The following is a 57671-nucleotide window of genomic DNA, read 5'->3' as shown; positions in this document are numbered from 1 at the left end:
TTCCGCCGCCCTGCCCATCAGAGCCAAAGTTCCAGACGCGCCGCGCATCAAATACTGGGCGATAGCTTACCCAGGGGCGCAGCTTACTGACCTCGACCTTGAAATAAAATTCTTGCAGCAGGCCGCCGCGCTCTCTGATATATGCGGTCGGACCGCACAAGACAAATCCATGTTTGTACAGGATAGGTCGCAGTTCTTTGCGGATCAATTCCCGCTGCGCTTTCTTGAAATCAAATTTCCTGGCTTCCGTTTTGTTTTGTTCCATCCGCTCTGTCCTCTCCAAGTTCCAATTTCGATCTGCTGTTTCGTCTTCTGACCTAAGTATAGCAGACTTTTCCGCCTCAAACAATCAATGTCCTACCCACTGCATCGATTCTGATTTATGGCTTTTATTTGACAACCGACCGGTTTTCCGGTATGATAGAGGGCGCAAGCGGGCTGGACAGCCGCGCAGGCGGGGCGAAAGGCCCGTCTGTGAGGAAAGTCCGGGCTCCACAGGGCAGGGATAACGGGTAACACCCGCCGGGGGCGACCCTAGGAAAAGTGCAACAGAAATAGACTACCGCCCCGCCATGGGGCGGCAAAGGTGGAAAGGTGAGGTAAGAGCTCACCCGATGGCGTGTGAAAGCGCCCATCGCTGTAAACTCTATCCGGAGCAACGCCGTGGAGGGACGCATAGGCCGGCCCGGCCGTCCCGGGGAGGCGGCTTGAGCGCGTTGGCAACAGCGCGTCGAGATAGATGGCTGTCTTAAAAGACAGAACCCGGCTTACAGGCCCGCTTGTACCAGAGGGGATACGCGTTTCGGCGCGTATCCCCTCAATCTGTTAAAAAATCTCTGCGGAGCAGAATCCGCCTGAACTCAGCCGGGGGCCGCCGCGCCTCGGTGCGGCGTAAAAGCAGCGGTATTTTTTGACGGATGCGCCGCCCTCCTCCTTCATTTTTTCCCGCAGGGAACAATGCCTTCTGGGACAGGCATGGGAACTGCGGGCGGACGCTCCCCCGGAGGGCGGCGCTCTTCGGGGCGCTCCGTACGGGGCTGAAAAAGGGGAATAAATCCCCCCCTTTTTTCAGAAAATGCAGGAAATATTCCCATAAAAGCAGAAGAAAAATTTTCTTGACACGGTGTTTGACGCCGTGGTATACTGACCGCGGACCCGGTAGGTAAGGCTACCACAGGGATATGGGCCGCTGCCGCAAAAGGATGGAGACATCCTGCGCTGGTTTGAACAGGGCCTGTCGAATGCAAGGCAGGCTCTAATGTGGCTTCACCGCCCTGTGATGCTAAAGCTCGGACGGCGGCCCATGTGTTTTGAGAGAACAAAGACACGCGAGACTGCCGCCGCAGCTTCGCGTGTCTCTTTTTTTCCGGGCCCTTCCAAATCAAAACAAAGTGAGGTGAGTTCCATGGACAGCGGCAGCCGAGGTCCCGGAAGACGAATATGGCCCCACACCCTCCGCGTCCATGGAGCGGGACGCGGAAGGCGCGCCGGAGGGTCCGCCTGAAGCGGCGGAAGGCGGCAGCTCCCCCCTCTTTTCCGGCCTGCCCGGGTTTCACAGCCCTGCTCGAATCGACCGGACCTCCCTGTCTTTGACCGCCGGCTCTGCCGGACTTCGACGACAAGGAGGAAATTCCCATGATGAAGAACAACATTCTGTACACTGCGCCTGCCGCCCAGGATACGGTGGCGGCCGTCATGTCCCGTCAGCCCCTGGTCCTCTCCCCCCGGATGACCGCCCGGGAGGCCCTGGCCCGTCTGCGCCAGGTGGGCATCCCCCAGGACTTTTTGACCAACTGCTATGTGGTGGACGAGGAGGGGCTCCTGCTGGGCCTGCTCACCGTCCGCACCCTGCTGACTCTGCCGGAGAGGGCCCGGCTGGACCAGGCCGCGGGGGCGCCGAAGGCCGTCCTGGCTCCCCAGGAGGACCAGGAGCGGGCCGCCGCCCTTCTGGATCAGCTGGAGGTGTCCGAGCTGCCCGTGGCCGATGGGTCGGGGCGTCTGGTGGGCACCTTCACCGCCGAGGACGCCCTGGGCGTTCTCAAGGAGGAGGCCACCGAGGATATGGAGCGCATGGCCGCCATCCAGCCCTCGGAGCGTCCCTATCTCCTCACCCGGGTCCTGGACCTGTACCGGCACCGGGTGGTGTGGCTCCTGCTGCTGATGATCTCCGCCTCCTTCACCGGAGCTATCATCACCTATTTTGAGGACGCCCTGGCCGCCCAGGTTGCCCTCACCGCCTTCATTCCCATGCTCATGGACACCGGAGGCAACTGCGGCAGCCAGTCCTCGGTCACCGTCATCCGAAGCCTCTCTCTGGGGGAGCTTCGGTTTGGCGACTGGTGGAGAGCCTCCTGGAAGGAGCTCCAGGTGGGGGTGCTGTGCGGCGTGACCCTGGCTCTGGTCAACCTGGCCCGGCTGACCCTCTTCAGCCAGGTTGGAACCGCCGTCGCCCTGGTGGTCAGCCTGACCCTCATTGTCACGGTAGTCTCCTCCAAGCTGCTGGGCTGCCTGCTGCCCATCGCCGCCAGCCGGCTGGGGATGGACCCCGCCGTCATGGCCAGCCCCCTGATCACCACCATCGCCGACGCCGTCTCCCTGCTGGTCTACTTCCGCATCGCGGTCCTGCTGCTGGCCATCTGAACCCCATTCAGCTCCGCCCGCGGATGTAAGCACTTCATCCTCTGTCCACGATTTCTTTACCACTTTTTCAGACTGCCTTCAGGTCCGTCTGATAGGATAGTGCCATTCTCATCAGAGAGGAGTTTTGCTATGCATACCGTCAAGCAGCGCGCACTATCGCTGTCCGCCGCCGCGGCCCTGGCGCTCACCCTGGCCGCCTGCGGCTCAAATACAGCCCAGACCGGCAGTGAGAGCTCCGGCGGAGAGGAGCAGGACCTGGTCCTGTCCCAGGATCAGGTCACCCTGGACGGCCAGGTTCTTTCGGAGGGAGAGGACGGCGCGGTCACCCTCAGCCATGACATCGTCTACTACCAGGAGGGCCAGGGCTCCGACTACGGGGAGGGCACTGCCGAGGAGGAGCACTCCGCCGACGAGGCGGACGCCCATCTGGTGGGCACCATCCGGGAGGCGGGCACCTACCGGGTGTCCGGGGAGCTGACCCAGGGCCAGCTGGCGGTGGACCTGGGGGAGGACGCCCAGGACGACCCCTCCGCCGTGGTCACGGTGATCCTGGACGGCGTAGACGTCACCTACACGGTGGCCCCCGCCTTTATGGTCTACAACGTCTATGAGTGCGGCAGCACGGACGAGGAGACCGCCGCCCCCACGGTGGACACCGTGGCGGCGGGCATCAACGTGGTCCTGGCCGACGGGTCGGAGAACACCTTCACCGGCTCCCATGTGGCCCGCATCTATGAGGAGGGCACCACCGACAAGCTCCACAAGTACGACGGGGCCTTCTACTCCAAGATGTCCATGAACATCGGCGGCGAGAGCGAGGGCACCGGGGTCCTCAACATCGACGGGGACAACGAGGGCCTGGACAGCGAGCTCCACCTGACCATCAACGGGGGCGTCATCAACATCCGCGCCCAGAACGACGGCATCAACACCAACGAGGACGGGGTATCCGTCACCACCATCAACGGCGGCACCCTCCAGATCAACGCCGGCCTGGGGGCCGAGGGGGACGGCATCGACTCCAACGGCCATCTGGTCATCAACGGCGGCAACGTCTACTCCACGGCCAACGAGCGCAGCGGCGACGGCGGCCTGGACGCCGACGGGGACATCCTCCTCAACGGCGGCTATGTGGTGGCCCTGGGCACCCGGAACGACGCGGTGTCGGAGGACTCCCAGCAGGAGTTTATGGAGCTCTCCTTCGCCTCCACCCTGCCCGCCGGCAGTGAGATCGTCCTGGCCGACGCCGACGGGAACGGTCTGCTCACCTTCACCACGGAGAAGGCCGCCCAGTCCCTCACCTTCTCCTCCGCCGACCTGAAGCAGGATGTGGACTACACCCTCACCGTGGATGGCGTGACCCAGGAGTACACCGGCCACCAGTCCGGCGGCTTCGGCGGCGCGCCCGGCGGAATGGGCGGCGGCCCCGGCGGAAATATGATGGAAATTCCCGACGGCCTGGAGAGCTGGCTCTCCAGCGCCCAGGATGTGCCCGACGACATCCGCACCTGGCTGGAGGGGCTGCTGGAGATGCAGAACAGCCAGCCCGACCGCCCTGACGGCGGCACAGGTGAGGCCGCAACACCTCCGGAGGGACAGGAGGAACCGCCCCAGGATAATGGCCAATCCGGCCGCGGAGACCCCGGAGCCGGCGGAACGGAGGCCGCTTCCGGCGAGGCCTCCACCCTCTTCACCCTCTCCGACGGGGTCCACAGCTTCTCCGGAATCACCGACAGCGCCCAGGACGGCACGAAAACATCGGTGTCCTTCACCGCCGACCTGTCTGTGGGTGAGGACGGGGCGGTCTCCCTCTCCAACATCCAGGCCAGCCAGGAGGTGGACAGCAGCCACGTGCAGCTGACCATCACCGACGTGCCCTCGGAGAACTACGCCGCCTCTTGCCTCCTCTCCGACGGGGATGAGGCTATCGCGGCCATCCTGCCCACCGATCCGGGCACCTATCAGCTGACCATCGCCATGTCCGGGGATGACAGCTATACGGGGGGCAGTCAGTTCACCTTCACCATTCCAGAATAATCAGGATACAACGTGGGCGCGCCGTCAGGCGCGCCCATGATTTTTCAGGGGCTCTGCGCCGAGAGGGCCTCGTCCTCCCTCCGGCTCTCCTCCAAAACCCGGCAGGCCAGCTCCACGTCCTGGCGGTAGCGCTCCAGGGACTGGGCGCTGTCCTGGGCGGGCGAGGCCGGCCGGGCGGCGAGGGGCGCTCTCCCCTGCTGCTCCCGGCGGCGGGTGCGCAGCTCCTGCTGGGCGAGCCACTTCTGGGTGTCCCGCAGCACCCCGGCCGCCAGAAAGCGGCAGGCCACCGAGGCCTGCTGGGACAGCTGGGGGTACAGGTCCAGGACCTCCTCGATGCCCACGGAGGTGTCCTGCCACACCCGGTCCGCGTAGGAGCACAGGGCGGACAGCAGCCACCCGCGCTGGTCCGGCGGCAGGCTCTCCACCGCCAGAATATTGTCAAAATAAAAAACGAACCCTCGTTTTCGATTGCTCAAAGCTTTCGCCTCCTTCTACCCTCCGGGAAAAGGGGGCGTTTTGTGGCACATTCCCGTACAACTAGGGCTCCGTTATAGTAACAGTAACAGTCACAGTAACAGTTACAGTTACAGTTACAGTTACATGTTAATGTCAGTGTTATTGTCATTGTCACTGTTATAGTAACAGTGCCGCGCCCTGGGCGGCTGAGAGAGCGGAAAAAGAGGAATTTTTCTGCGTCCGCTTCCGCCCCAGACCCCAGACCGGAACAGCCCGGCCAAATTTCCATGAAAAACCCGCTTTCTCCATTTGACAACCCTCCCGCATAGACTATAATATAGAGTGAGGAAAGACCCGACCGCCTGCTTCGGTTCTGGGAAAGGAGGCCATGGAAATGAACCTGGAATTGAGTCAAAAGCAATTTCGCCGTCTGCTTGACCTGGTGTACATCGGAAACTGGATCTTGAATTCCACCCGGGGCGATCAGCGCTTTACGGATTATGATGAGGTGGAGAGCCTGCTGTTCGGGAAGGCCGCGCTGGAGGGCATGCCCTCCCTGGCGGAGCTGTATCAGGGGGAGATCGTCCCCTCCCGCGCCTTTGTGGAGGGCGGAATCCACGAGGCCATTATGGAATATGAGAACAATGTGTTCTTTGACATCCTGGCGGAGGATCTGGCCCGCCGGGATATGGACGACGCTCCCATCGACGAGAGCAACTACGACGAACTGACCAGCCGCATCGACGCCTACATCGCCGAATTTGAGCAGCACGGCACCGACAATATCCTGGTGGATCTGGATACGCCGTAAGCAAGAGAAAAACAGCCGCCTTTGGGCGGCTGTTTTTTTGCATCAAACACTGACAAGTAAATTTACTTGCTGGATATTGTCTCAAAGAGCTTTTTCAGCGACTGGGAGAAGGGCGGGCGGCAGATGCCGTACTCGGTGACGATGCCGGAGATCAGGGTGTGGTCGGTGACGTCGAAGGCGGGGTTATAGCACTTCACCCCCGCCGGAGCCATGGGCTCCCGGTACCACAGGGAGCGGATCTCCTCCCCGTCGCGCTCCTCGATTGGGATGTGGTCCCCGTCGGGGCAGGTCCAGTCGATGGTGGAGGTGGGGCCCAGCACATAGAAGGGGACGCCGTAGTGCTTGGCCAGAATGGCCACTCCGCTGGTGCCGATCTTGTTGGCCGCGTCCCCGTTGGCGGCCACCCGGTCACAGCCCACAAAACAGGCCTGAATAGAGCCGTTTTTCATCACCATGGAGGCCATGTTGTCACAGATGAGGGTCACATCCACCCCCGCCTGCTGCAGCTCCCAGGCGGTGAGGCGGGCCCCCTGGAGGAGGGGCCGGGTCTCGTCGGCAAACACGTTCAGGGGGATTCCCCGCTCGTGTCCCAGAAGGATGGGACCCAGAGCGGTGCCGTATTTCGAGGTGGCAAGGGGGCCCGCATTACAGTGGGTCAGCACCCCGTCTCCCGGCTTCAGGAGGGACAGGCCGTGCTCGGCGATTTTTTGGCACATTTCCTCGTCCTCCAGGCGGATGGCCCGGGCCTCCTCCCCCAGGGCGGAGACGATGTCCTCCACCGGCGCACCGGACATCCGGACGGCCAGATGGGTGAGCCGTCCCACCGCCCAAGCCAGGTTTACAGCTGTGGGCCGGGAGCTGACAAGCACTTTCCCTTGTCGGCCCAGTTCATCCAAAAAGGCGGGACCGGATAACCCCTGCTCCATGAGCTGCCGGGCCAGCACGTACAGGCAGTACCCGGCGAAGATGCCGATGGCGGGGGCGCCCCGCACCCGCAGGGACTGGATGGCCTCCACCATGTCCGGGAGCCGGGCCGCTGTGCGGTACTCCATCCGGTTGGGGAGCTGGCTCTGGTCCAGCAGGACCACGCCCCTGTCCCCCTCCTCCAGGCGGACGTTGAGGATCTCCTGTTCTGCCATGTCAGCCCTCCTTCCCGGGCTCCCGGCGGCCGGCCAGCCGCTCATACCGGCCGGACAGGGCCAGCAGCCCCTGAGTCTGTTCCTGAGTGAGCGCCTCGCCCCCGCCCAGCAGCTGGACCCAGGCGTAAATTTTGGCGGTCTGCTCCACCGTCTCCATGCGGTCGAAGGCCTCCCACAGGTCCCGGCCCCAGGCCAGGGCCCCGTGGTTGGCCAGGAGCACCGCGCTGTGATGGGCAACAAAGGGGCGGATGCTCTCGGGCACCTCTTGTGTGGAGGGCATGGCGAAGGGGGCCACAGGCACCTCCCCCAGGCCGCTCACCGTCTCGGTGAGATAGGGCTCCTTCAATGGCGTGCACCGGATGGCGAAGGCGGTGGCCATGGGGGGATGGGCGTGGACCACCGCCCCGGCGTCGGGCCGCTCTTTGTAGACCAGCAGGTGCATGGCCGTCTCGGAGGACGGGTAGCGCTCCCCGGAGTGCACCCGGCCCTCCAGATCGCACACCACCAGCATGTCCGGCTCCAGGCGGCCCTTGCTCACCCCGGAGGGGGTGATGAGGATGCGGTCCTCCCCCAGGCGGAGGGACAGGTTGCCGTCGTGGCCCACCACATAGCCCCGCTGATAGAGGAGCTGTGCCGCACGGCACAGCTCCTCCCGCAGTACAAGTTCTGTATGGCCCATATCCTTTACACGAAGATCTCACTGGGGGCCCGGCGGCCGGCGTACTGGTCCTCCAGCTCGTGCTGGTGGTACAGGTAGCCCTCGTGGTCGAAATACTTGGCTCCCGTGGGGCACTTCTTCACGCAGGCGCAGCACTTGATGCACTTGCCCGCCACGTTGGACACGTCGGCGGGGTCGATGGAGCCCATGGGGCACAGCCGGGCGCACAGCCCGCACTTCACGCACTTGTCCGGATCGGTCACCGGCTTGGCCTTCAGGAAGTCCTTGATGGGCTCCCCGTGGCGGTCCCGGGGGGTGTAGTAGGGGCGGATGGGGTCACAGCCGGTGACGGAGACCGCCTGGGCGGGAAGCTCTGTTAAGGCTTTCACCTTTTCGGCCGTTTTCTCCCCCAGCTGGGCCACCAGGGCCATGTCATCCCCGTCGGGACGGCCCGCGCCCAGGACCTTGGAGAAGGAGTGCTCCCCCACGAAGGCCCCGGCGGCCACGGGCATGAAGCCGTTATCCCGCATCAGGTTGCGCAGCTCGATGAGGCCGTCGTCGTAGTTCCGGTTGCCGTACAGCACCACGGGCACCCCCAGGGTGCCGTTCCCCTTGATGTGGTCCCGCACATAGGGCATCAGCAGGTTGGGCACCCGCCCGGCGTACACCGGAGTGCCCAGCACCACCAGGTCCTCCGGCCCGAAGGACAGGTCCTTCTCCCGGGCCTGGGGCAGGTTGAAGCAGTAAGTATCGTACCCGGCTCCCAGCCGCTCCGCTAAATCCTTGGCCAGGGTGGTGGCCACCTTCTCGGTGGTGCCGGTGCCGCTGAAATAGACGGCCCAGACCGTTTTGATGTTCATAAAAACTTCCTCCTCACATATATCTCGTCCGCCTGCGGCGGGGTGCGCTCACTCCGGAATGGTACAGGAAATCAGCTTGGTGTCCGCCACGTACTCCGGCTTGAAGGCGGCCATCTGCTTCATGTGCGGGGTCTCCAGGTGGGCCTTCTGGGCCGGAGCGCCGGTCCACTTCTCAATGAGCAGCAGGGTGCCGTCCTCCTCCTCGGGCAGGTAGTAGGAGTAGCCCAGACAGCCATCCTCCCCCCGGATGGCGTCCAGAATGCCGCTCTCCCGGATTTTGCGGACAAAGGCCTCCCGCTGTCCCGGGCGCATGGTGTAGGTCACCTGTATCAAAAGCATAAGAAAACCCTCTTTCGTCAATTTTCCCCCCGGGTCCTCCGGAAGGTGAGATACCCCTCTAAGATCAGGGAGGCGGCCACCGCATCCACCGTCTTTTTCCGCTTTTTGGCGTTCTTCCCCGCGTCAAAGAGGATGCGGTGGGCATCGATGGTGGTGCGCCGCTCGTCCCACAGCACGGGCTTGAGGCCGGTGGCCTCCTCCACCTGCCGGGCGAAGTCCCGGTAGAGCTGGGCCCGGGGGCCCTCCGTCCCGTCCATGTTCCGGGGGAAGCCCATCACCAGCTCGTCCACCTGGTACTGCTCTACCAGCTTATGCAGCTCCTCCAGGACCGCCTGGTCCTTCCGGCTGTGGATGGTGGTGGTGGTCCCCGCCAGCAGGCCGGTGGGGTCGGAGATGGCCACCCCCGTGTGGGCGTCTCCGTAGTCAATTGCCATGATGCGCATGGCCTCTCTCCTCTCTTGGTTTGGTCAAAATGTCTCTTACCACTATACCGTAAAATGGGGGAAATTACAAGGGAGGGACAACTTTTTTGAGGGGGAGTTTCGCCGCCCCGTCCTATTTTAGCCTTCCCCCTTGGGGCCGACTCCCCTTGTCAAGGGGAGATGTCGCGAAGCGACAGAGGGGATAGGGAAAGGTGGCTGGCCGCTAGGCCAGACGGATGAGGGGGCAATGATAGAGTTCCTGCGTCTGTCGTGGGGATATTTCGCCGCCCCGGCGGCGAGCTTCTTTCTGGACGCCCAGAAAGAAGCCAATGGCCCAGGCCACCTTCTCTTGGCCCTGCGGGCCAATTCACCTTGAGAAGCGCCACGGGGTGGGCGCAATCGGCAGAAACGGCTGCGCCGCCCCTGCGAAGGGAATCGAAACCTGATTCTGCATCCGACACGGGCGACCGCGAGGGTCGCCCCTACCCCCACTTGCCTGAAACCTGTCGGGCGGGTGAGGACACCCGCCCCTACGGCAAATAAAGAGGCGGGTACGTTTTTTGCGTAGGGACCGGACACTGGCCGGGCCGCCGTATCTTAGAACGGCGGGAGGGGCACACCTCAGGGTGATTTCTCTCGACCTTCGGCCGATTCACCTTCAGCCCCTCACCTACGGATTTCAAGGACACCTTCCGAGTTTGGGTAGGGGAGCCCCTTGGGGCTCCCGCCGGGAGACGTGCAAGCTAAGAAGTCACCCTCATCCGTCACGACCTTCGGTCGTGCCCCCCTACCCCTTTTGTCCCTTCGGGACATTTCCCCCTGATAGTGGGAATCGTCCTTCCCCCTTGAAGGGGGAAGGCTCGGGCGGGCGGCCCCTACGGCGGATACAGAAAGCTGTTCCTTCTGTCGTAGGGGCCGGACACTGGCCGGCCCGCGGGAGGGGCACACCCCAGGGTGGCTTCTCTCGGCCTTCGGCCGATTCACCTTCAGCCCCTCCCCTACCGTTCTCCAGGAAGTCCATTCTCTATGGGTAGAGGAGGCCCTTGGGCCTCCCGCCAGGATGCACCTCAGAAAATGGCGGGCGGCCCCATGTGGCCGCCCCTACGGCGAATAAAGAGGCGAGTGCGTTTTTCGCGTAGGGGCCGGTCCCAGACCGGCCCGCAGATTTATGCAGCGCGTCCAGGAGGCCGCGCCCTACGGCTCAGCACCAGCCGTCACCTACTCGGCAAAGCCAGGCGCCGATGTGGAATCGCACCAGCTTCAATTTTTGGAAAGCCAGGGCCCGGTGGCCCGGATTGAACCTCGGAAAACCACTCAGATTTTGCGCGCCGGAAGTGCTGCAAAACCTAGCAAGTACGCGTCCCCTCGTAATGGGGTTCTAGGGGACGGGCGGCATGGAGGCAGGGGCGGCGCAGCCGCTTCTGCCGATTGCGCCCGCCCCCTAGCGTCTTCGAGGTGAATTGGCCCGAAGGGCCAAGAGAGGGTGGTCTGGGCCATTGGTTCCTTTTCCACGTGGAAAAGGAACTCGCCCCGCACTGCGCCCACAGGCGCGTTTCGGAGCGCAACCGCCGCATAGCGGCGGCTCTTAGCGCGGAGATGGCGAAACCCTGGAAAATAGGGCGGCGGGGGCGATCCCCCGCCCTACAGAGTTCTTCTAACGATACTTGTTCCTCGGACTGCCCCCTCATCCGCCCCAGTGTGCGCACTGGGGCACCTTTCCCTATCCCCTCTGTCGCTGCGCGACATCTCCCCTTGACAAGGGGAGTCGGCCCCCAAGGGGAAGGCTTAAAAAGAGCGGGCGGCGGGGACTTGTCCACGCTCTATCGGACCAGCTCTTATCTAAATGATATAAAAAAGAAGGGCGGCCCGTCGGGCCGCCCAGAGGGACAAAAGAGAAAAATCAGCGGAACACCTTCCCCTCCCCGTCCAGCACCTCCCGCCGGTGGAAGGTGACGAAATCGGGGGTCAGGTCGGGATAGGCCTGACAGAAGGCGGCGCGGATGAGCTCCGGGTTGAGGCCCGGGTTCTGGGCCTGGACCACCGCATCCAGGGTGAGGGTGTCGCTCTGGCACTCCAGGTTGAAGCTGCGGATGAGGGGAATCAGGTCCACCTCGGTGTAGCCCTTCTTGGACTTGTTGCTCTTCTTCTGGATGACCAGGCTGTCCCGGCGGAGGAGCTCCTGCATGGCGGGCTCCGTCTCCTGGGGGCGGCCCTCGGAGTACTCGAAGTTCATAATGTAGTTGAGATAGGTGAGCTCCTTGAGCTTGCGCTGGGCGGGGTAGCACTGGTGGATCACGATGCCCTCGGGCATGGCGGCGGTGAGCCGGGCGGGCACCGCCTCATAGGGGGTCCCCTCCAGCAGTCCGAACTCCAGGATCTCGCACTGGCTGGAGTAGCCCACCGACAGGGGCAGGGCGATGGACACAAAGGGGTGGGGATGGAACCCCTCGGTGTGCTTGATGGCGATCTTCGCCCGGGCAAAGGCCCGCTGGAAGGTGCGCATCAAATCCAGATGGGAGATGTACTTGGCCCGTCCGGTCTTGGAAAACAGCAGGCGGTCAGCCATTGCACACCCCTCCCTTCAACAGTCGATTGGCCCCGCAGCCGGAGCAACGGGTGCGGCAGTCCGGGGTGGTCTGGGAGGAATAGCACTGCTCCCGCTCCCGCCACAGGAAGGCGGGGGTGACCATGGGGTCGATGCGGCACCAGGGGAAGACCTCGTCCCGCTTCCGCTCCCGGTGGGCGTAGAAGTCCCCGTCCACCCCACAGGCCTTCAGGGCGTCCATCCACCGCTGGAAATCAAAATACTCGCTCCAGGAGTCCATCTTGGCCCCGTGCTGCCAGGCATACTCCAGCACGTCGGCCAGCCGCCGGTCTCCCCGGGAGAAGACGGCCTCCAGATAGCTGGTCTCCGGGTCGTGCCAGTTGTAGGTGATGGACTTGTCCCGCTTCAGGGCGTCCCGCAGCAGGTCCACCCGGCGCTGGTACTCCTCCCGGGTGATCTGGGCCTCCCACTGGAAGGCGGTGTGGGGCTTGGGGACGAACCAGGAGGTGGAGACGGTAATCCGCACCCCCCGGGCCTTGTTGGGGGAGCACTCCTTCCAGGCAAAATATACCTTTCGTGCCAGATCGGCGATGCCCAGCACGTCCTCGTCGGTCTCGGTGGGCAGGCCCAGCATGAAGTAGAGCTTCACCCCGTTCCACCCGCCGGAGAAGCAGGTGCGCACCGACTGGAGGAGGTCCTCCTCCCGCAGGTTCTTGTTGATGGCGTCCCGCAGCCGCTGGGTCCCCGCCTCGGGGGCGAAGGTGAGGCCGCCCTTGCGCACCCGCTGGAGGCGCTCCATCAGGTTCATGGAGAAGGTGTCCGCCCGCAGGGAGGGCAGAGACAGCCCGATGTCCCGGGGGGCGCAGTAGTCCAGCAGGTCGTCGCACAGCTCCAGCAGACAGGGGTAATCGGTGGAGGACAGAGAGGACAGAGTCATCTCCTGATAGCCCGAGTCCTCACAGGCGGCCTTGCCGTACTGGGCCAGGAGCTTGGGGTCCCGGTTGCGCACGGGACGGTAGGTGTACCCCGCCTGACAGAAGCGGCAGCCCCGGATGCAGCCCCGGAACAGCTCCAGCATCACCCGGTCGTGGACGATCTCAGTGGAGGGGATGATGGTTTTGACCGGGAAGTAGGACTTGTCCATGTCCTCCACGATGCGCTTGCGCACCATCTCCGGCGCGCCGGAGCCCTCCTTGATGCGCATCTCGGCCAGGGTGCCGTCCTCGTTGTAGATGGGCTCGTAGAAGGAGGGGACGTAGATGCCCTCGATCTTGGCGGCCTCCTGGAGGAACTCCTCCTTGGACCAGCACTCCTCCTTGGCCTGACGGTAGAGCTGGATGTACTCCAGGGTCACGTCCTCCCCCTCACCCAGGACGAACAGGTCGATGAAGGGGGCCAGGGGCTCCGGGTTATAGGCGCAGGTCCCCCCCGCCACGATCAGCGGGGTGAGCTCGGGGCGGTCCTCCGACCGCAGGGGCAGCCCGGCCAGGTCCAGCATGTTCAGCACGTTGGAGTAGGCCATCTCGTACCCCAACGAAAATCCGATGATATCAAAGTCGGAGATGGGGTCTCCGCTCTCCAGGCCGTAGAGGAGCAGGCCCTCCCGGCGCATCTCCTCCTCCATGTCCCCCCAGGGGGCGTAGCACCGCTCGCACCACACGCCCTCCTGCTGGTTCATCAGGCCGTACAAGATCCGACAGCCCAGGTTGGACATGCCGATCTCATAGGTATCCGGGAAACACAGGGCGTACCGGACGTCCACCGCCCTCCGGTCCTTGACCACCGCGTTATATTCTCCGCCTGTGTACCGGGCGGGCTTTTGGACCTTGGGCAGGATGTGTTCCAGCGTCCGATTCATGTTGCTCCCTCATCTCTCGTTGTACAAATGGTAAAGATTATTTTACCTGTTTCCAGGGCGTATGACAACCCCTTTTTTCGAGGTAAATTGCATTTGGCATGTTTTTCCTCCCCTGGGAGGCCGGCCGGGCCGGGCGGACCCCAGGCCGGAGAGTCAGCCTCCCCTCTCTCCGGCGCGCCGGAGGACAGAAAAAAGCGCCGCATACGCGGCGCTTTTTGTGACAGGGAGAAAAACCTTACACAGCCTCGCCCTTCAGGAACTTCTCCAGGCGGTCCAGGCCCTCCTTGATGTTCTCCATGGAGGTGGCGTAGGACCAGCGGACAAAGTCGGGGGCCCCGAAGCCGGTGCCGGGCACCACGGCCACCTTGCCGTACTTCAGGAACAGATTGCCGAAGTCGTCGGCGTCCTTGATCACGTGGCCGAAGAGCTCCTTGCCCACCAGCTTGGAGATGTTCATCATCACATAGAACGCGCCCTCGGGCTTGATGCAGCTGACTCCCTCGATCTGGTTCATGCGCTCCACCATGTAGTTGCGGCGCTCCTCAAAGGCGGCCTTCATCTGGTCCACGGACTCCTGAGAGGCGGACAGCGCCACGGCGGAAGCCTTCTGGGAGATGGTGCAGGGGTTGCCGGTGCAGTGGCCCAGGTAGTTGCCGATGACCTTGGCGATGGGGGCGGGGGCGGCCACATAGCCGATCCGCCAGCCGGTCATGGCGTAGGACTTGGACACGCCGTTGACGATCAGGGTGCGCTCCTTGATCTCGGGGCTGATGGCGGCCAGGCTGGTGAACTCCCGTCCGTCATAGGCCAGGCGGTAGTAGATCTCGTCGGAGATCACATAGATGTCCTTCTCCACGCAAACCTTGGCGATGGCCTCCAGCTCCTGGCGGTCATACATCATGCCGGTGGGGTTGGAGGGGTTGTTCAGGATCATGCACTTGGTTTTGGGGGTGATGGCGGCGGAGAGCTTCTCGGGGGTGATCTTGAAGTGCTCGGCCTCGGAGGCGTTCACCACCACGGGCACGCCGCCCACCATCTGAATGAGCTCGATGTAGCTCACCCAGTAGGGCGCGGGCAGGATGACCTCGTCCCCGGGGTTGACCAGGGCCCGCAGAGAGGCGTACACACAGGTCTTGGCGCCGTTGGACACGGCAATCTCGGCGGGCTGGTACTCGATGCCGCAATCCTCCTTCAGGCGCTGGCACACCGCCTTGCGCACCTCCACGGTGCCCACGGAGGGAGTGTACTTGGTGTCGTTGTTGCGGATCGCCTCAATGCCGGCCTCCTTGATGTAGTCCGGGGTGGGGAAATCGGGCTCGCCGGCGCCGAAGCCCACCACGTCCTGCCCCTCCGCCTTCATCTGCTTGAACATGGAATCGATGGCCAGGGTGGTGGAGGGCTGAATGGCCAATGCGATCTTAGACAACTCTTTCATACTCTTCTACCTCCGTTAAACATAATTGCAGGATTCTATTCTATCATAGGTCTTGCTTTGCGAAATTATGCAGGATTTCCTGCTTTATTCCGCCATTCCGGGACCGGGCCGCTTGTGTCCTGTCCACGCCCGTCCCACGGATTCGCACTGTGTTATAGTATATCCTCCGGCCTTTCAAATTGCAACCCTTGATTTGCTAAATTTCATCAAAAATGAATCATGGGTTCCATGCAAAATGCAAAATGGAGGGATGGGTGCTGCGGGGTTCATATCAAGTTTGGGGAGGGATTTCGCTGACTGGGTGGTAATCGAGAGCTTGGCACTCCCCTGCTTGATGGCGTCTTTGCTGCGGCGGGGCTCAAGTGCGGCTCAGGGAGACGGCGAACACGGGGAACCGCTGCGTTTTTTTCGTAGGGCCCGATGCCCTCATCGGGCCGTTCCTGGGCCGCCCGGTGTGCCGCCCCTACCAATGGGGGAACGAAGCCTGATTCCGTATCCGGCACGGGCGACCGCGAGGGTCGCACCTACATCCACTTGCCTGAAACCTGACGGGCGGGTGAGGACACCCGCCCCTACACGGCATATACAAAAGCTGTCCTTTTTTGTAGGGGCCGGTCCCAGACCGGCCCACGGGAGGGGCAAGCCCCTCCCCTACGAATCTCAAGAAGGCTTTCCAAACATAGGTAGGGGAGCCCCTTGGGACTCCCGCCAGAATACGTACCGGGAGCATTTGCTCAACCAAGCCAGGCGCTGTTGTGGAACCGCACCGGCGGCAATTTTTGAATAGTCAGCCCCCAGTGGGGCGGCGGGAATTTAGATAGCCACTCAAATTTTGTGCGCCGAAAATTTTCTTCTATCTCACAGGTACGCGTCCCCCGTAATAGGGGTCTGGGGAAAGCGGTCCTATGGACCTAGGCGGAGCACAGCGGAGCCGTAGTCCATCGGCCGCGTCCCCAGCGGTTCTTTGGTGACTTTCTGGCCGTCCAGAAAGTCACTCGCCGCCGGAGCGGCGAAATCTCTCCGCATACAACAAACCCAATCCAAAATCTGCCCCCTCATCCGTCTCGCATGTGCTCGGCACCTTCCCCCCCAGGGGGAAGGCTTAAAAGAAATTCCACGGAAAAAGGCGGCCAAACGGCCGCCCTTTTCAGCAATCAGATTATCTGTAAAGTGATAAATGCTTACAGTGCTTCCCGGATGCGCCGCCCCATCTCCTGGGTGCCGATGGGGGTGACATCGGGCTCGGCGATGTCGGGGGTGCGCCAGCCCTGGGCCAGAACGGCATCCACGGCCTGCTCCACCGCGTCGGCCTCGGCGGAGAGGTGGAAGGAGTAGCGGAACATCATGGCCACGGACAGGATGGTGGCGATGGGGTTGGCCTTGTCCTGGCCGGCGATGTCGGGGGCGGAGCCGTGGATGGGCTCGTACAGGCCGGGGGCGGTATCGCCGATGGAGGCGGAGGGCAGCAGGCCGATGGAGCCGGTGATCATGGAGGCCTCGTCGGAGAGGATGTCCCCGAACATGTTCTCGGTGACCACCACGTCGAACTGGCTGGGGTCCTTCACCAGCTGCATGGCGGCGTTGTCCACCAGCACGTCCTCATACTGGACGTCGCTGTACTCCTCCGCCAGCCGGTGCATGACGGAGCGCCACAGGCGGGAGGTCTCCAGCACGTTGGCCTTGTCCACGCTGGACACCTTCTTCCGGCGGAGCCGGGAGAGTTCAAAGGCCCGGCGGCCGATGCGCTCGATCTCTTTCTCGGAGTAGGCCATCCGGTCGGCGGCCTCCTCCCCCCTGTCCTCGGTCTGATAGCGCTCCTTTTTCCCGAAGTAGATGCCGCCGGTGAGTTCCCGGACCATCATCAGGTCGATGCCCTTCTCCGCCGTCTCCTTCTTCAGGGGGCAGGCGTCGGCCAGGGCGGGCCGCAGGGCGGCGGGGCGCAGGTTGGCGTACAGCCCCAGGTCCTTGCGGATGGACAGCAGGGCGGTCTCCGGGCGCTTCTCCGGGTCAGAGGAGTGGCCCCACTTGGGGCCGCCCACCGCGCCCAGGAGCACTGCGTCGCAGGCTTTGCACTTCTCGGCGGTGCCGTCGGGGTAGGATTTTCCTACCGCGTCGATGGCGCAGCCGCCCATGAGCACGTCCTCAAAGGTGAAGGTGTGGCCGAACTTCTCGCCCACCGCCTCCATGACCTTGACGGCCTCCTCCACCACCTCGGGGCCGATGCCGTCGCCGCGGATCAATGCAATTTTGTAGTTCATTTCGCCACCCCCCGAGCCTTCAGGGAGTTGAGCAGGCCGCCGCTCTTGATGATGCCGTCGATGAACTCGGGGAAGGGCGCGGCCTGCCAGGTCTTGCCCTGGGTGGTATCGGTGATCACGCCGGTAGAGAAGTCCACGTCCACCTGGTCGCCGGCCTGGATCTCCTCCGCCGCCTGGGCGCACTCCACGATGGGGAAGCCGATGTTGATGGCGTTGCGGTAGAAGATGCGGGCGAAGGAGGGGGCGATGACGCACTTCACCCCGCAGGACTTCAGGGCCAGAGGGGCGTGCTCCCGGCTGGAGCCGCAGCCGAAGTTGGGACCGGCCACCACGATGTCCCCCGCCTCCACGGTGGAGGCGAAGTCGGGGTCGATGTCCTCCATGCAGTGGGAGGCCAGAGCCGCCGGGGACGGGTCGTTCAGGTGCCGGGCGGGGATGATCACGTCGGTGTCCACGTTGGCGCCGTATTTGTAAACCTTCATTGGTTCGTCAATCCTTTCTGAGTTGTTCCTCCTTTTTCTTGAAAGAAAAAGGAGCAAAAAGAACTTTATACCTGTCCTTTTGGGACCACTCAGGGATCGTAAGCCCCAGGTCCCGTATACAGGATTTCAAAGAACCTGGTGCGCTGCGTGACATAATCTTGTCCTGTCACGCAGGTCCTCCCTGCTGTCTAGTTCAAGAGATCCTACAGTCAGCCCAGAGGCGAAACGCAGTTTCGCACAAAGTTCTTTGCCGCGCTTTCTTTCAAGAAAGCGCGCGGGGGTCGGCTACGCAGCCGGCCACGGCGGAGGCGGCGGCCACGGCGGGAGAGGCCAGGATGACCTCGGAAGTCACGTGGCCCATGCGGCCCACGAAGTTGCGGTTGGTAGTGGAGACGGTGCGCTCCCCCTCGGCCATGACACCCATGTGGCCGCCCAGGCAGGGGCCGCAGGTGGGGGTGGAGACGGCGCAGCCCGCCTCGATGAAGGTCTGAATGAGACCCTCCTGCATGGCCTGGAGGACGATCTCCTGGGTGGCGGGGATGACGATGCACCGCACGCCGTCGGCCACCTTCCTGCCCTTGAGGACGGCGGCAGCGGCCCTCAGGTCACTGATGCGGCCGTTGGTGCAGGAGCCGATGACCACCTGGTTGATGGGCAGGCCGGCCACCTCAGACACCACCTTGGTGTTCTCGGGCAGGTGGGGCATGGCCACGGTGGGCTCCAGCTTGTCCAGGTCAATAACCACTTCCCGGGCGTACACCGCGTCGGGGTCGGCCTCGAAGGCCTCGCAGGGGCGGTTCACCCGGCCGCTGATGTACTCCATGGTCTTTTCGTCCACGGGGAAGATGCCGTTCTTGCCGCCGGCCTCGATGGCCATGTTGGAGATGGTGAACCGGTCGTCCATGGACAGAGAGGCCACCCCCTCCCCGGTGAACTCCAGGGACTGGTACAGGGCGCCGTCCACCCCGATCTCCCCGATCAGGTGGAGGATCACGTCCTTGCCGGAGACATAGGGCTGGAGCTTGCCCTTGAGGGTCACCTTGATGGCGGCGGGCACCTTGAACCACAGCAGGCCGGTGGCCATGGCGGCGGCCATGTCGGTGGAGCCGATGCCGGTGGAGAAGGCCCCCACCGCCCCGTAGGTGCAGGTGTGGGAGTCGGCCCCCACGATGATCTCCCCGGGGGCGCACAGGCCCTTCTCGGGCAGGAGGGCGTGCTCCACACCCATCTGGCCCACGTCGAAGAAGTTGGTGATCTCGTGCTTGTGGGCGAAGTTCCGGGCCTGCAGGCACAGCTCAGCGGACTTGATGTCCTTGCAGGGGGTGTAGTGGTCCAGGACAATGGAGATCTTGTCCTTGTCAAACACCTGGGTGAAGCCCGCCTTCTCAAACTCGGTGATGGCCACCGGGGTGGTGATGTCGTTGCCCAGCACCATGTCCACCTTGGCCTCGATGAGCTGGCCCACCTCCACGTGGTCCAGACCGGCGTGCTTGGCCAGAATCTTTTGGGTCATTGTCATTCCCATAGCGAATGATCCCTCCTCATTTTTCTTGGGTACAGTTTAGCAGGACCGGTGGAAAAAGAATGTTACATGTGATACAATCTTTGTAAAATTAGGAATTAGGTATGAGGAATTAGGAATTTGCGGCGGTTCCCACCTGGACAGCGGCACTTCCGTCCGATCTGATAATTCCTAATTCCTAACTTCTAATTCCTAATTTAAGAAAGGTGGTTATTTGGAAGTGGACGGCTTCAATCTGAAACGCTGGCGCGCTTTCGCCGAGACCCTGCCCGAGGTGCGGTGCTCCCCGGGCCACCTCATTTACTTGCAGAACACCGAGGCCACCTGCTTCTACTATTTAAAGAAGGGCCGGGTGAAGAGCTTCATCCAGTCCGACGGCGGCGCGGAGCGGGTGCTCAACGTGTACCAGGCGGGGAGCCTCTTTGGGGAGGCCTCCTTCTTCGACCAGCTGCCCCGGGTGTCCTCGGCGGTGGCCCTCACCCCCTGCGAGCTGGTGCCCATGGACCGGGGGGTGGTCACCCAGGCGGTGGCCCGGGACCCGGAGCTGGCCATGTCCATGCTCCAGTACCTGGCCCGGACGGTGCGCCTGCTGTCCGAGCAGCTGGACGACATGGCCTTCCGGCCGGTGCCCTGGCGGCTGGCCCGGTTCCTGCTCTCCGGGGCCGACCGGCTCTCCACCGTCCACAGCACCCAGGACGAGATGGCCGCCTCCATCTCCGCCAGCCGGGTGACGGTAAGCCGCACCCTCAACGACTTCGCCCGCCGGGGCTGGGTGGAGCTGGGCTACCGGGAGGTGCGCCTGCTGCGGCCGGAGGAACTGCGGGCCCTGTGCCAGACCTGAATGCTTTTTATGGAGAAGCGCCCGTTTAGAACACATGTTCTATTTTGAGGGGCATGCGGTCACAAAAATTGGTCTCATAAACTGCGCCGGGATAGAACAAAAGTTCTATCCCGGCGTTTGTCGTGCTTTGCCGATCCAATTGGGCCCTATAAAATGATGCAGATGAGCCCCCCGGAGCCCTCGTTAATGATCCGCTGGAGGGTCTCCCGCAGCTTCTCCCGGGCGTCCTCGGGCATGCGCTTCACCTTGGCGTTCAGGTCCTCCCCCACCAGCTCGTGGAAGGACTTGCCGAAGATGTTGGACTGCCAGATTTTCGCCGTGTCCCCCTCGAACTCCTGGAGCAGGTAGTGGATCATCTCCTCGCTCTGCTTCTCGCTGCCCACGATGGGGGACACCTCAGTCTCAATATCGGCTCTTATCATGTGTATTGTCTGGTACAAACAGAAGTGTTGCCCCTTATTCGCTGGATTGAATATTTTTGTGCTTCCGGCATGGCTTTCAGGTAAACCTTCGCCGAGATCTCGTTCTTCTTATCGGTCCCATTTACCTCAATGTGATCCAGCAGTGTGTCGATCACGCCTTCAGAGAAACCATTCTCAAAATTCAGCTCTTTAGTAATCACTTGACGAAGCATATCAATCGACTGCATCATATCCTTATTCTTCAATCTCTCAGCTTCCAGCTCTTGGAGTTGCTGCTGCAACTTCTCCAATTCCTCGTTAAACCGATTATTCCGAGCACTAAACTCCTGGTCTGTAATCCTGCCATCAATGCTTAAGTCCAGGAGCTTATCTTTCCTGCGAAGGATGTCATCCATATCCATTTTACATTTCGTAACACTTTTTTCAATCTCTGCTCCGCTCTCTATGGAACTGTAGACTTGGATCAGCTCATGGACGATTTCGGCCTTGTGCATGGTGACTTCTTCCAGGGACTTTCTCATAATGTCGTCCAGTTCGCTTGTATAAATGATTGGGGATCGGCAGCCACCCTTTCCCCTCTTGGAATACTCCTGACACTGCCAGACTTCCTTATTGCCGCTTTTATAGCGGTACAAGGAGCGGTAGTAAGGTTCGTGGTGAATCCCGCAGATAACCTTGCCACTGTATGGATACTTGTTTTGATAGCTACTCTTGTCCTCTGCGCTCTGTTTGGCAGATCGCTTTGCTAAGATTAAGTTTGCTTTCTCCCATAGTTCCTCAGATACGATGGGCGGAACATTCTGCTCGTCTTTGTACATGACCCATTGATCCGGCGAGAAATTTTTAATGGTACTAAGTTTGTAGTCAATCTTTGTACTTTTTCTTCCGCAGTAGTAGCCTTTATACTTGGGATTGCTCAATATCCCCCGAATGGTGCTGAATGAAAAGCCGTTCCCGTTGGTATTTCTGTATCCGTGGTCGGTCAAATAGTTCGCAATCGTCCGGATTCCCATTCTCTGGTTGGCATAGAGTTCAAAGATCAGGCGAACGATCTCTGCCTCTTTCTCGTTAACGACCAAGCTGCCATTCTGTTTTTGATACCCCCAGATTCGGTTATTGCCCAGGACAGTTCCATTCTCAATAGACCTTTTAAAACCAAACTTTACCCGCTCGGAAATCTTGCGCACCTCGTCTTGCGCAATACTTGACATGAGCGTAAGCCGCAATTCTGCATCCGGCATGAGTGTATTGATATTATCCGATTGGAACAGCACTCCTACCCCACTCTTTAGCAGCTCCTGGGTGTATTGAATACTGTCCAAGGTATTGCGCGAAAAGCGTGAGATCTCCTTCGTAATAATAAAGTCAAACCGTCCATCTTTCGCATCATCAATCATTCGCAAGAAATTTTCCCGCTTACGAACGCTGGTTCCACTGATCCCCTCATCAACATATCCCTCAACATAAGTCCAATTCGGACACTTCCGGATAAAATCAGAGTAATACTGCACCTGAGCTGAGAGGGAATGGATCTGCTCGTCCTTGTCGGTGGAGACACGGGCGTAATAGGTCACTCTGAGAGGAAGGTCATAAATGCTCTTCCCCGCGTTAAGCGCAATACGAATTTCATATAAGTCCAAGAACACGCCTCCTTAACTTCTGTTTGTTCCATTATAAATTAAATTTAAGTGGTAGTCAATGGGCGTTTTCAACCTTAGGAGAAGTTAGAAAGGACCAGCCGGTTTTCAAATTATGTTAACTTATAAAAAATACGGCCTCCTCTACATCGCCATAGCTTTGCTTGAGAAGTCGCGATTTTTCTATTCTATTTTTTCCATCAAGTCCCCTACCTCACAGCACAGCACCTTTGCCAGCACAACAAGATACTCCGCCTGGGCCTTGTTGATGTTCTTCTGCCGTTGCTCGTATTGTTGGATCGTGCGTATTGGAACACCGGACAAATCCGCAAGATCGCGTTGACTTAAACCGGCTTTCTGACGCAGAAATTTAAGATTTGTTTCCGGTTTCGCCGCTTTATACAGGGTATTCATCTTATCGACGAACTGGCGAATATCCATTTCATGATAGGGCTGGTAAAGGGCTACTATATCTTTGATGGGAACATACCGCACAATCTCCGCAAAGCTCATAGATGTTTCCCACTGATAATATGCCAATGCCCAGCCCGTCCAAAACTCCTCGCTCCGTGAGACGGTATAGTTTGGTTTGATGCGTTCGCTTTCCACGCCGGATTGCTCAAGCACTTCATAAGCAAGCTCCACACCGGACATACCAACAATAACAGTGAAATCACCGTTTTCAAAGCGTTTTGCAACGCCGGACTGGATGAACAAATCGAAGAATTCAGTAATATCGTATTTAAGATCATACACCGCAAAGTCCAGCATACGGCCAAGGACAGTGCGGGCTTTGTCAAGATAAACCTTATCGTAAGCGCGGATCATCGGGCATCATCTCCTCATCTATAATTTGCGTAATATATAAATCACCACGCTGCCGGCGGTTTCGTTCCACGCTGAAGTACTCGCGGCGGGCGGTTTTGTCCCGCAGCATTTTTTTTGCGTACCATTCGCTGCTTTCGGCAATCTCGCTGCCGACAAACTCGATTCGATCAAATGCTTTCTTACTTTTGAGAACGAACTGCTGACCAAGCTTGCCAAGATACATCGCATTGTTAAGCTGACGGTAAGAAATGGTACCATTTATGAAATCCTGTGCAAACGAAAAATAGCTGTCATCGGCACGATACCCAATGATCGCATCGAAGTTCTCATAATAAATGGAAAAATGGGCAAGCAGATATTCCTTCGCCTCCAATGCCAGACCAGAGGGAACATCAAACTCGCGGTTTTGCAGCAACACTGTAAGCCAATGCAAAATGCAGTATTCCGGTGCATTCAGTTCAAGGATTTGCAGACCTTCGCACTCGATTTCATAGCAGTTGGCATAGCCGTCCTGATCCTTGCCAACTCCCCATTCTTTCGCCATCTCAAGACTGTCAGTACAATAAAAGCCGAGACCATAATCGTTGTAGGGTTTACCATATCCAAATAAAGGTTTCTCAATGACAGTTGAGGAACCGTGATAGAGTTTTTTGATCATAGGTGTATCATCTCCAATCTTACATTTAAGTATACTCCCAAAGGAGTATTTGTCAATGCAGATTGGGGAAGTTCAGAAAATATTACATGATTAAGAAGTTACTTAGAGCATACCGCCCCCTATTCGTTTTCCAAGAACAGGGTTCTAATATATGCCTGCTCAGTCCCTTCTTGACAAAGAAAAGACGGTCCCGAAAAGAGGACCGTCTCCTTGGATCAAAAAAACTACTCGCCCGGCAAGTGGTTTTCTTCATATAATAATCCGCTGGAATCAGGCGATTCCAGCGGATTTCTGGCTGAGAGGAGAAACTCCACTGGATTGCTCAGTCCGTCTACAATGGTATGGAGCTTTGTGTTCAGACCACCTCTGGTATGACTGCCCTGCATTTATTCAAGCATTTATGAACAGCCGGACAGCCGCAGCACTGGATGACTCCTATGACCACCTGCAATGGGCCGGTAAGGAGTATATCCTGGAAGAACTAAACGACGAAATGGGTGGATTAAAGAAAGCGGGCACACTCTATTCCGTCGAGGTGATGTACTGGGCTTGCTACACCTGCCGCTATTGGCACTATTACACCGGTGAGAGCAGCAAGGCCATTTTCAGACTGCCAGAGCAGAGACCATGAAGGACTGCTGACAGAGTTTTCACAGCTTTGATGTGGAAATGGCCATTGAAGATTTGCAGGAGCTCTACGCACAAAAATCGTAAAACGACGGTCAATAGGCATCGGCTGAACTACGGTCTCTGTCTCACACCCAATTCTTTATTTATTTTAGTATGCAAAAACGGTGCGGATCACTCCGCACCGTTTCAGGGTGCTATTCCATTCATTTTAAAAGTGCCGATCTTCTTCAGAATTCGATCAATATGTTTTCTAGATGCGATACAGTTTTTTCCTTTCGAGGTCTTTGCAGAGCCGGTAACTCCCGCCCTATACCTTCTGCTTCCGCACACTTTTCTCTACAATTTTTATTTTTGCCTGTTCGTATAATTCTCGGCTTATTTCCCCTTTTATGTACAAATTCTCGTTTATTTGCAGCATAATTTCACAGATCAGCTCATTTTTCGCTTGTTCTAACATAGCACTCCCTCCATGGGACAACTATATGCTTTCTCTGACCGTTCCATGCACAGATACTTCAATACAAATTAATCTACAATAAGACATGATTGATTCTCCAAAATCTCTCCTTCCGGTTGTAATTTATGTGAAATTAGTGCCGACCTTTGCTTGTGAAATATTACAAAGCGGAGGCCGGCACTTTATCAAATTCGGAGCAGGGATTTGTGTTGTTTCAGTTCAATTTCCGTATTTTATACTATGTCACGGCGTAAAAAGGTCCGCCATCTCAAGATACAGAGATGGCGGACAATTTTTCTATCAGTACTGAAATGAATGAGTTCTATGCGCAGATCTTCCCTTCCAGATAGCAGGTGTAGATATATTCCCGGGATTGATAGTAGAAATCCGTATTATAATTGGAAATCACGGCGTCGATCCACGAGGTGTAGACCTCCATCAGACGGTCTATGATGTGCTCAGTATCATCACCGGAAACATCCTCAATCAGACGTTCATAAACTTCTCCAACCGTCCAATAATCTGGTACGGTGTACCGGCAGGCCGCTACATTGTCGAAGGTGCTCTCTGGGATGTTTAAGTTTGTGATAAAGTCATCCGCCGTCTTTTCAATCGGTTCACAGTGAAGCACGTCTGCATAACGGTAAATCCGCTCGATTGTCTTACGCCCCATAAGCTCCACCAGCTTGGACCGTTTCAGCTTCTGTTTTCGGCCAATAAACTCAATGAGGCTGCAAGTATAAAATAAGGCGCTGTTATTCTTCATCGTGAACTTCAACTCCCTTGACAAAAGATAGTGTAGTCAGCGCGCGGGCGGTATGAAAGCTGATTTGATGTGTTGGTTTTTTAAATTTTGCCAGAGCCCAAAAGGCTTCGCGGCTGATTTTCCCGTCTACAAAGTTCTGGACATAGTTGAAAATCGTATCGTCCGCCATTGGCCCCTCCACTATATCGTAAGTATGGGAATGACCCAGGCGACAGGAAACAATGAAATCCAACCATTCCTCCGTCATTTCTGGAAAGATCTTTACGTTCAAATCATCATTTGGCGTATAGAGATACTCATTTAGATATCCTGTGCCATCGAAACGCGTAGCCCAACGAACTGCTTGTTCAGGAAGCAGAGTACAGTAAAAGCCAAAGTAAAAATCCTTGTTATATTTCGCAATCCGAATTTCGGGGGACTCTACGATCTTTTTGCTGCCGTGATACAAAATCATAGCAATTGCCTCCACAGTTTTTTACCAGAGAAAGTCATGCAAAATCTTCCTTATCATTACTAAGGATAGCCATAATTTTAAGCGAAGTCAATTATGTTTCTTTATTTTTCCTTTGCTTTTCATAGGCCCTTTTTTGCATTTCATTGCCCCACAATAGAATAAAGCGAATTGCCTTGCATCCCTTGAAAGTTGTTAGCAGATTCAGCTTCTACATTTCACCGCCATATAGATATTCCTCAATCTCCTCCTCCGTAATCCCCGCCTCTATCAGCCGGTCAATCTCCCATGGGGCGATCCCGAAGTATCCCGCAACTGATTTCAGTGCGGCCAGGTGGCCAGACTCGGCGTTGCGGGCAGAACCGCCAAAGCCCCACCAGGAGGGTGCAGTGTACCGGCTATAGGAGAGACCGTAGAGCAGTTTGCTGTCGTCAAAGGGCTCCCTCCTCCCCTCCCCATCCGCCGTGATCTGCAAAATCTCGCCGCAGTTCAGCGGAATTTGAATTGGATTATCTAAAGCAAAGGGGAGCTGCTGTAACGCCCGCTCCAAGACCGGCTTTGTGGATGCGTAGAGATAGGCGCCTATTTCCGGGTAATGGTACAGGCAGAGCGGGCTGTCTCCCTTGATAAAGTACAGATTATTTTGGTCATCCAGAACGGTGAAGGAAAAGGAGCCCTCCAGCCGCTCCGCCATATCCCGGAGAGAGTCCATGCTGACCTCGCCGCTCCGGGCCAGGAGTTGAACGGCGATATAGCTGTCTGTCTCAATCTTGGTGGCCGGAAGCTGCTCCTGCTTTCGCAGGAGCCGGTCGTTGCGGATCACGCCGTTATGGGCCAGGGCAAAGCTTCCTGTACCAGCAGAGGCCAGAAATGGGTGGTTATTGTAGTTCTTTTTCTCGCTGCCCTGGGTGGTCAGGCGGGTGTGCCCCATCACTACAGCGGCATCATAGGGAATCTGGAGCGGGAATACGTGGCCGGGAACCGGACGCTTGCGCACCATCAAGGCCCCGTTGTGACAGTATGCAACTCCGGTAGCGTCCTGCCCTCTGGCTTCACTGGCCGCAGCCAATGCGTGGAGAATGTCATTTTTCTGCTGGCGGGTAAAGTACTGAGCCGTGTCAATGAGTCCAAATAAACAGCACATGGTCAAATCTCCTCCCCGTCCGCAACCGGCTCATTGACGTAAAGGCGGCGTTCTTTTAGATACTGCACCAGTTCAGGGGCCTCGCAGCCCGCGGCAAAGGTGGTCCAGGACATCTCCTTCAAAACATCGTCAGACAGAGCCAGGGCCACATCACAGATGCGGTCCAGCAGCTGCAAGGTGGCGAAAATCGTATTGACCCGCAGTGTTCCCCGAAAGATCCGAAACTCAATGGTATCTGCATTCGTCAGGTTGACACAGGTGTACCGGCTGGCGTGGCGGTCATCTTTGGCGTGCTCCAAAATGTCCTTGGGCTGTTCCTGATAGCCATACCGGGCGGCCCACCGATCCAGCTGGGCCGGAGTGCGGCGGCTGAATTTCAGCAGCTCCTCCCAGTGCTTTTCAAAGAAGTAAAGAATCCGGGCAATCACCGCATCCTGTTTTTCTGGAGTGTCGCCAAAAGCCGCCCGGCTTACGTGGACATGCAGGCCGCAGGTCCCGGCCTGGTGGCTGAGGTATCCCAGGGAAACAGCCTTGCGGCATACCTCAGCCCATGGCATTTTGGTCAGATGGTAGTCCAGAGACATGGGGTGGGTCACGATCTCAAACCCCTCCTCCAGAGAGCCGTCGTGCTTGCAGTAGGCGTGAGCCCCGTCCCGATTTGCGATTGCCAGCAGGGCTCGCGCACTGCTGGTACACTCCCCAGCTTCGTCGATCTCCAGCTCCACTCCGAAGAAGCGAGGGCCAGTGCCATGAAAGACCGGCGTGGGCTTGTAGTTGTATTCATGGATACGGGTGTCCTGGTCTACAATATGGAAACAGCGCTCGCAGTAGGTACACCGCTCTCCTGTGTCCATGGTTCCGTAGTAGGCCTCGCTCTCCCGCACCAGCCGGTGACAGCGGCAGCAGGTGGTATAGTGCTCCTCATAGCAGCTGGGGCATAGGGGAAACTCCTCTGTTCCGGCGTTATCAGTCCGCCAAAACCGTTGGCCGCACTCGCGGCACAGGAGCGTGTGGATATTCAGACAGTTGTGGCAGAGCTGCTGGCCGTCAAACTCTCTCTCCCGATCATCAGGAAATTCAAAGCCGCAGATATCGCATACAAAGCTCATAGCTGGGTGCTCCCTTCTTTCTCTAAAATTGCATTCAGGGTGGGCAGCTTCCCTTGGACAGAAGCAATCACATACTGGTGGAGGTACAGAGACACCTGCTCTGCAATGGCCTTCCGATACCCCGTCAGCAGGGTTTCCGCATCCTGTTCCAGTTGGAAACAGGCGTCCGTCAGGTCATAGCCGTGGCGGGTGAACAGCTTTGCGATCAGCTTGGCGGCTCCCTCTTCATACTCTGAGGGGTCGTATACCTCATAGCGGATCATTCTGATATAATCTTGAACGGGAGACAGAGAGAACTTTTTCTGTAATTCTTCGTTGAGAGGCTCCACACGCCGAAACACATCCTCGGACGACAGAACAGCGGCGATCCGGTTGACCAGAGCGGCGCTTCCATCCGTCCGGCATGGAAGCAGGGATTCTCGGAGAAAGGTGAGCTGTTCATTGACCTCATGGCGGATACGGGAATAGCAGCTCTCGGAGCTGGCTGGGTCAGAATAGGACCGCAGCTGCTGTGCCGCTTGTACATACAGGAGTTTCAATTTCCCCTCCGCCTCGTCTTTGGCCTGGAAACGGCTGGGCAGGCTTTCGCTGGGGTCACAGGCCAGCCGCTGAAGCCGCCCGTGCTCCAAGCGGATATGTGGGATGGGGTACAGATTCGTGCAGTAGGGCAAATCCAGAAGTTTTTTCTGAAATGCGGCAAGATTTTGATTCATAAATAGACCTCCAAATAAAACAGCGGCGCTCCGGAAATCTTCTTTCCCAGAGCGCCGCTGTTGAATTTTGTTTAATCGTTTTCGGCGGAGGGTACGTCAGGCTCCGCATAGGTGGCCTCCACCATATACATATCGTCGCTGATCTCCTGTTTGATGGTCTCATCCTGGGCCAGTCCCCGAAGAAATTCGCTTTTCAGGGGAGCATATTTCAGCACTCGCTTTAGGACGGTTTTCTTTGCCATCTCCTCAAAATTGGTCTGCCAGGGGCCGTTTTGGAAAGATTTACTGTACCGCTGGGCATGGGCTCGGATGTCGTCAATGCTGCACACCTCGAAGCCGTAGCCCCCGTCTTTGGTATGGAAGATGGCGTAGACGTAGACGGGCTCTCCTCGCTCCCCACTGGCTGGGATGTGTTTCAGCTCCGGCTTCAATCCAAAGGAGTAGGAAAACTGATCCTCCGAATAGACCACGTGGGCCTGGATGACGCTGATCTCCCCGCTGCGGTAGGCCAGATCCAGCAGGCCCTTATACCCCAACTGAAACTGGCACTCAAAGGCGTTGGCCTTGGAGTTCCAGTAAGGCAAGAGATAGGCCTGCCCCAGGGGTGTATTGGGCTCCAGGCCCAGCTGGGCGGCGGTCATCATGGCCCCTAGAAAGGACTGAGGCGTCGTCTCCGCCAGCTTCGGGTTAGTGGAGAGGGCGGAGAGCACGATCCGGGTGAAGCGCTCCGGGGTCATCACGCTGGGCAGCGCCTTTTTGATCTCCCCGCTCATTTGCTTGATGTACTGCTGAAGTGCGGGTCGGTTCTCCAGAGCCGGGGCCCGACCAGTTGCCCGCTGAATGGCTTTTTCCGTTGCCATAGAAATTTCCTTCTTTCTGTACGTTATCTTACGGGCAGCAGAGCGGTCATTTTATCCAGCAAGATGTGGCCGTCCATGATTCTGCCCCAGTTGTTTTCCCGGTAGTTCTCTGTCTTGCGGCGGGGAGCGCTGTGGGAGATCATGTCGCTCATGGCGTTGACGGCTCCCCAGGCGGTGCCCCGAAACTTCAAAATGTCCGGCGCAAAATAACAGGTCATATATTCCGTTTTCAGCTTCTCCACGCCGCGCTTCTCCCGCTCGCTGCTGTTCTCGTCCACAGGAAAAAGCTCGTCCAGAATTTTGTTCAGCTGCTCCCGGGTCACGGTGGTGTTTGCCATGTGGTCTGCCCGCTCCGCCAGAGATTGGATATAATTGTGGGCCAGATACAGGCACGCTCTGGCTTCGTGGGCCTTGCGGCGGATGTCTCCGGTATGCCGGACTGACCAGGAGCGCTTGGCGTTGTCCAGAGCCAGATTTAAAGTGTTGTTGCAGACCACCCGGATGGGCGTCATACAGACCCGAATGGCTCCGCTGCCGTCGTGGGTGTTGGAGAAGCAGAGGTAGGGTTCCGTCTTGTCCCCGGCAATCTCCGTGTCAGGCAGCTTTGCCAGGAGCCAGATTTTCTTGCCGCCGTTCAGACTTCCGGCGGTCTCATAGTGGACTTCGCCGCCGATGAGGGAGTCGGTAAACTCGAAGGCCTCGGCGTTCTGGACGATCTTATAGCGGTCCGACACCACGCCCAGCACCTTCCCGTCCGAACTGCGTACATTGGCTTTGTAGTTGGAAATCTTGGTGCCGCCGCACACCTGGATATTCCGCTGCTCCACCGTCCAGTCCAATCCGGCCAGCCGGAGCGCGTCGGCGCTGGTGGGGGCCTCCTCCACCTGGGTGCCCAGACCATGCCAGGGCTTCTCCCGGACGTACATCATGGTTTCTACGGATGCTGACATAAATCAATTCCTCCTCTTTGTGATGAAAATAAAAGAAGGGGCACAGCATTTCTCACTGTGCCCCTTTGCTGGGTCATGGTCATTTCTTCGATTTTTCTGTTTGTCCTGTTATCTCGCTGCGCAGGGCTTCCAATATATCCTTAGAGGAGTATCGAACAGCTGTTGAGTCAGCCTCTCTCTCTGCCTCATACAACTTGAAGTAGATCTCCGCGTCAGAACACATTGTTTCTTCTTTTGTGGGGCAATCTGCCCCATGGTCGGCGTCTAAATTGTTTGAGTCAGAGATCGGACAGAATTTTTCCATTGTATCACACCACCTTTTTACAGTTTAGCGCAATTACGGGAAAACATCAAAGGAAATCTCTGCTCTATCCCGCCTGTCGCTGATCCTCTGAAACCTCCCGCACCCGGAAAGGTCTGGAGGAACTGTCCCGGTAAAACTCCTGCAAGTCGATCTCCGGGTGTGCCAAGGAGAACTCCTTTGGCTGGAACAGCCGCCGGGTCTGCGTTTTCCAGGAAACCGTGTAAGCTCCACAGCGCCCGGATTCTGCCTCCTGCATATCGGCCTTGATGGTGTTTTCAATTTGGCTGATTCGTTCAGCCAGCTCTTTTTTCTGTCCCTGGAGGGCAACATATTCCGAAAGCATAGCTTCCCGGCCAAACAGCTCCACACTGTTCTCTCGGCTGTTGGGATAGAGGACTTGCAGGGCCTCTCCAGTGGTCTCCAGACCGTCCAGTGCCGGAGGAGTATCCTGTTCCACCAGTGCCCAGAACCGCTCCTCTGCGGCCATGAGCGCGTCAATTTCGGCCTGATCCCGTTCCAGGGTGAAGGTGAAGAACCCACGGCCAAAGACCAGCACGGCCAGATACCACCTCTGACAGCCGGTGACGGCCAGATAGTGGACGCACTGGACATAATACTGCTCCGGAAATTCCACATTTCTGAACTGCCGGAGGTTGAGGGCGGAGGTGGTTTTGCACTCCAGGCCAGCGTCCTCGCCCAGCACCGTGCGGTCAATATCTGCATGGGCGAAGGGGTAGCTGGGATTGTACAGCAAAGCATTGGAGCGGCGCACCCGCTTTCCGGTTGCCTCCTCCCAGCGCTTGGCCACATACTCCTCCAGCTCCCTCCCCTGGCGCATGGCCTCGTTATCTTCCTGCTCAGGGAGGCGGCCCGTCTTGTCCGCCCAAACGGTGTAAGGAGTGGCGTAGCGGCTCAGGCCCACGATCCCGGCGGCGTCGCTGCCGCCAATAGTCTTGCGCCGCTCTGCCAGCCACGCTTGGCGGCTCATAGAGCGGGTGCTGATACGGGTAAGGTTTTTCTCCATAGTGAACACGGTCCTTTCCATTTTGATTCCATAGATAGACAATGCCCGAGATACTCCAGGCATGAAATAAGCCCCAGGGGGCTTCCCTGGAGCTTCATAGTTATAGTATATAGTTGATGATAGGGCGGAAACCAGATCAGACCCGGTGGAAGTCCAACCCTTCAAAACGGGCCTGGGCGTTGCCGCGCTCCAGGCGGGTATGGTGCCGCCAATTCTCATTCTTCTGGTGAGCATGCTGCTCCTGGTTTGCTCTCTGAATCAATGCTTGGAGCCGGGAGAGCGCTTTTTGTTTGTTGGCATACTGGCTGCGCTCCTCGGTGCAGACCACCGCCTGTCCGGTGGGGAGGTAGATTGCCCGTACCCCGGATTCCACCTTGTTTACATTTTGGCCGCCCTTGCCGCCGCTGCGGAAGGTAGCAAATACCACCTGCTCCGGATCAAAAGCGTCGGTTCTCACAGTTTCGCAGAGATGAAAGTCAATAAACCAGTTTTTCCGCTTATGGTTTGGCCGGTAAGGGCTTCGGCAGACCCATTGAACGGAGCCTACGTATTCCGACAGGTCTTCTTCACTGTAAAGACGAACGGAGCGGAAGGTCTCTGCATAGTACCCCGGGGAGGAATCAAGCAGCGTCACATCATAATGGGATTGCAGATAGCCCCACAATTTAGCAACTCCCAGTTCGCACTCAGCAGGTCCTTGGCCAGAACTGATTTGGTAGATCACGTTTTATTCCTCCCCTGCTTTGAAATTGTAGATGGGGCGGATTCGTTCTGTTACCTCCACGGTGGGACCGATTTGGGCCAATATGGCGTCCATGGGTTTATAAGCCATGGGGCTCTCGTCCAGCGTCTCACGGGTTACAGAGGTCGTATAGATACCCTTCATCTCCTTCTTGAATTGAGACAGAGTAAACGATTGCCGGCACTCCGCCCGGTTGAATAGGCGGCCTGCGCCGTGGGGAGCAGACTCATTCCAGTCTGGGTTTCCCTTTCCAATGCAGAGCAGGCAGCCGTCCCGCATATTCATGGGGATAATCAGCCGTTCCCCGTTCTTTGCGGAGACAGCGCCCTTGCGCAATATCATACCGTCTGTATCAATGTAATTGTGAACGGTAGAGAACGTGTCCTCTATGTCCAACTTCATTCCCCGGACGAGATCGGAGGCAATGGCCTGGCGGTTCAGCTCCGCAAAGCGCTGTGCGATAGCCAGGTCGTGAAGATAGGCGTTCATCAAAGCGCCGGAAGCATAGGCAAATTCATAGGGGGTTCCGTCTGGGCACTGTTCAAAAGCTGCTTTCTGGTAGTAGGCCGCAACCTCTGTGCCCAGCCGCCTGCTGCCGGAGTGGATCACCAGCCAATAGCGGCCATCCTCGCCCTGATCCAGTTCGATGAAGTGGTTGCCGCCCCCAAGCGTGCCGACACTGGCGAGGGCCTTCTCCTTCTGGATGTGGCGGGCGCAGAGCAGACTGTCCAGCTCCGCCTGTTCCGCAAAGCGGTGGAGCTTTTTGCGCACGGATCTTCCAGAAGGGACGGTATCCCGAATCAGGGTATCCAACTTCTGGAGCTCAATTCGTTTGCCGGAAACTTGACAGACCGTCATGCCGCATCCAATGTCAGTTCCAACCAGGCCGGGAGCAACCGTGTCGGTGATCGTCATAGTCGTACCGATTGCACAGCCTTTGCCGGGATGGACGTCCGGCATGATACGGATTTTGCTGTTTTTTGAAATAGGACTGCCGCACAGAGCGCGGATCAGGCCCTCAGCGCCGGGGTCAATGGAATCTGCATAGACAATCGCGCTGTTGATCGTATTTTCAATGGTAATCAAATGATGTCTCCTTTTCAAAATAGGTTAGCAGTGATAGTCAATGGTCCCCCCGATATAAAATGGCCGGGAGAGGTCTGCGCTGCGGAGCCAGTGTTCCAGCGTCACCAGAGAGTCTGTCTCCGGGGAGTAGATGTAAATCCCCCGCTGGTCCTCATAGCTGTCCCGCAAGCCATCCAGGGCCAGCTGAAACGCCGGTGCTGTTTGCATCCCAGCAAAAATTGGGTAATTTGTCTGGGTCAGAGCTTCAGCGGCGGCCCGGAAACACTCGTAACGGGTCTGGAAGAACTCCTCCTTGATCTTTGGGGACAGGGAAAATTTTTCGCCTTCTTTGGTGCAGAAGCGGCCAAGAGTCTTGAATAAGACTCCCAGGGCCTCCTCCCGCTGGCGGGGTGTGGGGTTCTCTGCGTAGTCGCAGACACGCTCGAAAAACCAGTCCGGCATATTCCCTGCCCTGGCCCGCTGGCTGGCCGGGACCGGGGAGCGTGAGACTTCATAGATGCTGTTGTGCATAATCGTTTCCTCCTGCAATATAGCATAAAATAGAAGAAAGCACCAGATTACTCCGGTGCTTTCTATGAATATAGTATATATTTCAGGGGAGGCGGAGAGCCGGAAACGATTAATGATGTTTTTGTGTCCTCTCGAAATGGAGAATGCCCGGGGACAACCCAGGGCATTCCTATGTTAGAAAAGAGGGGGAGGAACCAGAGTATCAAGTAGGATCAGAGCTCGTGGCATGGGATTTTCCAAAATCATAACAATAGCCAAAGAAATATCCATATTTCTGCTCAAATTCCCGGTCAGAAAGTTCTTCGTCAGTTTTAGACCCGTCCTCAATTACATTATACACATGATCTGGATTTAGCGGATTCAATTCATTCGTAGCACCATAAACATCATAGTCATAATAGGACGGGTTAAACACTGAGTATTGTACCCGCAAGTCAGAAGAAGTATATGCCGCTAAAGGATGAATCAGAGATATTTCCAGCGAATGTTGCTCTATGTAATGGTTAATGGTTGATTGAGGTATGGAAAGTGAAGTCGTATTATCCGCTAAATCAATTAAAGCATTCAACTCGCTTTCGGGAGTATTGCCTTCGGTGTAAGCACTAATGGTATAGGACAAATCAGTCAAAGCATCATCGAAATATGGTGAGCCATTTTCATCCAGCATAAATGTAAACTCTCCACAAGTGATGGTTCTCAAATCTTCTGCCACCTCAGCAGGTCCATAAAATTCTATAATATCTGAATCTCTCTCATAAGGTGACCATTGAATGACATCACAGCACCATGTACCTGTGTTGTCTTGAAGTAAGGAGATCGATGCTAAAATTCCACTCCGTCCAATCATAACCTGGTAAGTGCCTGCCGGTGCAAGTATCGAAGTTGACGCGTCTGAAACAGTGTCGTTTACAGACAAATCTGGGAGAGCACCCTGGGAAGAATCTGTAGTCCCTTCAACAGAAATATCTGAAGAAGAATTGGAATTTTCCACTGGTGGCAAAGACATTCCACCAGCAAAGAATAGACAGATACAAATTACAGGTAAAATGAATTTACGTCCAGGAAAGATCGGGAGCAGATTAGCGACTAGGGGGAGCATGAGTAAACCGGTAACTATCCACAACACTGTGGTAACTAAGCTGTCATTCCAGAATAAAAGCCCTAACAAAATAATCAGAATACCAATTCCCCATCGGAGCAATCTAATAACTTTTTGCAAAATAACTCGCATTTGACTTGACGCAGACGAGGTTGCACGTTCCCTACATACATAGGTTACTGGTTGCTCAATCTGCGATTCGTCCTGTTCAATATTTTCCTGCTCGGATTTTTTAGGTTTAGTATCCTTGCTGAAATTCACCTGGCTATGTGCTTTCGATGCTTCCTGAGAATTATTTTGATGCGCAGATACTTTTTCTTTTTGTGTGGGTGCCACAGTAAGTAGCGGATGGATGACTGTGTTTTCAATAGTGAGGGTATCCCAATTTGACTTTAACCCTCCCCAAAGGCCAGCAAAGACTATCATAGCAACACCAAATACAATAGAAACGGGCCATCCTAGAGTAAAAAAGCTTAAAATTGCAAGTAAAATAGTCCCGATAACAAGACCTTTATAAAGCTTCGGCCTATTTCCCTGATGATAAACACGAGCTTTTTCGATATTTTCTTTTGTACATGCGTGGAGTGCCGCTAAATACTTTTCTGAAGCTGAAGTGCGACCTTCCTTCTGAATAAAGGAGATTGCTTTAGCAACAGAATCAGGAGAAACAAGGTCAGTCTGAAGATAAATTTGTTCAAATTGTTTACTATCTTCTTCAGACCAAATTATCTCAATCCTCTGCTGAATCTTTTTTAGGAATGGATCTTTATTTTGAGGTAAAGCATCATAAGACTGAATTCGGGATCGCATATCATTGCACGTAATTTCATCTGCGATCTCAAAATGTTGGCAGATTCGGGAAATACAATCCTGCTCCAGCTGATTGAGTGTCGCACTTTCAGAAATCCCAAATTCTTTCATAAGAACTAAGATTTTCTTCTTCGCTTCTTGTGCTGCCTGTTCTGAATGGCGTGCTGCTTCAGGGTATTGTTGTGCTAGGATATCTTCTACATGAACAGAAAGATCAATACAAAAGCGTTGTGAAGCAGACCATATAGTGCTTCTTTCGTTTGGGTAATGCGTAAATATGTAGATAAGCAGGTCTTCATACCACGGGCAATAGGAAAAAGCTTGTATCAGCAATTCAGTCCTCTTTTCAGGAATTTGTTTCGCATTTTCAAACAATGCTTGTGACTTATCTACATCAAATGTTGAATGAATATAATTGGGAACATAGCCATTCAATACGTGAATATGTGCTCCTACCACAAGGAGAATTGCATCGTCTAGAGCACTACATAACAGGCTTTGCGTAGTAGGAGAACTGTACAGGCTAGATTTTGAAACACTCGCAACAATAGCAGAACCAGCATTGCCTGCTGCGTTAAATACACTATGCCCCAGGCCGGAAATTGTGTTTAAGGTCGCTGTGCCAGCTGCCCTTTTTATTGTGTCACCCATCCCGGTGTAAGCGAAAACATGTAATCGTTCTCGTCCGGCCTTTCTAGCTTTACGGTAATCGTATTTTTGTTGTTGCTCTTGTAAAATAGATTGATATTGTGATTCAATTTGATCCAATGCTTGTGCACAAGCCGAAAGATCCAAGCATTGACGTTCATACAGTTGTTCAGATAAATCGTAAATTCCAATTTCACGTAGCTGTTGAAATAAAGGGTGTATCACAAGACTTTCTACAGTGTCTATGGCAAAATCTGAGTAGTTATCAAGGACATATTCAATATTCTTACAATTTTTATACCACTGATCTAAACTTTTATCTGCATTCGCTTTAGCTTTTCTAAAAAAATCCTGCAAGTCAAAAAATCGAAGGGCCGAATCATCAAATGAAACATGTTGACCAAATAAGTCATATGTAACCATCTTCCTACACTCCTTGTTCGTAATACTATTTTTATTGAAGAGTTGAACAGAGTTATAATATGCCACCCCTATAATTATAACTCATAAAGTTATAATTGCAATATATTTATCGGATAGAAACACCGGAATAGCTTTTATAGAATAAAAGAGCGAGGTGCGTCCGATGAAGTATGAGTTTGAGGAAGAATACAAGAAAATCGGGTTAAAGATAGCCTACTACCGGAAGTTGCAGGGCCTTACCCAAGAGAAGCTGGCAAATAAGCTGGGTGTGGCAACCTCTTATATCGGCCAAATTGAGGCGGCTGGCATGTACAAGCCGATTTCTTTGACCACGCTGCTTCGGATCGCAGAGGCCCTGGACACACCCGCATATAAATTTTTGGAATTTTGAGGTATAGCGAGAAAGCTGTACCTTAATTCCTGTAATTGCAAAGGTGAGAATGCCGTAGCTGGCTGCATTAAAAAAGAAGCGGGAACAAGCACAAACCGGAGGAGAACTGTAATAAGTTCTCCTCCGGTTTGTTTATGGATACCTCTCTATTCAGTGAGAAACTCGTCCAAAACGTCTGCTCTGATCCGCCACTCCCGCCCGATTTTGACTGCGGGGAGGTCTCCGATTTGGATCATTTTACGTACCTGTTGCCGGCTGGTTTTGAGAAGTGAGGCGACTTCCTTGACCGTGAGAATTGAGGTCATGCCCAGGGGTCCTCCTCATCGGAATTATACAGCGCTTCATCTGAGGCCTGCTCCCGTTGCTCCTTGTAGATTTTATTGTGCAGCTTACGCAGCTCCTTCTTCGGGAACCCGTAATTGCCAAACTGATCCTTGACTGGGAAAACCTCAAACCGTTCGCTGTAGCGCTTCAGGTCATTCTTCTCCATCCTGAACAGACGGCCTACCTCTGCAATCGTGTAAAATTCCTTCATGTTGGGATAATCCAAATAAGGTACCATAATAATAACCTCCAATTAGAATGATTTAGGAGCAAGCTTGAATTGTGAAACGACTTAGATCGTATTTTACCGCTCCTTATCATTATGTTAGTGAAATCATTTTATATCACGCTATTTGCAGACAATCCAACTCCAATACACTTACGCATTGAGCTTCTCTGACGGAACTGTGACAGCACAAAAGCTGGGGGCCTGTAAAAGCCCCCAGCTTTTCTTATGCGCTTATAGTTCCCTCAGTTACCCACATTGGCCTCCGCATCGCACTAAGCCCGATGGGCATCCTCCAGTTCCAGCCGCTCCAGATATTTTGCCAGCAGGGCGCTGGTGTGCTCTCCGCCGGCGGTCTGGATACTCCGCAGGTCCCGTGCGGCCAGGTAGGCTTTTTTGACCTCTTTCCGCCGGTCGTCGATCTCCTTGCTCTCCTTGTCAGCCTTGGTATCGGCCAGCATATCTTCGGTGTAGACCACGTTCTCGTACCGGGCGAGCGCATGAGTTAGGGCAACCTTCATCTCAAAGAAGTTGTCAATGGACACTTCCCTTGGGTGCTGTCTGGATATCAGTTGTAATTCTTCCTTGCCGTTCACTCCCTCCATGAGTTTGATTGTGAAACGTTGAGATGATCGATATAAGGCTTATTTCTCCATTCTGATATTGATTTTCCGTTGGGTGAGTGAAAGTTGAAATTCGATCTCCTTGCGACGCTTGATAGGCTACCTTCACCGGCTTGTCGCCCACCTCATAGGACTGCCCGGCGGCGTCCTCCGACCCCTGGGCCGTCATGATAATGCTCCACCCCCTCCCGCTTTTTGGTTTTTACTTCAGCCCATGCCGCTTGGCAATCTCCTCCAGCTCTCCGTCGTCCGCATTTCGGATCTTATCCTCCTCCAGCAGCATGGCGGGCATACCGCCGGAAAATGCTCCGGCGTACACGTCGTCCAGCAGTTTTTGCCGCAGGTCATCCGGGTTTTGTCCTTTATTTTTCAATTTAGCGTCCTCCCTTTTATCAGATTGAAACCGTAGTTTTTGTGAGACGAACCCAAATTTCTCTCCTTTTCCCCTTATATTTCCCGCCTATTCAATACCGTACTGCTGCCCTGCCCGGTTATTTCTGTTTTGGTACGAGCCCAGGTAGACCCAGCCCTCCCCTTCCTCTGCTTCACAGATATAGGCCTGTTCCGGACGCCCGTCGTCCGCCAGGAAATAATTGTACACAGTCATAACCCAATAATCTCCCAGCTGGTAAACTCCGGTAACCTCATCGCCCTGGTACTCCATGCCCTCAGGGAAGGACAGCGCCGCACCTTCCGCCGAAACCTGTTCTAAGAACCACAGGCGGAAGGAATCCGTCATATAAATCTCCCAACCATTGATGTAGTAATCAATGCTGCTCTCGTCGGGCGGCAGGCTGCCAATCAGGTTCACGGCGGACTGGATGTCGTCCGCATGGTGGAAGTCGGTGAGCTTGTCGGCAATTACCTGATAGGAGCCGTCATACTGAAGGAAATAGGAATCTTCATATTGACTGTAGTGGAAAGTCCCCTCATCGATGCTCTTGGCCAGCTCCCGATAGGGGGCGCCGTCCATGTAGCGCCGGACGCCGAAGAAAATTCCAATGGCAGCAGCTACCAGAGCCACCGCAAGAAGCAGCTTCTTCCGCCGCTTTGCCTTCTGCGCCTGCGCCTTCTCCCGCTGCGCCTGAGCCGCGGCGGCCTGTTCTGCCTGTTCCTTTTCCCGGCGGGCCTTTTCTTCCTCTTTTCTCTGATTCCGTTCCTCCTCCAGCCTCTTGGCCTGCTCCAGGCACTGGGTCCTTCGTTCGGCACTGTCCCGGTACTCCCCCAATGTCCCAAAGGCTTTTGCTGCTTTTCGGAGCGCCGTGACGCTCTTGGCCTTCTCCATAGCCTGACAGGCGCTGTCGTAGTCGGCCTGCTGTTTGGCCGCCGCCTGTTCCGCTTCCCGGCGGGCCTTCTCCTCCGCCTTTTTCTTCTTTTGCTCCTCTTCCAGCACCTGGGCACGCTCCGAGCACTGGGTTTTCCGCGCATTGCTGTCCTGGTACCCCTCCAATGCCTCAAAGGCCTTTGCCGCCTTTCGGAGGGCGGCGGCGGTCTTGGCCTTCTCCATAGCCTGACAGGCGCTGTCGTAGTCGGCCTGTTGTCTCTCCGCCTTCTCCAGCGCCATCCGAAGAACATTCAAAAGCTGGGCGGCCGCTTCTTCACGGGTCATCTCCTCCGGCTCCATTGAGATCTTCGAAAGCTGGGCCGTTACCTCCACCCGGGCCATCTCCCCCGGGCGGGGCGGCACGCTTCTGACTCGCACATCAGGTTCTTTGCGGGCGGCGGACTCTTTTTGTGCAGCGGGAACTGTTTTCTTCGGCGTTCCTTGCGGGATGGGCCGGCCCTCCAGGGTGGCGAAGAGGTCCTCCTCCCGAATGATCTTGATGGCGCTGCCCTTGGCCCGCTGGGCCTGGACCTGCTCCAGCTTCCGCGCCCCGTAATCCCCAAAGCTCCCGATCACCAGGTAACTGGTCTTGCCGCTGACAGCCTGGGTGCACCGTCCCCCCTTTTCCAGGATTTTTGCCTTGATGGCTTCCCGGTCGTTGCCGCAGTGCGCAAACTCTCCCGTCAGGACAAAGGCGCTGCCGGGGATGGTCACCGCAGGTACCCGGTCAAAGGGGACCTTTTCCAGGGCTTTTTGCTGTTTCTCGATACGGATGCGCTCCTGATCCACAATGGAGTAGCCCTGCTCCTGGTACCCCACCGCCTGCTCCAGGATGGTGCGGTAGATCTCCTCCTGGGTAATGCCGCCAATCCGCTCCGCCAGCTGCCGGGGAAACTCGTCCGGCTGGAAGTCCGGGTCCCCTGGGGCGTAGTCCTCGTATTGCTCATCGACGCGGTACCCCGGGCACTCAAAGCCGGAACCGGAGATATCCCGCTGCCCGTCCTTCTCATAGGAAAAGGAACTATCGCTGGCCCCCAGGCGAAAGATGTTGTAAAAATTATAGATTCCCCACGCCAGGCCGTAGTCTCCGGCCTGGTCCATCAGCCGGTCCAACACCTCCTCTGTGCTCGTCAGATCGTTGTACGAGCTCTGCTGCAGCGTCTCGCGCAGCTGGCCCAGGCGGGCGGCCACGTCGCCGGCAAACCGGCGCATTTGGGCGGCAAATTCCGGAGGCAGGGCGCTTTCTAACTCCTGGATGGATCTCCGCTCTCCCTGCTCCGGCTGACCGGCATTCTCTTCTGCCTCCAGTTCCTGGACGGTCCCGTCGCGCTCCACCCGGATGCGGTACATTCTCCTGGGCTGGGCCGCGCCGGTCACCGGCTTGAGCGCCCCCTGGATCGGCGTGTCAAAATTCATGGCATTGGCAAATGTCATGGTGAACGCCTCATTTTTCCCGTTGTACTGCCGCAGCTGGCGCAGGAGAGCTCCCACATAGCGGTAGGCATCCGGGATGCCGGCCACCAGGTTGCGGTCAATGACGACGGAATAGTCGTCCTGCCCGTTCTCCTGAATGTGCAGCATATGGTAGGCCAACAGGTTCATCATGGTCATGCCGGTGAGAGGCACATCGTTGTCATTGAACAGGAGGGGCAGCAGTTTTTTGTGAATCTTCTCCTTGGGGACGCGCAGCTCCGGAACCTGATCCAACTCCAGCAGAAGTCTGATGATTTCCGGTAGAAACACATCCCGTTTTTTCACCAGGAACGGGTGCTCCGACAGCTTGAGCGCGTTGATCCGCACACCGCTTTCCAGTCCGTTTTTCCGGAAATCGTCTTCATTGAAAAACAGGACGTCGGTGGAAAACAGCTGGGCGACAGTTACAGCGTTCAGCCGGCCATCCTCGGCGGCATAGCTGCCGAACTGGTCCAAGCTGTCATGGGTAGGTGCTTCCTGAGAGCCGCTCTCTCCGTGTACAGCCGGGGACTGCGCCGCATCCCCGGTCCTCTGGGCAGAGCGCAGAACGGGCAGCAGCTGCTGTTCAAAAACAGGGATATCGATGGGGTCATAGCAGCCCATAAAAATGGGCATCTCAAAAGAGCTTGGGAGCCCTACAAAGAAATAGCCGGGGAAATACCGCTCCTCCAGAAGCTCATTTTTCGCCCAGACATAGGAGAGCATCCGATCCTCCCGCGCCATATCCAGCTTCCCCGCATATTTTCCGCCCAGGCCGATGAGCTGCTTGGTCATGGTATCTGCAATCCCGTTGGCGACATTTCCCATGTTTTCCCGAAAGCTTTCAAAACAGAGCTTGTTCGCCTCACCGGCATCCATATGTTCGGGTTCATAACTGACGGTCCCCTCGTGGTGCAGCTTCGTCACCTGCCAGAGCATGGGTGTATCCTCAGGCATGGAGAAGGTACCCTCCCGATAGCCCTTCGGTGGCTTCTCCGGCACGCCAAAACAGGCATTTTGGTCTTCATCGTAATAGCAGACCGCCCCGGCAGGCAGTTGAACGCTCAGCCCATCCAGGAGCTGGACCCGGCCGCCACCCTTGGGAAGGCCGGTCACCTGTCTCCGTGGGCCGCCGGAAGGGACCTTAGAGCCCGAAGAAGATGATTTCTTTGCACCCGCGGAGGCCTTCTTTTTCCCTTCCCGATTCCGCCCGGAAGAATCTGCGTTCCCGGAACCGTCTGTATGCGCCGCTGTTTCCGCAGCCGCGCCGTCGCCGTCCTCCAGCCGGGCGCTCTCCAGCAGAGGGCGCACCGCCTGAGCCATCTTCTCCAGATCTCCGTCTGCGTCCGGGACTGCGAGAGAGCCCATAAAAAATTTGGCTCCGGATGGACTGGCCAGAGCCAGCAGAACATAGCGGAACCCCAGCGTGATGCCCATGATTTGGATATTCTTCTGAATGACCGCAAAGGCCTTCTCCGGAGAAAGCTCAAAAATTTTGTACGCTCCCCCGGCTTCCGAGGCGCTGATGCTGGAGCGGAGGGTAAACCCCTCCTCCGTCTCCTCCACCTGGGTACTGGAGCCCAGCTCATAGGGCTGATCGGAGGGTTTGCCCCCTGTCATCTGTATGGCAATCAGCTGCAGCAGCCGGGGCAGCTGACTGCGGACCGCTTGGGGTACATCGTCCCCAATGCTCACCGATTGAGGGTGCAGCCCGCTCAGCTTCCAACGGAAAGGGGCCTCATCGTCCACTGTAAAGGGGCCTGACTTGTAGCTGCTACAATTTTCCAGCTCTATAATGTCCCAGTTTCCGTCCTCGTCTTTTCCATAGGCGGCTCCATAAGGGATCTGGATGTGAAGGCCGCCGTCCATGGCCAGCCATTTCCCCTCCCGGGGGACTCCGTTTATCTTCATCCTTCCGCTTCCTCTCTATCCATCTGTTTTACCGGTTGAAACGCCGCACCGTACCTTCGATTACGGAGTTTGGCAATTTCAGAATAAAGTCGCAAGAAAATTATACGTGAAACTATCCAAAAAATCTATACTATGCAGTTTGCATAGTATTCAATATAGCTAAGCCATCCGCCGGCACAAAAAAAGAGGACAGGAAAAGGTAGCCCCGCAAAAGGACAACTAAAAAACCGATTTTGTGCATCGAAAAGGCGCCTGCAAACACGAACAGTTTGCAGGCGCCATCTTATGTTATTCCAAAGGCAGATCATCTTCATAAAATCGCATAAGCATCACCGCCGCCGGTGCATGGGCGGTTTTGGCCTTGGAGATTTCAGATGGACGGAATGGGTCCGATAAAGACCTGTACCAGAACAACATATCTACATATCTATGAATTTGTTGATATGGGGCCTGCTGAAGCCCTCCCGATACTGTGCGTATCGGGAGCATGGATGATCTCCCTGGATGAAAAATACAATCGAATCATGGTAAATTGGCAGATAAGACAGGTTTTTTTGCGGCTCCACCAAATTGCACAGCAACAGATCCAGCTGCTCCTGTTCCAACAGCTGCAGGAGCACACCCTGATTTCCTTCTTGAAAAATCAGCTCAATATTGGGATAATATCGGCGAAACACCTTTAGGGCTGAAGGAATTAATTGGGGGGCGCGACGCAGCGGTACTCCAACTCGCAGCCGTCCCTCATACCCGCTGACTGCTTGATCCACCTGCTGCTGAAACTCTTCCCCCAAGGCCAAAATCTTACGCGCCTTCTCCAGGTATACCTCGCCTAAATAGGTGGGAATCAGGCGGCGGCCCGTCCGTTCAAACAGAGAAAAGCCCAGTCCCGCCTCCACACTTGCCAGGTATGAGGACAGCGCCGGCTGTGTAACGCCCAGATACTTTGCTGCCTGAGTCATATTCCCATAATTCGCCAGCGCAACAATGTACTGCTGTTCCTTTAAGTTCACAGGACTCCCTCCCATTTTTCAGCTCATTCCATAAGTTTTTCTTATATTTATGTAAGGAAAAGCCAATTTTACTTTTCTCCACTCCTTTATTATACTAAGCTGCAGAAAAACCGGCAAGCGTCTTCTCTGTCTTTCAGACCGCGGCTGAGATATAGGGACACGTTTCTGGGAGGTATGCCGGTTATGGCAGGATGCCCTGTCTAACACAGATCACAGAGGAGGAATTGCAGATAGGAGCTGCGAAAGAAAAGATTCCTGGGAAAAAGGGCTTTAAACTACCCCATACTTTAGTTATTATCTTTGTTATTATCCTGGCCGCCGTTCTGTTTACCTGGATTGTCCCTTCCGGCGCGTACACCCGTGTGGAAGACGCTGTTACAGGCCGTGATTTGGTAGATCCCAACAGCTTCCACTATGTGGAAAACACACCAGTCAACCCCCTGCTCATTATGAACTATGTGATTGATGGTTTCATGGATGCCGCCGACCTGATCTTTATGCTGATGTTCGCCGGCGGTGCTTTCCACCTCATCACAGAAAGCGGCGCTTTACAGGCCTCCATCGCCAAAGTGGCCCGTAAATTCTCCAATCGCTTCTACATCTTTATCCCCATGCTCACTTTAATCTTTACCCTGATTGCCACCAATCAAGGTGTGAATCTGTTTATCCCCTTCGTCCCAATTACGGTCATGCTGTCTTTCGCCCTGGGGCTGGATTCCCTGGTGGGTGTATCTATCATTCTGCTGGGTGGTGCAGTCGGCTTTTCCACCGGAACTCTGCAAACCAGTACCACACTGCTGGCACAGGAAATTGCAGGCTTAGTCCCCTTCTCCGGTATTTGGTACCGCGCCATCTGTCTTGTGGTCTTCTATGTCATCACGAACATCTTCTTGATTCGCTATGCGATGCGGATTAAAAAAGACCCCCATCTGAGTCCTATGTATGATCTGGATCAACAGAGCGAAATGAAAGCCTCCACCACCGACTTGACCTCTTTTGGAGAATTGACCGGCAGACGGATCGCCATTCTGGCGGCCCTTGTCATCACTCTGGTTATCATTGTCTATGGCGGTTTAACTATGGACTGGGATATGGCTGAGTTTGCAGCCATGTTTATCTGGCTTGCCATCGTGGTAGGCCTGCTGGCCGGAAAGAGCCTCTCGGATATCGCCAAGGGAATTGTGGCCGGCAGTAAGACCATGCTGGGCGCTGTTATGATTGTGGGCTCCGCCCGGTCCATCGCCTTGATCCTCACAGACGGCGGGGTTATGGACACCATTGTTCACGCGCTGGCAGGCGGCCTGGATCTGGTTCCCACCATTCTTCAGGCACCGGCCATGTTCCTGATCTGCACAGTATTCAACGTATTTATGGCTTCTGGCTCTGGACAGGCCTCTGTCATGATGCCTCTGCTGCTGCCTGTTGCTGACTTAGTGGGCATGTCCCGCCAAACTGTCATTCTGGCCTTTAACTTTGGAGATGGCTTCGGCAACTATATCTTCCCCACCTCTACGGCTCTGATGGGTCTGATTGGCGCGGCCAATATTCCCTATGACCGCTGGATGCGCTTCATCGGTAAAATCTTCTTACTGTGGGTCTTGGTGGGATGCGTCTTGGTCGCCATCGCGCAGGCAATTCACCTGCAATAACCATACATTGTGAAAGGGGCAATTTCTGTGACAAAAGAAACGTTATTTGCTCATGTAGATGAACAGCAGCCGGCTCTTCTCTCCATGGCTGACGACATTTTTGACCATCCTGAGCTGGGCTTTCAAGAGGTTCATGCCCAAAAGCTCCTGACTGACTACCTGAGAAGCTGCGGATTCCAGGTGGATCTGGGTACCGGCGGGGTGGAGACAGCTTTCCGGGCCGAGTTCTCCAGCGGCCAGGGCGGCCCCCGCATCGGCCTGCTGTGCGAGTACGACGCTCTGGAGGGCCTGGGTCATGCCTGCGGCCACCACATGCAGGGCCCGGCCATTGTGGGTGCAGCCAAGGCTCTGAAGGAATGGGGAGAAACAAGCGGAAGCCCCTTTTCCGTGGTTGTCTATGGCACCCCGGCTGAGGAGACGGCCCACGGGAAACTCAGGATGCTGGAACAGGGGTGCTTCCAAGACATCGATGTGGCTTTAATGATGCATGGCTCCCCTACCACCACAGTGGATGTGAAATCCATGGCGCTGTCCAGCTTCGTGGTCACCTTCCACGGAAAGAAGGCGCACGCCGCACTGAAGCCCGAAGAGGGCAGAAGTGCCCTGGACGCTCTTCTCACCGCATTTAACGGCATTGAGTTTTTGCGTGAGCATGTGCCGGAGGATACCCGGATGCACTATACTATTCTGCAATCTCCCGGCCCTGCCAATGTGGTTCCAGATACTGCCATAGGCAAATTTATGCTCCGTTCCTATTCCCGAAAATCCTTGGATCATGTGGTGGAACGATTCAAACAAATTATTCAGGGCGCCTCTTTAATTGCCGATGTGACCTATGATATTCAAGAGGGAGATCGCCTGACCAATAAGATCCCTACACTCAGCTTGAATCGTCTGCTGATGGAAAATGCTGAACTAGTAAATGCCCCCCGCATCAGCCCACCGCGGGAAAAAACCGGCTCCAGCGACTTCAGCAACATCATGTATCAGCTGCCGGGAAGCTGTATCCGAGTTGCCATGGTTCCTCCCGGAACGTCATCCCACTCCCTAGAGTTTCTAAACGCCGGAAAGAGCGAGGAGGCCCACCAGGCTGTCCTGATCGCTGCAAAAGTTTTGTGCGGCACCGCCTACGACCTGATTGAGCAGCCAGAGCGCCTGGCTGAAATTCAACAGGAATTTCAAAAGAATCAGGCAACACACAGCTAGGGGACTCTCCCACAAGAGCTGCTGCCCGAGCACCCCAATTTTGTTTGCTGTCCCAATTTATGAAACAAACGGAATAAGCTGCAGCGGGCGGAATCTTTCAAGATTCCGCCCGCTGTTTCCTTGCTCGCCCTTTCACGCAGTGTTTTATCCCCTTTGCCCCATTCCGCAGAGGCAAACTGCACAACAAATTGTGCGGTATCCACCGCCCCGTAAGCGTGCCGCCCTGAAAAGGTCGGGCGGCATTTCTGTCAGCACAAATAGGGAATTGGATCGTGAACATGCAGCTGTCCCTGCACTTCCCGCTATCATAAATTACAGAGTCTCCGCCCCGCTCCTCTTCAAATCATAATACCGCTTCAGCGCATCTCGATAGGCCGACAGGACCGCTTTACGTGAAGACCCTCCATAGGTGCCGGAGAGGCAGGCCTCCAAATCCTTGTCAATGGACGGAAAATGAGCTCCCACAAATAATTTGCGCAGGAACAGCTCCGTTACATTCAGCGTATGCGTGCAGCTAAAATCCGTTACAATCTCACTTTTCCGGTCAATGATAAAGCCCATATAAAAAGAGCCAAAAATGTGTGTGATTGCGTTGTCCGCATTGGTACGGGCCTCTCCGATAATAAAGCACTCTGTCGGGAAGGAGAGCCGATTCTCCATTTGGGAAACATCCTTATTCTGCATAAAAGCATCCGTTTCTTCTGCGGCACCGTCGCTGACAATGGAACATGTGGCCTTTTCTGTGTTAAAATGTATCAAAATTAAATTTTAGTATAGCTGTGCCGGTGACAATTGTCAAGTTTGAATTGAGCGATCTCACACGCGAAAATTAGAATAAATTTTCTTGACAAATCAGTGCGCTTTTTGTACAATATAGAAAACACGTCATACAGCTTTTTAAGTAGATATTTGCTGCTTTAATTAATTGACGGTGATGTTTCCCATTCCCCGTTGTCTTAATTAAAACCCAGCAGAACCAGCTGACAGATTCTTGGAGCTGTTAGCTGGTTCTGCTGGGTTTTCTTCTGAATTCCCTCTCCTCCCAAACCCGGATATATGCTCCTCTGTCAGCTCTTTATTTCGGTGATATCATGGTGCCTGCCATGTAATTACAAACATATTTTATTTGCAGAAAGAAGGAATTTGTATGGTAATCGGCGTTCCAAAGGAAATAAAAAACAATGAGTACCGTGTCGGACTAACCCCTGACGGAGTCAGCGCCTATGTTCAGGCCGGCCACAGCGTACTTGTAGAGCAGGGTGCTGGAGCGGCAATTGGCTATTCTGATCTTGAGTACACTGAAGCTGGTGCTCAAATTCTGGACGAGGCCTCTGCCGTTTGGCGTAATGCTGAAATGATTATCAAGGTAAAAGAACCCATTGCATCGGAGTACAAATATTTCCGCTCTGATATGATCCTTTACACCTACCTGCATCTGGCCGCAGATCGTCCCCTGACCGAAGCCCTGCTCAATTCCAGCGTCAAAGCCATCGCCTATGAAACCATCGTCGGGCGCGAGGGCGGCTTGCCCTGTTTGGCTCCCATGAGTGAAATTGCAGGACGCATGTCCGTGCAGGAGGGGGCCAAGTATCTGGAGAAGACCTTCGGCGGACGGGGCGTGCTGCTGTCCGGAGTTCCCGGCGTGGAGCGGGGAAATGTGGTCATCATCGGCGGCGGAAACGTGGGCACCAACGCCTGCAAGATCGCCGTGGGCATGGGAGCGAACGTGACGGTTCTGGACGTGAGCGCAAAGCGCCTGGCCTATCTGGACGACATCTTCCCCAAGCAGATCACCACCCTGTACAGCACCCGGGAGAACATCCGTAAGTGCCTGGCCAGTGCGGATCTGGTGATCGGCGCGGTGCTGCTGCCCGGCCGGGCGGCCCCCAAGCTGGTGCGCCGGGAGGATCTGTCCCTGATGAAGCCGGGGGCTGTGATTGTGGACGTGGCCGTGGATCAGGGGGGCTGTGTGGAGACGACCCACCCCACCACCCACGACGACCCCATTTTTGAGGTGGACGGGGTCGTGCACTACTGCGTGGCCAACATGCCCGGCGCGGTGGCCAGAACTGCGACCCAGGCCCTGGTGAACGCCACGGTGCCCTATGGGCTGGAGCTGGCGGCCAATGGCGTGGAGGAGGCCTGCAAGGCGGATCCGGGCCTGATGGCCGGCCTGAACTGCTACGGGGGAAAGTGCACCTTCAAGGGCGTGGCGGAAGCGCTGAATCTGGAGTACACCCCGGCGGAAGCGGTGCTGTGACGGACGCGTCCCAGGCACGTCCGGCCCCGCCGGGCGGGCCCGGGAAAGTCATTCCAACTATGTGCTGTGATTGAGAAAGGAGAAACTTATGATTTTTGATCTTCCTCCCATCCTGGGGCTGGCACCCCTGGTATTGTACATCATTTTGGCCTTTAAAGAAAACATGCACCCCATTGTCAACGTAGGCGTCTGCGTGCTGCTGGGGGCCATCCTCAGCGGAGAGTCCATCGGCAATCTGGGCAACGTGGTCTACGCCTCCATGGGCTCCTTCCTGGCCCTGGTGGGCTTCATCATCATGCTGGGCTCCGGCCTGGGCGTGGTGCTGCGGAAGACCGGCGTGGCGGAAAACATCGTCCAGCTCTTCATGCAGAAGATCGGCGTGAAGACCCAGAAGCGGGCCATCCTGGCCACCATGGTGTCCTCCATTGTGCTGGTCACCCTGCTGGGCACTCTGGCGGGCGCCAACGCCATCATCGCCCCCATCGTTATCCCCCTGGTGGCCGCGGTGGGCCTGACCCCCTCCACCCTGGCGGTGATCTTCCAGGGCGCGGGACAGACCGGATTGTTCCTGAGCCCCTTCGGCCCTCCCATGGTGACGCTGATGCAGATTACCGGCCTGAGCTATCCCCGGGTGCTGCTGTGCGCCGGCCTGCCCATCGCGGTAATCATGTGGATCGGCACCTATATCATGGCAGTCCGCACCCAGAAGCAGACCCAGGGGAAGGAGAGCTTCGGTGAGCAGGCCGAGGAGAAGCCCGCGCTGTCCGCGGAGAAGGTCAAGGCCACCAAATCCACGGTCGCCGCTACCGCCGCCTTTGCCCTGATCATGCTGGCCATGGTGGTGTGGGGCATTGCCACCGCCGGCGGCGCTTCCTTCGTCATCCTGGTGATGATCGTGGCCTCTCTGGTGACCGGCCTTGTGGGCGGCATGTCCCCCGGCCAGGTGTTCGACGCCATGATGGAGGGCTGCGGCAGGATGTTCTGGATGTTCTTCATGTTCCTGCTGTTTGACCCCTTCCTGAACTTTGTCACCAACTCCGGCGGCTTCGAGGCCCTGGTGGATCTAGTGGAGCCCTACATCTCTGTGGGCGGCGTCATCGGCTTTGCCATTATCGTCTCCCTCATCGGCATCTTCGGCATCAACGGCGCCGCCGTGGCCCAGGCCATGATGATCGACACCCTGTTCCGCCCCTTCCTGGGGGATTTGGGTGTCTCTATGGAGCTGTGGGCGGCCATTGTCCTGGTGGGCAGCCAGATTACCTCTTTTGCGTACCCAGGTGCAGATATGATCGGCCAAATGGGTCTGGCCCATGCCAGCGACATTAAGCCGATGATGAAGTTGGCTTATATGGCTATTATTCCGGGGACCATGCTGGTCGTTATTTTGGAGTGCTTTATCCTCTGATTTTGGTCCCGTTGTTTACCTCATAATTTGATTTTCATTTGGAGGGATAAATTATGAAACAGATACCGCGGCAGGCTATCACTGAACTTCTGGATCAACTCAGGGGAACCGTCGGCCTATACATTCACGTTCTGGACACCAACGAGATCTTTGAACTTCATCCTGATCATGTCTACCCATCTGCAAGTGTGATCAAAATTCCTATTTTGGCGCTGCTGCTTCAGGATGTAGCAGCCGGAACCGTGAATTGGGATGACCGGCGCTCCATTGCTCCAGAAAATCTCGTAGGCGGGACCGGTGTTCTTTTCGAATTAGATTCGGATTATACGCCCAGCGTGGCGACCCTGGCACGTCTGATGATCATTCTCAGTGACAACTCCGCCACCAATGAGATCATAGACATGGTGGGCATGGAGCGGGTCAATCAATTCTGTCAAGCGATGGGGATGCCAAACACAAAACTGATGCGGAAAATGATGGATTTTGCCGCTATTGAAGCTGGGCGGAACAACTACATGTGCGCCGGAGAAGCTGGCCGCCTGTTGGTTCAGCTGGCAAAGGGAGAATTTGTCTCCCCAGAAATCTCCCAGAAAATTGTGGAGATTATGGAGCATCAGCAGTGCCGCAATAAGCTGCCCGCCTTTATTCCGGCTGTTCCCTCCTACGCCACTGCAGAAGAGAAAAAGCATCTGGAGCCGGATACTGTTCTGGTTGCCAACAAGACAGGGGACCTCTTCGGCATCCAGCATGATGTCGGCATTTTCACTCTGCCTGACGGACGGAGATATGTGATCTCCATGTTTACTGGCGATTTGGCCGATGATGCCGAAGGCATCCAAGCCGTTGCGCAGGTCAGTAAGCTTGTCTATGAAGCCCTTAAATAATATCGAACCCAAAAAGCTACTTTGGTCCAGAGCCATACGGCTCTGGACCAAAGTTTTTTATAAGGCGGACAGATTCCCCTTGCTCTTTCAAACTATGTTATAGCGCCTGCCAACCGGCTGGCGCATATTTTTCTGTTTGATAAAGAAGATAAAAGAAGACATGGTTTGCAGCCCTCTGGTAGAATGAAGTCACGACACACCATTCTGAAAGGAGACAGCAAACCATGTCTGAGAAGATTGTACAGCTAAACGAGGAAGTTATCAAGGGGCAGCTTAAGGAATTGGTGCGCGGCAGCGTGGAGGAAACCCTCAACGAACTGCTGGAGGCCGAGGCGGAGAACCTGACCCAGGCAGCCCGGTACGAGCGCAACGAACAGCGCCAGGGGTACCGCAGCGGCCACTACAACCGCAGCCTCACCACCACCTCCGGGGATGTCACCCTCAAGGTGCCTAAGCTCAAGGGAATCTCTTTTGAGACTGCTATTATTGAGCGGTATCGTCGCAGGGAGAGCAGCGTGGAAGAGGCGCTCATTGAGATGTACCTGGCAGGTGTATCTGTCCGGCGCGTGGAGGATATTACCGAGGCTCTGTGGGGCAGCAAGGTATCTCCCTCCACCATCAGCGAGCTGAACAAGAAAGCGTATGTCCACATTGAGGATTGGCGCAACCGCCCCTTACGGGGTGGGCATTACCCGTATGTCTATGTGGATGGGATCTACCTACGCCGCAACTGGGGCGGAGAGTTTGAAAATGTGGCCATTTTGGTGGCGATCGCGGTGAATGAGGACGGATACCGTGAGGTTTTGGGTGCCGCCGAAGGCATGAAAGAGGACAAAGCCAGCTGGGTCAGCTTCTTCCAGTGGCTCCGCAGCCGTGGCCTGGATGGGGTCAAGTTAGTGGTTGGAGACAAGTGCCTTGGCATGCTGGAGGCTGTGGGAGAAGTATTCCCCGAAGCCAAGTACCAGCGCTGTACCGTCCACTTTTACCGCAATGTGTTCTCGGTCACACCTCGTTCCAAAGTAAAGCTGGTGGCAAAGATGCTCAAGGCGATCCACGCCCAGGAAAGCAAAAGAGCGGCCCGGGAGAAAGCCAAAGCCGTGGTGGAGCAACTGCGCTCTATGAAGCTGAAAGAGGCGGCCAAGAAGGTGGAGGACGGCATTGAGGAAACGCTGACTTACTGCGATTTTCCCAGCGAACACTGGACCCGCATCCGTACCAATAACGTCGTTGAGCGGCTGAATCGGGAGATCCGCCGCCGTACCCGTGTGGTGGGCAGCTTCCCGGACGGCAACTCTGCCCTCATGCTGGTCTGTGCCCGGCTGCGCCATGTGGCCGGCACCCAGTGGGGCAACAAGAAGTACATGAACATGAAGCACCTGGAGGCTGCCCTTGAGGACGCCTCCATTGCTGGCTGACTTCTCTCATGCCAGGCCCTGCAAACCTTTTTGCGAAAAATCCTTGACACTACCTTCTGTTTTGCCTCCTATATCCATGGTCAGAGCACAGCCCTCTGTTTGTCTCACAGGATACCCAATGTTTCCCTCCACAGCGCAATACAGGACTGTCAGAGCACCTTCCTCCCCTTTTGATACCTGGAACACGGGCTGAACCACTGCTCCGGGACTTCTCTATTTCACATTTCTCCCCAGGATCCGCTCCGTCTCCTCTGAAAAGCGGTCCCACTGTGCATACCACTTTTTTATCACGCTCTATAAGCTTTTTGTTATATCAACGTTGTTTCCCCGCCAAACGCCAACTGTTCTTTGACAGTTTTCACAAAAAATTGGACCTTGTGCGAAATATAGGTGTCTTTTCGATAGACCACCCCCAGATCCCACACCAGCTCCGGTGTGTCCACCACAAAATAGGTCACTTCCCCAGGATATTGACTCAGCTTCGCCCCCTCCTCCGGAACAAACGCACACCCCATCCCTTTGGCGGCCAGATGAATTGCAGTCGTCAAATTTTCCGTCCTTAATAGCACCTCTGGCTCAACACGGTGTTTCTCCAAGGCATACTCCACAACATGTGTCAAATTCTGCCCTGACTTTGTAAGCACCAGTGGAATATGCCGCAGCAGCTCCAGTGAGGCCACAGGGTATCCGCCCATGCAGCGGCAATCCTGCAAAAGGGCGTGAACCATCGGATGCTTGGTCGGCGCCGCCAATAAAATCCGCTCTCCGCAGATAATTTCACACGACAGTGCCCCATAGTTCAAAGAGCGCGGCAAATTCAGAATGGCAAAATCAATCCGGTCCTCCAGCAGGGCCTGTTCCAGTTCTACTGACCGGGCCTCAATCAGCTCCAATTGAATCTCCGGATACTGCTGATGGAAACGCGGAAAAACATCCGGAAGCAGACAGGCGCCTCTCCAGAGGGCCACACCTAATCTCAATCGTCCGCTGACCTCCTGCTGTATGTCCTGGAATTCTTTTTGGACATTTTCTTCCAGATGCTTCACTTGCCTAACATAGTGATAATAGCGCTCTCCTGTATATGTCAGCTTCAGAGGTGAAGCGTTGTGGTCAAAGAGCTCCACTCCCAACCGCTTTTCCAGCCGCTTTAAGTACTGGCTTAGGGAGGGCTGTGAAACATATAAGCGCTCTGCTGCCTTTGTCAGGCTGCCTGCATCAGCAATCGCGATAAAGTATTCATAGTTGCGAAACAGCATTCTTTGGCTTCCTCCTGTCACACGATTATAACGCATACCCTATGATCCGTATAGCCGCATTTGTCTTTGACGATTTCCACCCCTGGACTTACAATCATGGCATCCAAGCAAAAGGTCCTTTGGTGCCTTGCGCTTGTCCCCATCTTTCATGAAGGAGGCCGTACCTTATGCGTGCAGTTGTTGTAGATGCAAATTATGGCAGCGTCACCGCCCAAGAGCTCTCCCAAATCCAGTCGGCATACTCTGCCGCCGGCATTGACCTAACCCTGCATCACCTTACCACGGAACAGGAAATTATTTCTGAATGCCAGGGCGCAATGGCCATCTTGGCCACCGGCAACCCTCCTCTAACGCGGTCTGTGTTGGAGGCCCTGCCTGATTTAAAATTTATCCAGCGGTTTGGCATTGGAGTCAATTCCATTGATCTGGAGGCAGCGGCCCAGCGGGAGGTTGTTGTATTAAACCTACCCGGATTCTGTGTGTGGGAGCTGGCTGACCTGGCGGCCTCTATGATTTTGGGATTAATTCGGAACACGGTCTACTACGACCGTGAAATCCGAAAAGGCGGCTGGCCAAAATGCCAGTATTTCCTGCCGGGTGATGTCCGGAAAATGACCTTGGGGCTATACGGCTTCGGCGGGGCGGCGCAAGAGCTCTATCATATTTTCCGTGGGGGCTTTGGCACCAAAGTTATTGCCTGTGACCCTTATCTCCCTGACACTGTGAAGCAGCAGTTTCCTGACGTGGAATTTGTCACCTTTCACGATCTGCTCTCCCGCAGCGACATTATCTCCATCCACGTTAACTTAACTCCCGAAACCACCCATGTATTCCGCCGTGATACATTTTGTAAAATGAAGAATTCTGCCATGATTATCAACACAGCACGTGGGGCTGTCATTGACCAAAAAGATCTTGTCTGGGCACTGGAACACGGTCAAATCCGTTACGCAGGCTTGGACACCCTGGAGCAGGAGCCCATTGCCCCGGACGATCCCCTTTTGCACATGGACAATGTTATTCTCACGCCCCACAGCGGATCTTATGGCGCCGGAGCAAAGCAAATCCAGTTGGATATGGTATGCCAGCTTATCCCGCAGGCCGTTACGCAAAACATCATTCCTGCCCGCTGTGTGGCAAACCGGTCACTCCTCAGTCATACGCTCCGCTATCAATTTACATAACTAAAAATTAAGAATGAGGAGGACTTTATTATGCCCATTGGATGCAGAATCATCAAAACCTTCCCCCGCCCCGCTCCCGATTTAGTGGACCGGTTTCGCGGCATCCCAGTCACCAATCTTGACGATGTTATGAACCGCACAGCCGCAGTGGACGCCGCCATCAAGCCTCTGCGGTTTCAGGAGCAGCTTGTTGGGCCTGCTTTCACCATCCGTCTTCCCCCTGGCGACAACCTGATGTTCCATGCCGCTCTGGACTTGGCACAGCCCGGCGACGTTATAGTCATTGACGCCGGCGGCTTTCCAGACCGGGCCATCTTTGGTGAATTGATGGCCGCCTACTGTCAGCCCCGTGGAATTCGGGGGATCGTTTGTGATGGAGCGGTTCGAGACTGGGACGCTCTGGCCTCGATGGAGCACTTTCCCATCTACGCCCGGTCTGTCACACCAAACGGCCCTTATAAAAATGGCCCCGGCGAAATCAATGTGCCTGTGGTGATTGGCGGAAAAACGGTTCGTCCCGGAGATATCGTGGTGGGAGACGGAGATGGTCTTTTGTTTGTTGATCCCGTCTTTGCACCCCAGCTGGCGGATGCTGCCGAAAAAATTTGCCGGCAGGAGATGGTCATTCGGAAACACATCCAAGAAGACGGCACCTATCTCCGCCCCTGGCTGGAAGAAAAGCTTCAAAAAATTGGGTGCAAAATCCTTTAATCCATGCTATGTAAAAAGCTTCCCTCAGACGACGGAGCATTGTCAAAATGATCTTTAGGCATCTAACTGTTTAAAGTAATCTTGGATCGTCTGAATCAGCCGCTTCGGTGCGTGGGCTAAGACGCCATTCTTGGACCATACAAAATATGTCAAATATGACTTCATCTCTTCGATGATTGGAATGCTTGTCAAATCTGGATAGGACTTTGTAATATCCTTATGCAAATATGCAATACCCGCATTTTTTCGCAGAAACTGCAGCAGGGAGGAGAGCTGGTCAAATCTCTGGGTACACTTCAGCTCCCCTCCGAAGCGCCGATACTGTTCCTCCAGAATTTTTGTATATAGATCGTCCCCCACATAGCGGAGTACTGGGTACTCCAGCAGCTGCCTGTAAGAGACCGCCTTCTCATTTGCAAGCGGATGTGAGGTTGACATGGAGACGTATTGGCCTATTTCCTTTCGCAGAATCACAAAGTTGCCGTCAATCTTTTGCCCATTGCGCTGGAACATCACGCCATCTATCTCATTGTGCTTCAGCATTTCAAAATATACATAATATATAGGGTATAAAAATTTTTTATATATAGAGAACTTCCCTCTCCTCTTCCATCGCCCCGGCTCTGCCCTCTTAACATACTCTTCTCAGATTTTCCTGCCCTCTGCGCCGCTTTCCGTCAGAAAACGGCATAAAAAGGGTTCGTTGCAAAAAGAGCCCATAAAAACGAGCGAGGTTTGGAGCCCGAAATGGTTTCCAAATCTCGCTCGTTGCTTTATTCTTAGTTTGTGAAGACAAAGAAAAAGCAAAACCAGTGTACCGTATATGAGCGGAATGGTCAACTGGTACTTGCACTAAATTCAGAAAT

At 55.7% G+C, this 57671-nt stretch carries 53 protein-coding genes, 1 other RNA gene, 1 pseudogene and 1 riboswitch (1 of these 56 running past the window's edge); of the genes and pseudogenes, 15 read left to right on the top strand and 40 right to left on the bottom strand.

The annotated features are described in order from the left end of the window. Nucleotides 1-265 carry the beginning of a hypothetical protein gene (locus H6B31_RS07070; RefSeq protein ID WP_204897912.1) on the bottom strand. Its footprint begins 494 nt before the window's first position, so only the first 265 of its 759 coding nucleotides appear in the window; its start codon is at nucleotides 263-265; its stop codon lies off the left edge, out of view. A gap of 165 nt (nucleotides 266-430) precedes the next feature. Between H6B31_RS07070 and rnpB the strand changes: the two genes are divergently transcribed. The 3 genes from rnpB (at nucleotide 431) to H6B31_RS07055 (ending at nucleotide 4677) form a co-directional block, all read left to right on the top strand. Next, nucleotides 431-786: RNase P RNA component class A (rnpB, locus tag H6B31_RS07065), an RNA gene on the top strand. 361 nt (nucleotides 787-1147) lie between these two features. Then, nucleotides 1148-1307: riboswitch (M-box (ykoK) riboswitch) on the top strand. 328 nt (nucleotides 1308-1635) lie between these two features. Then, nucleotides 1636-2640 carry a magnesium transporter gene (gene mgtE, locus H6B31_RS07060; protein ID WP_204897911.1) on the top strand — a complete coding sequence of 335 codons (1005 nt, stop codon included), beginning with the start codon at nucleotides 1636-1638 and terminating at the stop codon, nucleotides 2638-2640. 129 nt (nucleotides 2641-2769) lie between these two features. Further along, complete coding sequence (locus tag H6B31_RS07055; protein WP_204897910.1) at nucleotides 2770-4677, top strand: carbohydrate-binding domain-containing protein; 1908 nt, start codon at nucleotides 2770-2772, stop codon at nucleotides 4675-4677. Nucleotides 4678-4721: 44 nt separating this feature from the next. Here the strand turns inward: H6B31_RS07055 and H6B31_RS07050 are convergent, their stop codons facing one another. Next, the gene (locus H6B31_RS07050) at nucleotides 4722-5153 is read right to left on the bottom strand and encodes a DUF6291 domain-containing protein (protein WP_204897909.1); all 432 of its coding nucleotides are present in this window, start codon (nucleotides 5151-5153) and stop codon (nucleotides 4722-4724) included. A gap of 374 nt (nucleotides 5154-5527) precedes the next feature. On the opposite strand from H6B31_RS07050, the gene H6B31_RS07045 reads away from it, so the two are divergent. Beyond that, nucleotides 5528-5944 (top strand): hypothetical protein, encoded by a 417-nt coding sequence (locus H6B31_RS07045; RefSeq protein WP_191345519.1) that lies wholly within the window; start codon nucleotides 5528-5530, stop codon nucleotides 5942-5944. A gap of 62 nt (nucleotides 5945-6006) precedes the next feature. On the opposite strand, the gene mtnA is transcribed toward H6B31_RS07045, so the two are convergent. The 11 genes from mtnA to leuC all read right to left on the bottom strand — a co-directional run bounded on the left by mtnA (nucleotide 6007) and on the right by leuC (nucleotide 19465). After that, complete coding sequence (gene mtnA, locus H6B31_RS07040) at nucleotides 6007-7083, bottom strand: S-methyl-5-thioribose-1-phosphate isomerase (protein WP_204897908.1); 1077 nt, start codon at nucleotides 7081-7083, stop codon at nucleotides 6007-6009. 1 nt (nucleotide 7084) lies between these two features. Then, nucleotides 7085-7762, bottom strand: coding sequence for a class II aldolase/adducin family protein (locus tag H6B31_RS07035; protein WP_204897907.1), 678 nt, complete (start codon nucleotides 7760-7762; stop codon nucleotides 7085-7087). A 5-nt stretch (nucleotides 7763-7767) separates the two neighbouring features. Beyond that, complete coding sequence (locus H6B31_RS07030) at nucleotides 7768-8601, bottom strand: 4Fe-4S binding protein (RefSeq protein WP_204897906.1); 834 nt, start codon at nucleotides 8599-8601, stop codon at nucleotides 7768-7770. Between the two features lie 48 nt (nucleotides 8602-8649). Beyond that, entirely contained in the window at nucleotides 8650-8940 is a 291-nt protein-coding gene (locus tag H6B31_RS07025) for a putative quinol monooxygenase (protein WP_204897905.1), read from the bottom strand. Between the two features lie 17 nt (nucleotides 8941-8957). Next, complete coding sequence (gene ruvX / locus H6B31_RS07020; protein WP_204897904.1) at nucleotides 8958-9383, bottom strand: Holliday junction resolvase RuvX; 426 nt, start codon at nucleotides 9381-9383, stop codon at nucleotides 8958-8960. 1879 nt (nucleotides 9384-11262) lie between these two features. After that, nucleotides 11263-11928, bottom strand: a complete 666-nt coding sequence (locus H6B31_RS07015) for a TIGR03936 family radical SAM-associated protein (protein WP_204897903.1) — start codon at nucleotides 11926-11928, stop codon at nucleotides 11263-11265. Continuing rightward, nucleotides 11921-13765 carry a TIGR03960 family B12-binding radical SAM protein gene (locus H6B31_RS07010; protein ID WP_204897902.1) on the bottom strand — a complete coding sequence of 615 codons (1845 nt, stop codon included), beginning with the start codon at nucleotides 13763-13765 and terminating at the stop codon, nucleotides 11921-11923. Before H6B31_RS07010 ends, H6B31_RS07015 begins: the two co-directional genes overlap by 8 nt. A 235-nt stretch (nucleotides 13766-14000) precedes the next feature. Continuing rightward, complete coding sequence (locus tag H6B31_RS07005; RefSeq protein ID WP_087289545.1) at nucleotides 14001-15200, bottom strand: pyridoxal phosphate-dependent aminotransferase; 1200 nt, start codon at nucleotides 15198-15200, stop codon at nucleotides 14001-14003. A 1181-nt stretch (nucleotides 15201-16381) separates the two neighbouring features. Continuing rightward, complete coding sequence (gene leuB / locus H6B31_RS07000) at nucleotides 16382-17458, bottom strand: 3-isopropylmalate dehydrogenase (RefSeq protein ID WP_204897901.1); 1077 nt, start codon at nucleotides 17456-17458, stop codon at nucleotides 16382-16384. Then, nucleotides 17455-17940, bottom strand: coding sequence for a 3-isopropylmalate dehydratase small subunit (locus tag H6B31_RS06995; protein WP_204897900.1), 486 nt, complete (start codon nucleotides 17938-17940; stop codon nucleotides 17455-17457). Before H6B31_RS06995 ends, leuB begins: the two co-directional genes overlap by 4 nt. A 262-nt stretch (nucleotides 17941-18202) precedes the next feature. Beyond that, on the bottom strand, nucleotides 18203-19465 hold the full coding sequence (leuC, locus tag H6B31_RS06990) for a 3-isopropylmalate dehydratase large subunit (RefSeq protein ID WP_204897899.1): 1263 nt from the start codon (nucleotides 19463-19465) through the stop codon (nucleotides 18203-18205). Between the two features lie 217 nt (nucleotides 19466-19682). Between leuC and H6B31_RS06985 the strand changes: the two genes are divergently transcribed. Next, a complete protein-coding gene (locus H6B31_RS06985; protein WP_346014047.1) occupies nucleotides 19683-20303 on the top strand; it encodes a Crp/Fnr family transcriptional regulator in 621 nt (206 codons plus the stop codon). Nucleotides 20304-20449: 146 nt separating this feature from the next. Here the strand turns inward: H6B31_RS06985 and H6B31_RS06980 are convergent. The 4 genes and pseudogenes from H6B31_RS06980 to H6B31_RS06965 all read right to left on the bottom strand — a co-directional run. Next, a pseudogene (locus tag H6B31_RS06980) lies at nucleotides 20450-20734 on the bottom strand (sporulation stage IV protein A); the annotation flags it as partial. After that, nucleotides 20722-22365, bottom strand: a complete 1644-nt coding sequence (locus tag H6B31_RS06975) for a recombinase family protein (protein WP_204897898.1) — start codon at nucleotides 22363-22365, stop codon at nucleotides 20722-20724. The gene H6B31_RS06975 and the pseudogene H6B31_RS06980, both read right to left, overlap by 13 nt. A gap of 180 nt (nucleotides 22366-22545) precedes the next feature. After that, complete coding sequence (locus H6B31_RS06970; RefSeq protein WP_204897897.1) at nucleotides 22546-23190, bottom strand: helix-turn-helix domain-containing protein; 645 nt, start codon at nucleotides 23188-23190, stop codon at nucleotides 22546-22548. Further along, entirely contained in the window at nucleotides 23171-23848 is a 678-nt protein-coding gene (locus H6B31_RS06965) for a DUF3990 domain-containing protein (protein ID WP_204897896.1), read from the bottom strand. Before H6B31_RS06965 ends, H6B31_RS06970 begins: the two co-directional genes overlap by 20 nt. 151 nt (nucleotides 23849-23999) lie before the next feature. On the opposite strand from H6B31_RS06965, the gene H6B31_RS06960 reads away from it, so the two are divergent. Next, nucleotides 24000-24479: a hypothetical protein gene (locus H6B31_RS06960; RefSeq protein WP_204897895.1), complete on the top strand. Its 480-nt coding sequence runs from the start codon at nucleotides 24000-24002 to the stop codon at nucleotides 24477-24479. A gap of 306 nt (nucleotides 24480-24785) precedes the next feature. On the opposite strand, the gene H6B31_RS06955 is transcribed toward H6B31_RS06960, so the two are convergent. The 14 genes from H6B31_RS06955 to H6B31_RS06890 all read right to left on the bottom strand — a co-directional run bounded on the left by H6B31_RS06955 (nucleotide 24786) and on the right by H6B31_RS06890 (nucleotide 37574). Next, on the bottom strand, nucleotides 24786-24935 hold the full coding sequence (locus H6B31_RS06955) for a hypothetical protein (RefSeq protein ID WP_204897894.1): 150 nt from the start codon (nucleotides 24933-24935) through the stop codon (nucleotides 24786-24788). A 322-nt stretch (nucleotides 24936-25257) separates the two neighbouring features. Continuing rightward, nucleotides 25258-25701 (bottom strand): hypothetical protein, encoded by a 444-nt coding sequence (locus tag H6B31_RS06950; RefSeq protein ID WP_204897893.1) that lies wholly within the window; start codon nucleotides 25699-25701, stop codon nucleotides 25258-25260. Beyond that, nucleotides 25691-26170, bottom strand: coding sequence for a DUF3990 domain-containing protein (locus tag H6B31_RS06945; protein WP_430691878.1), 480 nt, complete (start codon nucleotides 26168-26170; stop codon nucleotides 25691-25693). Before H6B31_RS06945 ends, H6B31_RS06950 begins: the two co-directional genes overlap by 11 nt. A gap of 193 nt (nucleotides 26171-26363) precedes the next feature. Continuing rightward, complete coding sequence (locus H6B31_RS06940; RefSeq protein WP_204897892.1) at nucleotides 26364-27296, bottom strand: class II glutamine amidotransferase; 933 nt, start codon at nucleotides 27294-27296, stop codon at nucleotides 26364-26366. Nucleotides 27297-27298: 2 nt separating this feature from the next. Continuing rightward, nucleotides 27299-28405, bottom strand: coding sequence for an amidoligase family protein (locus H6B31_RS06935; protein WP_204897891.1), 1107 nt, complete (start codon nucleotides 28403-28405; stop codon nucleotides 27299-27301). After that, the gene (locus tag H6B31_RS06930; protein ID WP_204897890.1) at nucleotides 28402-29118 is read right to left on the bottom strand and encodes a hypothetical protein; all 717 of its coding nucleotides are present in this window, start codon (nucleotides 29116-29118) and stop codon (nucleotides 28402-28404) included. Before H6B31_RS06930 ends, H6B31_RS06935 begins: the two co-directional genes overlap by 4 nt. 71 nt (nucleotides 29119-29189) lie before the next feature. Continuing rightward, nucleotides 29190-29978 (bottom strand): recombinase RecT, encoded by a 789-nt coding sequence (locus H6B31_RS06925; RefSeq protein WP_204897889.1) that lies wholly within the window; start codon nucleotides 29976-29978, stop codon nucleotides 29190-29192. Between the two features lie 23 nt (nucleotides 29979-30001). Beyond that, nucleotides 30002-30928, bottom strand: coding sequence for a TIGR03299 family phage/plasmid-derived protein (locus H6B31_RS06920; protein ID WP_204897888.1), 927 nt, complete (start codon nucleotides 30926-30928; stop codon nucleotides 30002-30004). A gap of 79 nt (nucleotides 30929-31007) precedes the next feature. Then, entirely contained in the window at nucleotides 31008-31232 is a 225-nt protein-coding gene (locus tag H6B31_RS06915; protein WP_204897887.1) for a hypothetical protein, read from the bottom strand. 64 nt (nucleotides 31233-31296) lie between these two features. Next, nucleotides 31297-32256: a YqaJ viral recombinase family nuclease gene (locus tag H6B31_RS06910; protein WP_204897886.1), complete on the bottom strand. Its 960-nt coding sequence runs from the start codon at nucleotides 32254-32256 to the stop codon at nucleotides 31297-31299. 136 nt (nucleotides 32257-32392) lie between these two features. Beyond that, a complete protein-coding gene (gene prfH, locus H6B31_RS06905) occupies nucleotides 32393-32980 on the bottom strand; it encodes a peptide chain release factor H (protein ID WP_204897885.1) in 588 nt (195 codons plus the stop codon). Nucleotides 32981-32983: 3 nt separating this feature from the next. Continuing rightward, on the bottom strand, nucleotides 32984-34084 hold the full coding sequence (locus H6B31_RS06900) for an RtcB family protein (protein ID WP_204897884.1): 1101 nt from the start codon (nucleotides 34082-34084) through the stop codon (nucleotides 32984-32986). A gap of 24 nt (nucleotides 34085-34108) precedes the next feature. After that, entirely contained in the window at nucleotides 34109-34594 is a 486-nt protein-coding gene (locus H6B31_RS06895) for a hypothetical protein (RefSeq protein WP_204897883.1), read from the bottom strand. A gap of 202 nt (nucleotides 34595-34796) precedes the next feature. Continuing rightward, nucleotides 34797-37574 (bottom strand): hypothetical protein, encoded by a 2778-nt coding sequence (locus tag H6B31_RS06890; RefSeq protein WP_204897882.1) that lies wholly within the window; start codon nucleotides 37572-37574, stop codon nucleotides 34797-34799. Between the two features lie 163 nt (nucleotides 37575-37737). On the opposite strand from H6B31_RS06890, the gene H6B31_RS06885 reads away from it, so the two are divergent. Then, a complete protein-coding gene (locus H6B31_RS06885) occupies nucleotides 37738-37965 on the top strand; it encodes a helix-turn-helix domain-containing protein (RefSeq protein ID WP_204897881.1) in 228 nt (75 codons plus the stop codon). Between the two features lie 146 nt (nucleotides 37966-38111). Here the strand turns inward: H6B31_RS06885 and H6B31_RS17510 are convergent, their stop codons facing one another. The 6 genes from H6B31_RS17510 to H6B31_RS06855 all read right to left on the bottom strand — a co-directional run bounded on the left by H6B31_RS17510 (nucleotide 38112) and on the right by H6B31_RS06855 (nucleotide 44835). Next, the gene (locus H6B31_RS17510; protein WP_204897880.1) at nucleotides 38112-38270 is read right to left on the bottom strand and encodes a helix-turn-helix domain-containing protein; all 159 of its coding nucleotides are present in this window, start codon (nucleotides 38268-38270) and stop codon (nucleotides 38112-38114) included. Then, nucleotides 38267-38527: a hypothetical protein gene (locus H6B31_RS06875; protein WP_204897879.1), complete on the bottom strand. Its 261-nt coding sequence runs from the start codon at nucleotides 38525-38527 to the stop codon at nucleotides 38267-38269. The genes H6B31_RS17510 and H6B31_RS06875 overlap by 4 nt, the downstream gene beginning before the upstream one ends. A 263-nt stretch (nucleotides 38528-38790) precedes the next feature. Further along, nucleotides 38791-39111, bottom strand: coding sequence for a DUF1351 domain-containing protein (locus tag H6B31_RS06870; RefSeq protein WP_204897878.1), 321 nt, complete (start codon nucleotides 39109-39111; stop codon nucleotides 38791-38793). A 229-nt stretch (nucleotides 39112-39340) separates the two neighbouring features. After that, the gene (locus tag H6B31_RS06865; RefSeq protein ID WP_204897877.1) at nucleotides 39341-39511 is read right to left on the bottom strand and encodes a hypothetical protein; all 171 of its coding nucleotides are present in this window, start codon (nucleotides 39509-39511) and stop codon (nucleotides 39341-39343) included. Between the two features lie 87 nt (nucleotides 39512-39598). Beyond that, on the bottom strand, nucleotides 39599-43825 hold the full coding sequence (locus H6B31_RS06860) for a BRCT domain-containing protein (RefSeq protein WP_204897876.1): 4227 nt from the start codon (nucleotides 43823-43825) through the stop codon (nucleotides 39599-39601). 419 nt (nucleotides 43826-44244) lie between these two features. Continuing rightward, complete coding sequence (locus tag H6B31_RS06855) at nucleotides 44245-44835, bottom strand: LysR family transcriptional regulator (protein ID WP_204897875.1); 591 nt, start codon at nucleotides 44833-44835, stop codon at nucleotides 44245-44247. A 224-nt stretch (nucleotides 44836-45059) separates the two neighbouring features. Between H6B31_RS06855 and H6B31_RS06850 the strand changes: the two genes are divergently transcribed. Continuing rightward, nucleotides 45060-46484 (top strand): YfcC family protein, encoded by a 1425-nt coding sequence (locus H6B31_RS06850; RefSeq protein ID WP_243418895.1) that lies wholly within the window; start codon nucleotides 45060-45062, stop codon nucleotides 46482-46484. Nucleotides 46485-46511: 27 nt separating this feature from the next. Beyond that, nucleotides 46512-47690, top strand: coding sequence for a M20 family metallopeptidase (locus H6B31_RS06845; RefSeq protein WP_346014046.1), 1179 nt, complete (start codon nucleotides 46512-46514; stop codon nucleotides 47688-47690). Between the two features lie 312 nt (nucleotides 47691-48002). Here H6B31_RS06845 and H6B31_RS06840 read toward each other — a convergent pair whose 3' ends face one another. Further along, a complete protein-coding gene (locus H6B31_RS06840; protein ID WP_243418894.1) occupies nucleotides 48003-48374 on the bottom strand; it encodes a DUF3870 domain-containing protein in 372 nt (123 codons plus the stop codon). Nucleotides 48375-48837: 463 nt separating this feature from the next. Here H6B31_RS06840 and ald point away from each other — a divergent pair, with 463 nt between their 5' ends. The 4 genes from ald to H6B31_RS06820 all read left to right on the top strand — a co-directional run bounded on the left by ald (nucleotide 48838) and on the right by H6B31_RS06820 (nucleotide 53654). Then, entirely contained in the window at nucleotides 48838-49950 is a 1113-nt protein-coding gene (gene ald, locus H6B31_RS06835) for an alanine dehydrogenase (protein ID WP_204897873.1), read from the top strand. Nucleotides 49951-50038: 88 nt separating this feature from the next. Beyond that, entirely contained in the window at nucleotides 50039-51355 is a 1317-nt protein-coding gene (locus tag H6B31_RS06830; RefSeq protein WP_204897872.1) for a GntT/GntP/DsdX family permease, read from the top strand. A gap of 53 nt (nucleotides 51356-51408) precedes the next feature. Further along, the gene (locus tag H6B31_RS06825) at nucleotides 51409-52239 is read left to right on the top strand and encodes a serine hydrolase (protein ID WP_204897871.1); all 831 of its coding nucleotides are present in this window, start codon (nucleotides 51409-51411) and stop codon (nucleotides 52237-52239) included. Between the two features lie 224 nt (nucleotides 52240-52463). Further along, nucleotides 52464-53654 carry an IS256 family transposase gene (locus H6B31_RS06820; protein WP_204897870.1) on the top strand — a complete coding sequence of 397 codons (1191 nt, stop codon included), beginning with the start codon at nucleotides 52464-52466 and terminating at the stop codon, nucleotides 53652-53654. 308 nt (nucleotides 53655-53962) lie between these two features. On the opposite strand, the gene H6B31_RS06815 is transcribed toward H6B31_RS06820, so the two are convergent. Then, on the bottom strand, nucleotides 53963-54910 hold the full coding sequence (locus H6B31_RS06815) for a LysR family transcriptional regulator (RefSeq protein WP_204897869.1): 948 nt from the start codon (nucleotides 54908-54910) through the stop codon (nucleotides 53963-53965). Between the two features lie 167 nt (nucleotides 54911-55077). Between H6B31_RS06815 and H6B31_RS06810 the strand changes: the two genes are divergently transcribed. Then, entirely contained in the window at nucleotides 55078-56094 is a 1017-nt protein-coding gene (locus tag H6B31_RS06810; RefSeq protein WP_204897868.1) for a C-terminal binding protein, read from the top strand. 30 nt (nucleotides 56095-56124) lie between these two features. After that, nucleotides 56125-56805 carry an RraA family protein gene (locus H6B31_RS06805; protein ID WP_204897867.1) on the top strand — a complete coding sequence of 227 codons (681 nt, stop codon included), beginning with the start codon at nucleotides 56125-56127 and terminating at the stop codon, nucleotides 56803-56805. A gap of 54 nt (nucleotides 56806-56859) precedes the next feature. Here H6B31_RS06805 and H6B31_RS06800 read toward each other — a convergent pair whose 3' ends face one another. Beyond that, the gene (locus H6B31_RS06800) at nucleotides 56860-57348 is read right to left on the bottom strand and encodes a LysR family transcriptional regulator substrate-binding protein (RefSeq protein ID WP_204897866.1); all 489 of its coding nucleotides are present in this window, start codon (nucleotides 57346-57348) and stop codon (nucleotides 56860-56862) included. Between the last annotated feature and the right edge of the window lie 323 nt (nucleotides 57349-57671).

The organism is Pseudoflavonifractor capillosus (assembly GCF_016899775.1).
Taxonomy (GTDB): Bacteria; Bacillota; Clostridia; order Oscillospirales; family Oscillospiraceae; genus Lawsonibacter.
The sequence above is the reverse complement of the archived record's forward strand: the minus strand, read 5'-3'. Positions and strand labels throughout refer to the sequence as shown.

Bases quoted from the DNA above. Each gene is read 5' to 3' on its own strand.
- mgtE (WP_204897911.1), top strand. From the start codon at position 1,636: ATGATGAAGAACAACATTCTGTACACTGCGCCTGCCGCCCAGGATACG.
- H6B31_RS07055 (WP_204897910.1), top strand. From the start codon at position 2,770: ATGCATACCGTCAAGCAGCGCGCACTATCGCTGTCCGCCGCCGCGGCC.
- H6B31_RS07045 (WP_191345519.1), top strand. From the start codon at position 5,528: ATGAACCTGGAATTGAGTCAAAAGCAATTTCGCCGTCTGCTTGACCTG.
- mtnA (WP_204897908.1), bottom strand. From the start codon at position 7,083: ATGGCAGAACAGGAGATCCTCAACGTCCGCCTGGAGGAGGGGGACAGG.
- H6B31_RS07035 (WP_204897907.1), bottom strand. From the start codon at position 7,762: ATGGGCCATACAGAACTTGTACTGCGGGAGGAGCTGTGCCGTGCGGCA.
- H6B31_RS07030 (WP_204897906.1), bottom strand. From the start codon at position 8,601: ATGAACATCAAAACGGTCTGGGCCGTCTATTTCAGCGGCACCGGCACC.
- H6B31_RS07025 (WP_204897905.1), bottom strand. From the start codon at position 8,940: ATGCTTTTGATACAGGTGACCTACACCATGCGCCCGGGACAGCGGGAG.
- ruvX (WP_204897904.1), bottom strand. From the start codon at position 9,383: ATGCGCATCATGGCAATTGACTACGGAGACGCCCACACGGGGGTGGCC.
- H6B31_RS07015 (WP_204897903.1), bottom strand. From the start codon at position 11,928: ATGGCTGACCGCCTGCTGTTTTCCAAGACCGGACGGGCCAAGTACATC.
- H6B31_RS07010 (WP_204897902.1), bottom strand. From the start codon at position 13,765: ATGAATCGGACGCTGGAACACATCCTGCCCAAGGTCCAAAAGCCCGCC.
- H6B31_RS07005 (WP_087289545.1), bottom strand. From the start codon at position 15,200: ATGAAAGAGTTGTCTAAGATCGCATTGGCCATTCAGCCCTCCACCACC.
- leuB (WP_204897901.1), bottom strand. From the start codon at position 17,458: ATGAACTACAAAATTGCATTGATCCGCGGCGACGGCATCGGCCCCGAG.
- H6B31_RS06995 (WP_204897900.1), bottom strand. From the start codon at position 17,940: ATGAAGGTTTACAAATACGGCGCCAACGTGGACACCGACGTGATCATC.
- leuC (WP_204897899.1), bottom strand. From the start codon at position 19,465: ATGGGAATGACAATGACCCAAAAGATTCTGGCCAAGCACGCCGGTCTG.
- H6B31_RS06970 (WP_204897897.1), bottom strand. From the start codon at position 23,190: ATGATCCGCGCTTACGATAAGGTTTATCTTGACAAAGCCCGCACTGTC.
- H6B31_RS06965 (WP_204897896.1), bottom strand. From the start codon at position 23,848: ATGATCAAAAAACTCTATCACGGTTCCTCAACTGTCATTGAGAAACCT.
- H6B31_RS06960 (WP_204897895.1), top strand. From the start codon at position 24,000: ATGCCTGCTCAGTCCCTTCTTGACAAAGAAAAGACGGTCCCGAAAAGA.
- H6B31_RS06955 (WP_204897894.1), bottom strand. From the start codon at position 24,935: ATGTTAGAACAAGCGAAAAATGAGCTGATCTGTGAAATTATGCTGCAA.
- H6B31_RS06950 (WP_204897893.1), bottom strand. From the start codon at position 25,701: ATGAAGAATAACAGCGCCTTATTTTATACTTGCAGCCTCATTGAGTTT.
- H6B31_RS06940 (WP_204897892.1), bottom strand. From the start codon at position 27,296: ATGTGCTGTTTATTTGGACTCATTGACACGGCTCAGTACTTTACCCGC.
- H6B31_RS06935 (WP_204897891.1), bottom strand. From the start codon at position 28,405: ATGAGCTTTGTATGCGATATCTGCGGCTTTGAATTTCCTGATGATCGG.
- H6B31_RS06930 (WP_204897890.1), bottom strand. From the start codon at position 29,118: ATGAATCAAAATCTTGCCGCATTTCAGAAAAAACTTCTGGATTTGCCC.
- H6B31_RS06925 (WP_204897889.1), bottom strand. From the start codon at position 29,978: ATGGCAACGGAAAAAGCCATTCAGCGGGCAACTGGTCGGGCCCCGGCT.
- H6B31_RS06920 (WP_204897888.1), bottom strand. From the start codon at position 30,928: ATGTCAGCATCCGTAGAAACCATGATGTACGTCCGGGAGAAGCCCTGG.
- H6B31_RS06915 (WP_204897887.1), bottom strand. From the start codon at position 31,232: ATGGAAAAATTCTGTCCGATCTCTGACTCAAACAATTTAGACGCCGAC.
- H6B31_RS06910 (WP_204897886.1), bottom strand. From the start codon at position 32,256: ATGGAGAAAAACCTTACCCGTATCAGCACCCGCTCTATGAGCCGCCAA.
- H6B31_RS06895 (WP_204897883.1), bottom strand. From the start codon at position 34,594: ATGCACAACAGCATCTATGAAGTCTCACGCTCCCCGGTCCCGGCCAGC.
- H6B31_RS06890 (WP_204897882.1), bottom strand. From the start codon at position 37,574: ATGGTTACATATGACTTATTTGGTCAACATGTTTCATTTGATGATTCG.
- H6B31_RS06885 (WP_204897881.1), top strand. From the start codon at position 37,738: ATGAAGTATGAGTTTGAGGAAGAATACAAGAAAATCGGGTTAAAGATA.
- H6B31_RS17510 (WP_204897880.1), bottom strand. From the start codon at position 38,270: ATGACCTCAATTCTCACGGTCAAGGAAGTCGCCTCACTTCTCAAAACC.
- H6B31_RS06875 (WP_204897879.1), bottom strand. From the start codon at position 38,527: ATGGTACCTTATTTGGATTATCCCAACATGAAGGAATTTTACACGATT.
- H6B31_RS06860 (WP_204897876.1), bottom strand. From the start codon at position 43,825: ATGAAGATAAACGGAGTCCCCCGGGAGGGGAAATGGCTGGCCATGGAC.
- H6B31_RS06840 (WP_243418894.1), bottom strand. From the start codon at position 48,374: ATGCAGAATAAGGATGTTTCCCAAATGGAGAATCGGCTCTCCTTCCCG.
- ald (WP_204897873.1), top strand. From the start codon at position 48,838: ATGGTAATCGGCGTTCCAAAGGAAATAAAAAACAATGAGTACCGTGTC.
- H6B31_RS06830 (WP_204897872.1), top strand. From the start codon at position 50,039: ATGATTTTTGATCTTCCTCCCATCCTGGGGCTGGCACCCCTGGTATTG.
- H6B31_RS06825 (WP_204897871.1), top strand. From the start codon at position 51,409: ATGAAACAGATACCGCGGCAGGCTATCACTGAACTTCTGGATCAACTC.
- H6B31_RS06820 (WP_204897870.1), top strand. From the start codon at position 52,464: ATGTCTGAGAAGATTGTACAGCTAAACGAGGAAGTTATCAAGGGGCAG.
- H6B31_RS06815 (WP_204897869.1), bottom strand. From the start codon at position 54,910: ATGCTGTTTCGCAACTATGAATACTTTATCGCGATTGCTGATGCAGGC.
- H6B31_RS06810 (WP_204897868.1), top strand. From the start codon at position 55,078: ATGCGTGCAGTTGTTGTAGATGCAAATTATGGCAGCGTCACCGCCCAA.
- H6B31_RS06805 (WP_204897867.1), top strand. From the start codon at position 56,125: ATGCCCATTGGATGCAGAATCATCAAAACCTTCCCCCGCCCCGCTCCC.
- H6B31_RS06800 (WP_204897866.1), bottom strand. From the start codon at position 57,348: ATGCTGAAGCACAATGAGATAGATGGCGTGATGTTCCAGCGCAATGGG.